Below are 57,671 nucleotides of genomic sequence, written 5' to 3'. Positions count from 1 at the left end.
CCTGATAAAGTTGTTGCTATGTTCAATATAGAAATGATTGGTAAAGCTTCTAAATTCGGCGAAAATTCTGCGTTTATTACGGGCTTTGAACGTTCCGATTTCGGCACTATTCTGCAAAAGAACCTGGAAGGAACCGCCTTTAAATTTTACCCGGATCCGTACCCGGAGCAGAACCTGTTTTATCGCAGCGATAACGCCTCATTGGCAGCCGTAGGCGTTCCCGCGCATACCATATCAACAGACCAGATTGACATTGATAAATTTTACCATACCGTTGGCGATGACTTGAGCACACTTGATGTTGCGAACATCACAGCAACGATCCGGGCGATTGCATTAAGTTCAAGGGGAATTGTTTCGGGCGCAGATACACCCAAAAGAGTCCCTAAACTTGAAAAATAATCATACACAACCTAAACTGGAAAATGAATAACCAACCGCACCTGATACCCGCCGATGCAGTGAAAGGCATTGCATCCGGCTTGCTGATGATGGCTTGTTTTACCCTTATATGGGCGGGTATTGCGTACGGTGGCTTGCATGGTACAGCTTATGCCTGGGGCCTGATCCCGTTTCCTGTGCTGGCCATAGCCTTTGTAATTAATGGAATTTCCTTGTTCAGGATAGCCGGCCATTTTCCAAAAGTTGAATCGGAAGAAGACAAAGCCGAAGAAAAAAAGAGGGGCAAGTGGTTCGGGATTGTTTTTGGTGCAGAGGGGTTGGGAATCTTTATTGCCATAAACGTTGTAATAAACATTGGCCACCCCGAGCTAACTATCCCGGTTATTGCATTGGTTGTAGGACTTCACTTTTACCCTTTGGCCCGGGTATTTAAACGCACCATTGATTACTACCTTGCAACCTGGAGCACTATAATAGCTGTTTTAGGTATCGCGTTTAGCTTAAATCACACATTATCCCAACCCAATGTTTCTGCATTTACAGGAATCGGGATTGCTGTGGCCACATCATGTTATGGTTTATATATGATATATAAGGGGCAGGAACTGCAGGGGCTAATACCTACGAATTAGCGCATTCCACTATTATCATTGTAACAGCGGCGGGGTCATTAGTCTTCACCCCTTCGCCGGATCTTGCGCGAAGATTCTGCTTAACGTATCATAAAGTTCCGGGTGCTTTATCTTAAACTGGTCCGGTTTTTCAAAAAAATATTCAGCTACCACGGCAAAAAATTCAGCCTCATTGGTTGTTGCATAAGGATCAATGTCTGAGTGGCCCATTTCAATTTTATGGATTTCCTGGTGCATCATGTGCACCCAGGGTTTTACATAAGTGTAGGGCAAAAAGTCTTCAGGAACGCCATCGGTAGCACCATCAGCTTTATCAAGCAGGTGCACAAATTCATGAATAGCTGTATTTTCTTTCCCGGAGCTTTTTGAAAATCCTTTCACCAGTGCGCTTCGTGATAAAATCATTTGTCCGTTCATATAACCGGAGCCTACCATCCCCATAATATTCCGGCCATCAGCGGCTTCATATTGGTAATCTTTATCAAAGGTATCAGGGTATAATAAAACGTTGGTAACGTTGCGATAGCGCCAGTCTTTAAAGCCAAAAATGGGGATCACCGCACTTGAGGCTACCATCAACCGGTCCAGATCACTTACCTGCAGGCCTACGCCTTCAATATTTACATCGTCTAAAAACTGCTCCACCTTATCTTCAAAATAAACCTTGTCAGCATCCGAAAGCTGGTCATAAAAATCAACCTCATTTGCCAGCAGCTTCTTTTGCGCATCGGTAAGAATAACCTGGGTGAGCACTCTTTTACGTTTGCGCCGGTAAATGGTAATTATTAAAAGAACTACTAGGATGATGATATAAAGCATGAGAGCGTATTTGCAGTACTATGGACAAGGTCTATTAAACAAAGCCATCACAATTTGGTTTCTTATATCAGTAAGTTTTAAAATTCAACGTCTAAATCCAACCCGCGATTCGATGAATTTTCATCAATCTTTATCCCATATTCAAGCAGGAGGCTAAAATCATTTAAGTTAAAAACCATGCTCCCAACGTTTTTTTTCAGCGGGAAGTTGAAGCTAAATCCATCGCAGGCAAATTCAACATCAACATCTCTACCTTTCTTAAGATTAAAATCTAAATGACTTATTTTACCACTTATGCAATCCTCTATCCTAAATCTGAAACCATGCGGTTTGATTACCTCATATTGGTACTTCATTCGTCCATCTAAATTAGATTCAATAGCCATTAGTAGAGCTTCTGCTTTGCGAAGTGTCATTTCTGAAGTAAATTGTAAGGTAAATATCGTCATTCATAAGAAAAGCGATGAAATTCCTCCCATCGCTTTTCTTTTTCAGTAATTCCAATTCTGAAATTATATCAAAAGCCTTACCGGTTCTTCCAGTAATGATTTTAGTGTTTGCAGGAATGCGGCACCTGTTGCACCGTCAACCACGCGGTGGTCGCAGCTTAGGGTTACCTTCATTACATTACCCGGTACTACTGCACCATTCTTAACAACAGGCACCTGCTGAATGCCGCTAACGGCAAGGATACAGGCATCAGGTGTATTAATAATGGCGGTAAACTCTTCAACTCCAAACATACCAAGGTTTGATATCGTGAAGGTAGAGCCTTCCCAATCTGAGGGTTGCAGTTTTTTTGCTTTTGCTTTTTGTGCAAAGTCTTTTACTTCGGCACTAATACGGCTTAATGATTTACCATCGGCAAAACGCACTACCGGAACTAGCAAGCCTTCGTCAACAGCAACGGCAACACCAATGTGCACATGCTCGTTGGTGCGGATCTTATCGCCCAGGTATGATGAGTTAATAGCGGGGTGTTGTTTTAAGGCCACGGCGCAAGCTTTCAATACAAAATCGTTAAATGAGATTTTGACAGGGGCCACTTCATTAATACGGGTACGGGCGGCTATAGCCTGGTCCATATCAATGCTCATGGTTACGTAGAAGTGCGGAGCAGTAAACAAGCTTTCGCTTAAGCGCTTGCTGATCACCTTCCGCATCTGACTAACCGGCTTCTCGGTATATTTTTCCTCACCGGTGTATGGCGCCAATGGTGCCGGAGCCGGTTTTGCAGCTGGTGCAGGTGTTGCTGAAGGAGCGGCACTTGCCACAGCAGCAGGCGCAGCAGCTTTGGCAGCCGGTACGTATTCTTCAACATCTTTCTTAATAATGCGGCCGCCTTCGGCACTGCCTTTTACATCATTAAGGCTGATGCCCTTTTCTTTTGCTATTTTGCGGGCAAGCGGTGATGCTTTAACCCGACTATCATCTGTTGAAGTAGCATCAGCCGGGCTGTCCGACTCTTCAGCTTTCGCTGCTTCGGCGGCAGGGGCTTCTTCTGCTTTTGCAGCAGGGGCGGCCTCGTCATCCGTTAGCAGGGGCGTAATATCAGTGCCGGCTTTACCAACAATAGCAATAATGCCATTAACCGGTGCAGCCTCGCCTTCTTTGGGGCCTATATATAATAACGTCCCGGCTTCGTAACCAACAACCTCCATGGTGGCTTTGTCAGTTTCTACATCGGCCAGCGCGTCATCACTTTTTACAGTGTCGCCAACTTTAAAGTTCCATTTGTTTATAACGCCTTCCGTCATGGTATCGCTAAGGGCCGGCATACGGATCACCGTTGCAGGGATACTGCTTTTATCAACTTTAGGTTTTGCCTCAACGGGGGCTGCAGGTTTCTTTTCTTCAGCAGCTGCGGGTGCTTTTGCTTCAGCAGGGGCTTCTGCCTTTTCAGCAGTTGGTGCAGCACTGCCCGCCGCATTTATTGCAGCCTGGTAATCTTCACCTTCTTTTCCTATAACAGCGATCAGTGCATCAACCGGAACAGCTTTGCCTTCTTCAACACCTATGTAAAGCAGGGTGCCATCCTGGTACGATTCAAAATCCATGGTGGCTTTATCGGTTTCAATTTCGGCCAATACATCGCCTGATTTTACCTTATCACCAACTTTCTTATGCCACTTTGCCAATACCCCTTCGGTCATGGTATCGCTCATTTTAGGCATTTTAACTACTTCGGCCATATATTATTTGATTCAATAGTTCTTATAAATTCAATTTAAATATAACGATTAGCTCATTATATAAGGGTAATCTTTCTGCACGTAAACATCAGTATATAACTCTGACGCCTCAGGCCATGGAGATTCCTCAGCAAATTTTACCGACTCGTCAACTTCAGCTTTTATTTTCGCATCAATTTCTTCAAACCATTTTTCGTCAGCGTAACCTTCCGAAAGTATGGTGTGCCGGGTTAACTCAATAGGGTCTTTTGCTTTGTATGATTCAAGCTCCTCTTTGGTACGATACTTTTGCGGATCGGACATGGAGTGGCCTTTATAACGGTAGGTACGCATTTCGAGGAAGGTTGGTCCTTCACCGGCACGGGCACGCTGAGCAGCTTCATCCATCGCTTTATGTACAGCCGCCGGATCCATACCATCAACCGGTGATGAAGGGATTCCGTAAGGCAAGCCTAATTTATAAATGTCAGTTTGTGCTGTTGTACGCTCTAACGAGGTACCCATTGCATAACCGTTGTTTTCGCAAACAAATATTACCGGCAGTTTCCAAAGCGCCGCCATGTTGAAAGTTTCGGTAAGTGCACCCTGGCGCACAGCACCGTCGCCCATGTAAGCAACGTTCAAAAATTCGGTCCCTTTATACTTTTCAGCAAAGGCTATACCAGCGCCCAGGGGAACTTGCCCGCCTACAATGCCGTGACCTCCATAAAAATGTTTTTCTTTATCAAACATGTGCATAGAGCCTCCTTTGCCTTTTGAGCATCCGGTAGCTTTTCCATACAGTTCGGCCATTATAGCATTTGAGCTAACGCCTTTGGCAATAGCGTGCGCATGATCGCGATAAGCGGTTATCATGCTGTCCTCTTGTTTAAGTACAGACATTGCTCCGGCCAACACGGCTTCCTGTCCAATATATAAGTGGCAAAAACCCCTTATTTTTTGCTGTCCGTATAATTGCCCTGCTTTTTCTTCGAACTTTCGCATCAAAAGCATTGACTCGTACCACATCAGGTAGGTGTCCTTATTTATTTCGATTGAACTCATGTATTATAAACGATCAATTATTATAAAGCGCAAATCTAATTATATCTATGAAATATAGAAACTGCATTGTGCTGATTAAACGACGATTTTGCGAAAAAGATTTGTAATATTTTTAATATACCGCTCAATGCCGCTCCAAAAAACAAAACCGTGTGTAAAAACAACACTAATTCCCGGAAATTATTCACAATTAAAAATTTAAAAATTTGACATTTTGTGAATAAATTCTTTCGCAATTAACAATCGGACACAAATGTTGAAAAAAAACAGTCATTCTGTTGCAATTTTAAAAAATTTAGATAGTTTTGTAGCCAACAATAGACAGGGTGTCCAATTTAATAAACAAGTTGTTGCCTAACACAACAAACTAATCGATTAAATGAAGAAAATTACTATCGTTATTGCGTTATTTTTCAGCACATTAGTTGCTCAAGCTCAAACAAAAAACAGTCCAGGAACTTCGGACGAAAAAAATCCTGACGAACAGGAATCATTAGCAAAAGATTATTTATCTCAAATAATGGGTGTGGCAATGTCAGCTACATCAAATATGAAATTGTTTCATTTTGTTTACGACTGGATAGGTACACCGTACCGTTTTGGCGGAAGCTCAAGAAGAGGTATTGATTGTTCAGCATTTACAAAAGAGCTGTACAGCGAAGTATTCAACATGGATATTCAACGCAGCTCACGTGATATTTTTAGCATGGTTAGCCCGGTTAGAAAAGACGATTTGAAAGAGGGCGATTTGGTTTTCTTTAAAATCCACAGCCGCCGCATTTCGCATGTGGGCATTTATTTAGGCAACAACAGGTTTGCACATGCCTCTTCAAGGGGTGTTGCGATCAGCAGCCTTGACGACGCATATTACAGCAGGTACTTTTACCGCGGAGGCCGCATGCTGGAATCATTCAAAGCAGAGCTTCAAAAACAGAGTTCGGATAACAACAACAGCACAGCAAACAATAACTAAATTTATAAACCCTAATTAATTTAGAATCCTTTCCTGACCAGAAAGGATTTTTTTGTTGAATAAAACGGAGCCTCCCGGGTAACTATAAAGCCTGTTTAGCGGAAAGTTAACCCACAGCAGCGCAATCCACAATAAAATTATTATGTTAGTTGGCATGTAAGACGGGAGTTAATATCATTGAAGAACAAGTTATATAGGAACAGTTTGTTGAATTTATTAAAAAACTGCATTGTATTTATTGCAGCAATTTTGCTGTTCGCATCCTGCCAATACCGGCAAAAACCACAGCCCGAAGTTTATCATCCACCGGAAAAGAAATCTATAATACAACAGGACACCCTTAAGGTGAAAAGCGATACCATTCAACGCGATTCATTATGTATTGTGGCCGTTGGGGATATAATGCTCGGGACCTCTTACCCCGACGATAAAACGCTGCCGCCCGATAGCGCAAAGGGGAGTTTTAAAAACGTAGTAAAAGAACTGCGAAATGCAGATGTAACTTTTGGCAACCTGGAAGGCACCCTGTTGGATACCGGCGCACCTGCCAATTACAGGCTGCACCAGTTAAGGCCGCCTTACCTGTTCCGAATGCCGGTAAATTTCGCGGGAGTTTTAAAGGATGCAGGGTTTAACGTTCTTAGCCTGGCTAATAACCATATAGGCGATTTTGACAATGCCGGTCGCCTAAGTACCATGAAGGTTTTGGACAGCCTGGGCATAAAACATGGCGGGCAGGTAAGCCGTCCTGCAGCGGTATTTAAAATTAATGGGGTTACCTACGGCTTTTGTGCATTTGCCCCTAACGGTTATACCTTATCCATCCTCGATTTAAAAAACGCGGGCAGGATCATCAGGAAACTTAAACAAAAATGCGATGTGCTTATCGTATCATTTCACGGCGGCGGCGAGGGGCTGGCTTATGAACACGTACCTGACAGTACAGAAGTTTACATAAATGAAAAACGGGGAAATGTAAAAGCATTTGCCCACGCTGCCGTTGATGCCGGTGCCGACCTTGTTTTTGGTAACGGCCCTCATGTTTGCCGCGGCATGGAAAGATACAAGGATAGATTGATTGCCTACAGCCTGGGTAATTTCTGCACATACAAGTGCGTAAGCGTTGCAGGTATTTGCGGCCTGGCGCCCATCCTTAAAGTTTACGTAAATAAAACCGGTGAATTTTTAAGCGGCCGCATTATATCTGCTAAACAAGATCATTTAACAGGATTAGAACCTGATCCGTTAAATAAGGCTGCAATCCGCATTAAACAACTTACCGCCGTTGATTTTCCCGCCTCAGGTTTAAACATCAGCGATGAAGGGCTGGTAACCAAGCTTAATTAAACCGACAAAAAAATGCGCACCGGTAATTCCGGCATGCATCAGTACTTTTAGCTGTATCAATTATAATGGTTTTATTAATATGCTACACCTCATCTTTGGTTGTACGTACCAAACTAATCCCGGTAAAGAAGAAAAGTATGGCTATAATGCCCACCACTATTAATGTGGTGATGTTGCCATTATGGTTAATTACGCCAACGCCTGTGTAAATTAACCCGATAATACCTAATACTGTGAGTATTGCTCCGAAGGTTCGTTTTAAGTTCATAGTTGTGATGCTGTTTTAAAAAGCATTTTGTAAAAAACAAATAGCACACCAATAATTTATCATACATTTAGATTATTAAACTTTATTGACTATGACCCCACAGATAGGCTTTTTTATTGTAGTTTTCATTTTACTGGTTATTGTGCTTTCCTCATTTGTGTCTGTTAAACAAGGCACTATAGTAGTAATTACAGTGTTTGGCAAGTATCGCCGCATATTAACCCCGGGCTTAAACTTCAAGATACCTTTCATTGAAAACATCTATTCCAAGATCTCTATTCAGAACCGCTCTGTTGAATTGGAATTCCAAGCGGTAACTTTTGATCAGGCTAATGTTTATTTTAAGGCAATGTTGCTTTATTCGGTTCTGGACCAGCAAGAGGAAACCATTAAAAACGTAGCGTTCAAATTTGTTGATGACCGCAACCTGATGCAGGCGCTAATCCGCACCGTTGAAGGATCCATCCGTGCATTTGTGGCCACCAAACGCCAGTCGGAGGTGTTGATACTAAGGCGTGATATTGTTGAGCACGTTAAAGAACAACTGGATGTGATACTGGAAGGCTGGGGTTACCACCTACAGGACCTGCAGCTTAATGATATTACATTTGATGACGTTATCATGAAATCAATGAGCCAGGTAGTAGCCTCAAACAACCTTAAAGCCGCTGCCGAAAATGAAGGCCAGGCATTGCTGATCACAAAAACAAAGGCCGCAGAAGCAGAGGGTAATGCCATTAAAATATCAGCAGAAGCAGAACGTCAGGCATCGCAGTTGCGGGGGCAGGGTGTGGCCCTATTCCGCGAAGAGGTGGCCAAGGGGATGTCAGTAGCTGCTAAAGAAATGAAGGATGCCAATATGGACACTTCGGTTATTCTATTTACCATGTGGACGGAGTCCATCAAACATTTTGCAGAGAACTCACAGGGCAACGTTATCTTTCTTGACGGGTCAACCGATGCCATGCAGCAAACTATGAAAGAAATGATGGCGTTAAACCAAATACACGCTACCCAAGTCAAAAAGTAAAATTTTACTTTGACCTGCTGATGAAATTTGGATTTGTGAGATTGACTTGCTTTGTTTTATTATGGTTTGCGCTTGTTAACAGCGCATCCGCCCAGGCCATCCGTCAGCTAACCCTTAACGATTTTAAGGGGGTTCCGCATACTGATTTAAATACCGTTGCCTATACCAATTGCTCTATCAGTTTCCGTTACGAGGCCCGCCGGGAAAAAAATTATTACCTGCTGAACTTTGATATCAACCTGACTTTAAATGATTGTGTATCATGGATAGATAAAAAGCGTATCACCTCTGACGAAATGCTTGCCGAAGTTTTAAAACATGAGGAGGGACATTATCTTATCGCTTACATGGAGCAGCAGGAACTGCTAAGAACCGTAGGGAAAACTGTTTTTTATGCTGACTACCAGTCTGCCGCGCAAAATATTTTTAACCGGATTGATGCCAAATACAAGCAACTAAACGTGGACTACGATACAGATACCCGGCACATGCAGAACCGGGTCCAACAACAAAGTTGGGACGCCTATTTTAGAAAGCGTTTAACCTACATGCCCCCGCAATAATAACAAATGGATAATGATTTGACCGTCGGGTTATACAATTCCTGTTAAAATTATATATTTTCGGTATTGATAATTTACGAATGCAAAATTCCGAAAGCAAAAAAGATACTCCTGTCGTCCTTAAAATAGCCGTTGTGGGTCCGGAATCTACCGGTAAATCAACAATGTCGGCTTACCTGGCTAAACACTATAATACCATTTGGGTGCCTGAATATGCGCGGGGATATTGTGAAAAGCTTACTGCACCACCAACCTGGCAAGACGAAATAAATATGTTTTACGGGCAGATTGCACTGGAAGATGAATTGTTACCCAACGGAAACCACTTACTTATTTGCGATACTACCTTTATTACGGTTAAGATCTGGAGCGATGAAATTTTCGGCAGATCGCCACAAGAGGTTTTGGAAGAGATGCCAAAGCGCACATACGATCTATACCTGTTACTCAACATTGATTTGCCCTGGGAAGATGACCCGCTCCGTGATTTCCCCCACAAGCGTGAACATTTTATGGATGTTTGGTATAGAGAATTAGACGCTTTAAAAGCCAACTATGTTTTAATTTCAGGTACCGGCCCTGAAAGATATCACCTGGCGATTAAAGCGGTGGATGATTTTTTAAAATCAGGTTCAAAAAAAAATTAAATAAAACTTACCCGTTTTATCCTGCAAATCCTTTCCTTCAATAGCAATAGCGAAACATAATACCCGGGGGGATGAAATAATTACAACGCGCATGCAACGTTGTAAAAACCTTTGCGTCATATAACATGCAAGCTGATCAAAATTTGGAAGCCGTATATATTGACAAGCATTATAACCTGGTGGTTGAGTGCAAACAAGGCAGTAAAAAAGCCTGTTATGAGTTGTACAAACTTTATTCTAAAGCGATGTTAAACGTCGCCTTTAGGATAGTGGGGAATATTGCCGAAGCTGAAGATGTATTGCAGGAGGCTTTTGTTGATGCATTCGGTAAGGTGAAAGACTTCAGGCAGGATACCACCTTTGGCTTATGGCTTAAACAAATAGTAGTTAACCGGTCTATCAACCTGCTGCGCAAACGCAAGCTGGATCTGGTTGACCTGGAAGGCGACCAACTGGAAAATATTGCTGACGAAGAATTTGATGATGGAGAAGAAACACAATACCAGGCAGCCCGGGTTAAAGAGGCAATGAAAGAATTACCCGAAGGTTACAGGTTAGTTATATCATTATACCTGCTGGAGGGATACGACCACGAAGAAATAGGACAAATATTGAGTATTTCAGAAAACACTTCAAGAACCCAGTTCTTAAGGGCGAAAAGGAAACTTCTGGAAATTTTAAAAAGAAAGGGAATAACATCATGAGAAAGCGATTAGAGGAATTTATGAAAATAAACAGGGAGGAATTTGATGACCTGGAACCGTCAGCAGACCTGTGGAGCAGGATCGAAAAGCAATTACCCCCACAGCATACGGAACTAAAAAAGAAAGGGGCAAAAACATTTTCGCTTGGCTTTGTGCTGCGGGTAGCAGCATCGGTTATTGTAGTAATGGGCATTGGGTTTGCATTTTACCTGCACGGGCAGGAAAAGAAACCGATTGACCTGGCTTCTATAAACCCGTTATATGCGCAACAACAAATTCAATACACTTCATTAATTGAAACAAAGCGCAGCGAGCTTAAATTAATGTCAAAAGCCGACCCTCAACTGTACAAAGAGTTTAGCGGTGAGATCGCAAAAATGGATTCAACTTACAAAAAACTTAACGGTGAATTAGCCACCAGCCCTAACCAGGAGCGCGTTTTACGGGCAATGATCCGTAATCTGCAGATCCAGACACAGGTGCTTAATCAGCAGTTAACCGTAATTGAGCAGTTGAATCAAACAAAAAAACAACAAAGCAATGAGATCAAAAATATTTAAGCCGTCAATACTTGCGTTAATAGCATTATTTGCAATTAATGCATCAGGCTTTGCGCAAAAGAAAACCAGGGCTAAGCAAAAGCACGTTGTGACCATTACCACAAACTTTGACGAAGCGGATTTCCAGGCTAAAATGGATAACCTGGGTAAAAGCCTCGAAGCGGGGATGAAAGACCTGGGAAAGAATATCTCTTCAACTGTAAACAACCTGGCCTCGAACATTAGCGTCAGTGTAAATAACTCAGATAATGATGACGACGTGAGCGTGGAGCCAAAGGTTGAACTCAACCTGGGCAACCTCCTTAATAAGATTGATATTAACGTTTCTGATAATGAGGACGAAAGCGAAAACGATAATCAAACACTGAAGGTTAAAAACTTTAGCAAAAGCTATCCGCTTGATGCAAACGACAGGATAAGGTTGAGCAACCAGTACGGCAAAATTACGGTTAACACCTGGGACAGGCACGAAGTTAAAGTTGATGTACAGATAAAAGCCGAAGCCCGTAATGATGACGATGCACAGAAATTGATAGATGGCGTGCAGATCAGCGACAGTAAAAACGGTGACCAGGTATCATTCAAAACAAATATTTCCCGTGATGACGATGGGTTTTGGAGCCTTTTTAATTTTGGCGGAAGAAACAAAAAACAAAAGCTGACCATCAATTACGTAGTTTACATGCCTGCCAAAACTGATTTAAATGTTGAAGCAAGTTATGGATCGATTGAATTGCCGGACCTTGACGGGCGCGTTAAAATAAGCACCTCCTATGGCAGTACTTCGGTGCAAAATTTATCAAACCCTTCAAATGAAATTGAAGGCAGTTATGGCAGCATAAAAATTGGCTCGATAAATGGCGGACGGCTTGACTTTTCATATGGCAGTGTTGACATTGAGGAATGTAACAACCTGAAAGCCGACCTAAGTTATGGCTCATTTAAAATAGGCCGGTTAAAGGGCTCCGGTGATTTTGACCTGTCTTACGAAGGTGGTTTCAAAATAGCGGAAGTTGCCAGCTCATTGAGGCGATTAAATATTAATAGTTCTTATTCGGGCGCCTCAATAGGCATTTCTCCAGCCAGTAACTTTGATTTTGACATCACCACCAGCTACGGCGGGTTCAATTATAACGATAATAACGTATTTATCACCAGCAAAAACCCACCGGATGGCAGCAAGCATATCGGTACCACCCGCAATTATAAGGGCCGTGTGGGTAAAGGGAGTTCAGAGGCGCGCGTAACTATAAATACCAGTTACGGTGGTGTACATTTTGATTAAACAGTGACGCGCGGAAATATTTCTGAATTTATCAATAGCTCTCTTTAAAGGTACTTATCAGTATTTTACGCGATAAGTACCTTTAAAGGACAAAAGATGAAAAATAATTTCAAACTTCGGTTTAACTAATCACCGGCTTCCACCCGGTACACTTAAATCAAAACACCCTGCAAAGCAATCCTTTTAAATATTCACCTTCTGGAAACGATGACCTTACCGGATGATCTTCGGGCTGGCAAAACTGGTTAATAAACTGCACCTGCTTGCCGGCATCTAATGCGGCCCAGGCAAGCACCTGCTTAAAGGTTTCCATATTCATGGCACCAGAGCAGGAATAGGTTGCCAGCAGCCCGCCCTTGTTCAGCAGCAGCATCCCTAAACGGTTCAGATCCTTGTACGCGCGTGAAGCCTTATCCAAAGCGGACCGTGACGGAGCATACTTTGGCGGATCGAGCACAACAATATCAAACAACTCGCCGTCTTCCCTGAATTTACGGAGTTGCTTATTTACGTCAGAAGCGATAGTAGTTACCTTGCCGGTATCGAAATTATTTAACAGCACATTTTCCTTCAGTGTATCAATTGCCAGCACAGAACTGTCAACAGAGGTAACTGAAGCTGCACCACTTTTAAGGCTGTTTAACGTGAAGCCACCGGTGTAACTGAAGCAATCCAATACCTTCTTCCCGCTTGCGTAGGAAGCCACTATTTTGCGATTATCGCGCTGATCGCAATAAAAGCCTGATTTTTGCCCTTCGGCTATGTTTATGTTGTACCTGATGCCGTTTTCAATAACCTCCACCCTTTCCGGCGGATGATTGCCGGCTAGTACGATATTTTGCGTTTCAAGGCCCTCGTGGTTGCGGGAGGAGGCATCGCTTTTATCAAAAATGCTTTCAGGGTTTAATAAGCGCTGCAACTCATCTATAATGCAAGGCATCATTTTTTCAATTCCCGACGTGAGTACCTGCACCGCTAAATGCCCTGCATATTTATCCACTATCAGTCCGGGCAGGTAATCTGATTCGCTGAAGATCAACCGGCAGGTATTGGTTACGCCATCCAGCAAAATATCGCCACGACCGGCAACGGCATCCGCAACTTTACCCCTGAACCATTGTTCGTTTATCTCAACCGTTTCGTCCCATTCCAGTAAACGCAATGCAACTCTTGATCGATCGTTATAAAAGCCATAGGCCATAAAAGCGCCTTTGGCATCAATAAGCTTTACTACATCGCCGTTGGCCGGTTTGCCTTTTACGTTTTCAATAGCGCCCGAAAACACCCAGGGGTGGCGGTGTAAAACTGCTTTTTCTTTACCCTTTTTTAAAACAACCTCAATCATAGCTGCAAAGGTAGAAAATCAGTTGGCAGTTTTAAGTTGGCAGCATGCAGTAATTAAATCGACTTAGGCAGAGGTATATTTTATCGGGTTTCCAACCCGTCCAGCTTCCTAATGCTTTTATAACAGATATAAAGCGGGATGATCCCGAAAACACCAAAACAGCAATCTATCAATCGCCAGTAAACGGGAATGTGCCGGATAGGGCCCGCAATAAATGCCAGCGGCAAAACCATAACACAGGCGATCATCCCAAACTGGATGACCCAGATATTTTTTACCGGATCTCTCAACGGACCAATAAATGTTGTAGCAATAACTATATGGCCAAACGCCAGCCAGTCGGTTCCATAGCTTAAATAAGGATAACGTGAATTGGTATCTTTAACAGCCGCATAAATGGTTTCTATCCAATGGGCAATAAATGCCGGGAAAACAGCCGAATGCCTTATCATAAAAGCCAGTTCCGTCTCAATTGGAAATGCGGTGACCCCGCTCAATACCAGGCCTACTATAAAAATCCATACCCAAATCCTGATACGCTTTCTTAGTTGCTGTTTTTCATTCATAAAGTAAAACTACGCAAGTTTCATCGTGTTTAAATAAGCAGCATTAACGGCTGCACTTTGCAATGGCGTTTCGCGAAAAAAGCGTGATTGTTCTACAAAAAAATATTCCATTCCATTATCCAAAGCAGTCGAGAGCAGGTGATTATAGTCGATAATACCTGTTCCCAGGTCACAAGCCGACTCATCTTCACTTCCTTTAGGCAACCGCACTTTCAGCACATCGCGCATATGACACAGGCGGAAACGGGGTTTGTGCTTTCTGATATAAGCTTCGGGATCCTGTCCCTCTGTGACGGTGTAATAAAAATCCATCTGGAAATCAACCAGGTCTTTGTCAGTCCCGGCAAGCAACACGTCAATAGGCAACTGGCCATCTACAGGTTTATAAGGATAATCGTGCGGGTGATAAGCAAAGCGTAGTCCGTTCTTTTTGCAGATGGCACCGTAACCATTAAACTCATCGGCTATCCTTTTAAAATCATCAATACCTTTCTGCGGGCCTTTCCACGGGTAGATCAAATATTTCATCCCGATTTCAGCTGCCTCAGCCGCCAGTTTCTCAAAGCCCCCGCTATTACCTGCATAATGTGTGGATATTAGGGTTAGCCCATTGTCGTTGGTTAGTTTGCTGAACGTTTTATTACCCATTCCCCAAAAAACGCCTTTATTGCCGTCATAGCTTTCAATTTGAGTATAACCCATTTTGCCAAGTTGTTTTAACGTACCTGCCGGATCTTTTTCCATATCCTCTTTCACCATATACAACTGGATCCCTTTTGCCGGCAGCTTACGGGCAAACGGTGCGGCAAACAATTCATTTTTTAATAATGGAATTGAAAGCGCTAATAAGCCTGTGCGTTTTAAGAATGATCTTCTGTCTGTCATGGTTGTATTGCCGTATTAATTGAATTTAGATATCATGATTTTTATCTTGTAATATATTTCTTAATAATTCCCTGGCTTTGCTTTTTAATGTGATAACATGGATGATACCTGTAATTAAAAAAAAGCAGATAAAAAATGGGAGAGGTTCATAATTGCCCTCACAAATGAAGCTAATCATTAATCCTGCTATAAGAAGCAGGGTCAACAAGATGTTATCATAATACTTTAACGTTAGTGTTGTACAATTATTGATTGTATTCATTTCAAAATGCCCTCCGTCTAGTTTTGTTGGACTATGGCGCCATTTTAACTCCCAGGGATCGGTTTTAAACTTTACAACATTATCTGCAACACTAATCATCTCGTACTTTTTATAGTTCAGATGGAGTTGAATATTTTGAATGATGGTACCAGGTTCCAGCATAGTCTTTTCGGAAACTTGATAATTCAGTCTGAATTTCATGCGTTGGGATGTGACCTTACTAATTTGCTTTTAATCTCTATTTTCTCTATGTTATTTTAGCGTTGATGATTATAAACACGGGAGTTAAAAATTTAACTCAAATTCCCTTTTTTCATCTCGTCAACCGCGTGGTGCGCTGCCCTTGCCGCAAATGCCATATATAATATAGATGGACTCTGATTACCGGTGCTGGTCATGCAGGCTCCGTCCGTTACAAAAACATTTTTACACAGGTGCAGCTGGTTAAATTTATTGAGCAGCGATGTTTTAGGATCGTTACCCATCCGGCAACCGCCCATTTCATGGATATCAAGCCCGGGTGCTTGTTTGGTATCTACTTTTTCTATATCGCGTAAGCCCGCTACCTCCAGCATCTCGGCGCTTTGAGTTAAAAAATCAGCAACCATTTTTTCGTCGTTATCATCATACCCAACCGAGGTGATCAGTTGCGGGATCCCCCATGGGTCTTTATGATCGGTGCTTAAGCGTACGTGGTTGCTTTCCTTCGGGATGGTTTCACCCTGCATAAACATGCCCGCCCGCCACGGACCGGGCTCAGTAAGCGAATCTTTATAATTACCACCGATACCCGCATTTAAACTGTTCCTGAACTCCGGGTTCCGGTTTGAATATACAAAGGTTAAGTAGCCGCCTAAAAAGTCGGTGTCCTGTTTATGCAGGTTCCGGTAATTGGCGATGATTGGGTTTGTTGGATTGCGGCCAAAGTAATATTTATCTTCCAGCCCGTCATACGTGCCATGAACGCTTGCCCGATAGTTTTGAAAAGCAAGAAATTTGCCGAGCAAGCCATTATCATTCCCCAGCCCGTTCGGAAACCGGTTTGATTTGGAGTTGAGCAGGATCAAGTTCGTGTTTAAACAGGCCGCATTCAGGAAAATCACTTTTGCATAATAGTCAATCTCCTGGTGGGTAAGGGCATCAATAATTTTTACGCCAACGGCTTTCCCTTTTTGCTCGTCATAAATAATAGAATGCACAACCGAGTGTGGCCTTATGGTTAAGTTCCCTGTCTTTTTTGCCCAGGGTAATGTTGATGATACGGAGCTGAAATAGCCGCCGAAAGGACAACCTCTGGTACAAAGATCACGCGCCTGGCATTGCCCGCGGCCTTGCTCTAAATGAATAGGCTCAGGTTTGGTCAAATGCGCCCAGCGGGTACGCACCATAAAACGGTCTTTGTAATGCGCGCTTATTTTTTTTTGAATCCCCTGCTCTACAGCGCTCATTTCAAAGGGCTCCAGGTATTCGCCATCTGGCAGCGCTTCAAGGCCATCCTTTCCGCCGCAAATACCCGCAAACTTTTCAACGTGGCTGTACCAGGGAGCTATATCCTCGTATCTTATGGGCCAGTCCACAGCATAACCGTAACGCTGGGGTGCAGTAAATTCAAAATTGCTCCATCGCTGGCAGGCGCGCCCCCATGTTATTGATTTGCCTCCTACCTGGTAGCCCCTGATCCAGTCGAAAGGCTTTTCCTGGATATACGGGTGTTCCTTATCCTTTACAAAAAAGTGCTGCGTATCTTCCCCAAAAGCATAACATTTGCTGATCACCGGGTTTTCATCCAGCACGGCCTTTGGCTCCTGCATCCGGTGCGGAAAATCCCATGGGTTTTTAGTAGCTGTGGGGTAATCTTTCAGGTGCTCAATGTTTCGTCCGCGTTCCAGCACCAGGGTTTTAACCCCCAGCTCGCACAGCTCTTTGGCGGCCCATCCGCCACTAATGCCCGAGCCAACCACAATAGCATCGTAAATATTTTTGTTATCCATAAAATTTTATCCACACGTTATCGCGCCTGGCATGTTGGGTTTATAATTCTCCTAATTTACGAATATCTCATCCATAAATACCCATTCAGGCCCCTTTTTTACCGGGTCCCAGGAGGGGAGCTGCTGAATGTTTTTGGCTATTATTTTTATACAGGAAATTGCGCCATCTACCTTCAGCTTGCAATCTATTCCAACAGCCATGTCCGGTTCTCCTTTTTTTGCCTGCGGCGGCACAATGGAACTTAGCCGTTTCAGATGGTTAAGATCTGCACCGCCCCAGATCTCTATCCCAATAGGTAAAAACACCTGGCTTCCCAAATTTCTTAAACAATTAAGGGTAATGGTGTGCAGCTTGACCGGGTTGGCAAACTGCATATAAATTTCGATGTTCTTTTGCGCTGCTATCCATTTTCCATTGCCAAAATTGGTGCCACCAAGCTCCTTATCAATTAATGACTTGGCACCCGACGCTGTATATTTTTCATTGGGAGGCGTTAAAAAACTGATGCTATCCGGTGTAAAGGCGCTTTTAAAAACATTAAACTGAACCACGTCGCTGCTCAACCAGCCGTTTTTATAGGCTTTTACTTTAATACTGCTGGTTTGCGTTAAATCAAGGCCTGGTTTATATATCGGAGATTGCAAGCTGTCGGGGGTAGAACCATCAGCTGTATATCGCAGTTCGACGCCTTTTATCGGATGAACCAGTTGTAATGGGATGGAGTTAGCGAATACCAGCGACGTGTTTTTAACCTGAGGATCGTTCAGCTTAATGGGTTTGCCGTCGTCTTTAAAGCTCTTGATAAATTCAATATTTTTATTGCTGGATTGTAGTTCCTTTAGTACGGCATCACTTAAACCGGTATCCCAAAGAGTAATTTTGGTGAGGCTCCTGATAGCGCTGATCTGTTTAATTGCCCCTGCATTAAGCGGCGTTCCTGCCAGCGAGAGCATTTTTAGCGCTTTAAGTCCGGCGAGATCTTTCAATGTGCTGCCGGTAATATCCGTAAAATTGAGGTTCAGCACATGCAGGTTTTCAAATTGAGCTATGGTTTTGAGTTCCGCATCTTTAACAGGCATTTTGCTTACATCAAGCAATACCACCTGTTTTTTTATAGCGCTTAATTGCTGTAATGTTTTGGGCTGATAGGTACTTTTATTGTAAACATTCACCCCCAGTGCAGGCGATTCACTGGCAAGCGGATAGATAACCCTATAATTATTATTAAGCTTTTTAATCAGTTTTTCATCTGCCGCAGCAAAATCATATTTCTCCCCGGTTTCATCGGCTGGTTTTAAATAAGTAACCGCGATCAGCCGCAATGAATCTTTCTCCGGAAGATCAATCACTTTTTTTTTAAAGTCCGCATTTTCCTTTATCCAAAGATAAAGCAGGTTCATTTCATCCGGTGTGAGCTGCGGCTTGCCAGACGGCGGCATGTGCTTTTTGTCTTCTTCCGGCAGGTGGATGCGTTGTAACAGCATGCTGATCTGCGGTTGACCGGCCAAAAACAGCTTTCCATCCTTGCCGCCTTTTAAAATCGACTTTTCGTCTATCAGCATCAGTCCACCCTTGGTTTTATCCGGATTATGACAGCTGGTGCATTTGCTTAAGAATATCGGCTGAATGACATCACGGTAAACCAGGGCCTTCTCAACCGGCACCAATTCTTTTTCGGGATGCCAAACGGGAGCCAGCACAAAATTTTCACCATGGGTAAGATCAGCGCCAAAATGCCCCGCCAATACCAGCGAGACAACCACAAGCGCCGCGCACGAACGGGCTATTTTAACATTGTACCAGCCTGCACTACGACACCAGTAAATTATTGTCGACACAAAAACGACTCCTGCACCAAGCCATTTGTGCCATTGCAACGTAGCACCTTCGTAGCCAGGTTCTTTCGATAAAAACAACCCCATTATTGCCGTAAAAGCAGCGAAGATGGCGCCGGTAAGCCATAAATAAGTTGTAAAATCATGGTAAAGCGTTTCCGTGCGGAATCTTTCTTTAAAACGAAAAAACTCAAGCATCATCGCCATTATCAGCACCACTATAGGAAAATGGAGGATCAGCGGGTGCAGCCTGCCAACCGGCTGCAGCCATTGTGGAATTATAACTGACGTGCCAAAGACAAGAAGAAAGATGATGAAAATATTAAGGGCAAATAACAAATTCTCCGCAAAACTCCTGTGCCTGCTTTTTATCATCCGGTATAAATAGTTTAAATCTTTAGTATTTATGATTAGCGCCCTACAGCAATTATACGCGCGTAAACTTATAAGGATAAACCTTGCCCGATGCCCATTGCGCCACATACAGGTTTTCGTCATTATCCACCAGCACGTCATGCGGGTTTAAAAATATTTTTTCGGCTTGTGCCATCGGTTGTAAAATACCCTCTTTATACACGGGCTCCGTACCGCCGATGTTGGATACTACTTTGTTGTTTTTATCCAAAATAGTAGTAAAACCGGTGTTTTCGGCATTTAAATTGGGCGAACGCAATACAGCTGCATACAAATAATCGCCTTTTATTACAGGCCGGCATACACAAGCGCCGGGAAGCTTTATTATTTCCATTAGCTTGCCATCCATGCTAAAGCGTTTAAAACAGTTGCGGGTACGATCGGTTACCAGCAGGGTGGGTGTAACGCCCCGCCTGTCAATAACAATTCCGTGTGCATTGTCCAAATGTTCGTCACCATCCCCACGGCCACCAAAAAAACTTTTCAGTTTGCCGTTTTTATCATAGTGCATTACGTATTGCGATCCGTAACCATCTGCAATAAAGAAATCGCCATTGGTATCAACCCAGGTTTCCGTTGGGATAAAGTCTTCCGGCTTTTTGTAAACGCCGGTTTCCAACGGAACATCAATGGTCATCAGGATCTTGCCGTCTATAGTGGTTTTATATACCTGGTGCTTCACGGTATCGGTTATAAATAAAAACTCGGTGCCGTTCTCGTTAACAAGCGTAAGCCCATGTGCTCCGGAAAACTCATGCCCCCAGGTATCCAGCAGCTTGCCTGATTTATTGTAGATAAGTACGTTATTTTTGGTTTCGTTGGTAAGTAGCAGGATCCTGCCTTTTGAGTCCTGTACCATTTCGTGGCAGTCGTTCACCGGGTTCTTTATCGGGTCGGCTTTGCTCCAGCTCTTATCCATGCGGTAACGCATATTTCCATGCCCGTAAATTGGCCCGTCGTTTTTTGCTAACAGGTCCTTTGCTATAAAAAAGCTGCCGGTAAATACGGCTGATTGCTTAATGAAATTTCTTCTTTCCATAGTTATATATTGTCTGAACGGGATTTTAGGCGGATTAAAAGATTTCCTGATAAAATGTGTTAAAACCAAACTATCCTTTAATCTCCACAAATCCCCCGTTTAACTGATTATTCCCTTCACCACCTTACCAGCAACGTCTGTTAACCTGTACCTGCGGCCCTGGCTTTTAAAAGTTAGTTTTGTATGATCAAGCCCCAATTGGTTTAAAATAGTTGCGTGGAAATCGTGCACATGAACGGGGTCTTTTACAATATTATACCCAAACTCGTCCGATTCGCCGTAAACAATACCGGGCTTAATACCGCCACCGGCCATCCAGATGCTGAAACAACGCGGATGATGGTCGCGGCCATAGTTTGCTTTTTCCAGTTTGCCCTGGCTATAATTGGTGCGCCCAAATTCGCCGCCCCAAATCACAAGGGTTTCGTCAAGCAGGCCGCGTTGTTTTAAATCTGTAACCAGTGCTGCTGATGCCTGGTCAACGTCTTTTGCCTGGCCGGCCATTTCCTGCGGCAGGTTGTTGTGCTGATCCCAGCCCTGGTGATACAGCTGCACAAAACGCACACCGCTTTCTGATAGCTTGCGCGCCAGCAGGCAATTGGCAGCGTAAGTACCAGGTACCAGGCAATCGGGGCCGTACATTTTTATAATATCGTCCGATTCTTTTGAAACATCCATTATTTCGGGCACGGCCGACTGCATCCGGTAGGCCATTTCATATTGCTGTACTTTGGCGGAGATCTCCGGGTCTCCAAATTCTTTATAAGAGATCTCATTTAGTTCCGCAAGTTTATCCAGCATTTTGCGGCGCTCGCGGCGGTCAATTCCCGACTGGTCATTTAAATAAAGCACTGGGTTTTCACCGCTACTAAATTGTACTCCCTGGTGAATAGAATCCAAAAAACCATTGCTCCAAAGTTTTGAATAAACACCCTGCCCATTGCCTTTTCCTTTGGAAAGTAAAACGGTGAAAGCGGGAAGGTTTTTATTTTCGCTGCCCAGTCCGTAGCTTACCCACGAGCCCATGCTGGGACGATTGCCCTGCTGTGCCCCGGTTTGGAAAAATGTTAAAGCGGGGTCATGGTTAATAGCCTCGGTGTACATAGAACGGATAATGCAAATATCATCAGCAATTGCACCTATGTGCGGAAACATATCGCTGATCCACGCTCTTGATTCGCCGTACTGCTTAAAATCATAAAAGGAGCCCACTAACGGAAAATGGGCCTGGTTAGCAGTCATCCCGGTAAGAATTTGGGTACCGCGAACAGAGGCAGGAAGATCCTGCCCCATCATTTCTCTCAGCTTTGGCTTGTAATCAAATGATTCCAGTTGTGATGGCGCGCCATCCTGGAAAAGGTAAATAACCCTTTTGGCTTTTGGTGCAAAATTCGGAATGCCCGCTATAAAGTCCGCCTCACTTTCGCCACCACTGCCGCTGAAAAGATCAGGAATAAGCAACGAACCCAAGGCAATACTCCCAATACCCATGCTCAGCCTGGATAAAAACCTGCGCCTGTTTATATTAAGGCGATGCTCTAAAATATCTTTTTCCATGGACATCAGGTTTTTGTTATCGCTTCCTCTAAATTATAAATTGTATCAACTGTTTTCATCATGGCTGCCAGCAATACCTCATCAACCCCAGGCGTAATGGGGTATTCTCCTACGGTTAATACCTTTTGTGCGTCCTTCTTATTCAGGGTTTTTAGCTGGTCATTATAATAAGCCGTTAATATCCCCAGTTCCTGCTCTGCTGGCGTGCGGCCAATAATAAGGCGGAATGCTTTTGTTATTTTGTCTTTTGCCTGCGTATTATCCTTTAGTAACCTTGCGGCTAAAACCCTTGCCGCTTCCAGCACCGTCGGGTCGTTTTCCATTAACAGTGCCTGCAAAGGCGTGTTTGTCCTTAGCCGCTTTACTTCGCATTGGTCGCGGTTGCTGGCATCAAAAATGGCCATTTCAACAGGGGGAACAGTGCGCTTTATGAGGGTGTACATTCCGCGGCGGTAAAGATCGGGTCCATGAACCTGCTTATAGCTGGCCAAAATACCGCGACCGGATGTTGCGTTTTCCCACAGGCCGGGCGGTTGATATGGATTTACACTGGGGCCGCCAATTGTTTTGGTTAGCAGGCCGCTGCTTGCAAGTACCAGGTCCCGTACCAGTTCAGCAGGGAGCCGGTATCGCGGGCCGCGGGATAAGAGTGTATTATCCGGATCAATCTTCATTTTGTCTTTGGTGAGTACTGCCGACTGTCGATAGGTTGCGGACATTACCATCTGTTTTACCAATCGTTTCATATCCCAGCCGTGATTCATAAAATCAACCGCCAGCCAGTCCAGCAGTTCAGGATGTGAGGGCAAGTCGCCCTGCATCCCGAAATCGCCCGAGCTTTTTACAATGCCTTTTCCAAACAGCTCCTGCCAGGTTTGGTTTACAAATACCCTTGCGGTAAGCGGGTTCCTTTTATCAAATAACCATTTGGCCAGCCCCAGCCTGTTTTTAGGCAGGGCGTTGTTAAACGGCATAATGGCGGCTGGGGTTCCGGGCTGCACTTCATCGCCGTGTGCATCATAGTTTCCCCGCTTCAGGATGTATGTTTTGCGGTAAACCTCGCTATCGCCCATCACTGATACTATTAGTTTGCCTGTGTCCTTCTTGTTTACAAACTTCAAAATACTCTTTACGTCGGCATTGGTAATCTGCATCAGCGGCCGCTTGGCATAAGTTTCGGGCCCGCCAACTGTCGCCTGTAAACCTGGCTCTTTCACACTGTTAAAAAAAGAGTAAAGCTGATAATATTCTTTTTGCGAAAAAGGATCGTACTTGTGGTCGTGACAATGGGCACATTCCATCGTCACCCCCAGCAATGCTTTGCCGAAAGTATTCGTACGGTCGGTAACGTAAGCTACACGGTATTCCTCATTTATAACACCTCCCTCTTCCGTTATTTTATGATTTCGGTTAAAGCCCGTTGCCAGCAATTGTTCCTTGGTGGCGTCCGGCATCAGGTCGCCGGCCAGCTGCCACGATATAAATTTATCATAGGGCAGGTTTTCATTATATGCATGAATCACCCAATCGCGCCATGGCCACTGCGTACGGTAGTTGTCGTCCTGGTATCCGTGCGAGTCGGCATAACGGGCAACATCCATCCAATGCAGTGCCATCTTTTCTCCGTATGCCGGGCTTTTCATCAGCTCATCAACCACCTTGCCATATGCATCGGGACTTTTGTCCGCTAAAAACCTATCCTGCATTTCAAGGCTGGGCGGCAAACCTGTTAAATCGAGGCTGACTCTTTTTAGCAAATGCTCCTTATCAGCCTCGGGGTTGGGTTTAATCCCATACTGTTCCTGTTTTTTTAGTATAAAATTATCGATCGGGTTTTTAGGCCACTCCTTGTTGTCAACTTCGGGTACGGGCCATAGCTTTGGCGGAACAAAGGCCCAGTGCTTTTCATATTTTGCGCCCTGTTTTATCCATTTTTTAATCAGGTCAACCTCATGTGGGGTCAAGCGTTTCAGGTTTGAATTGGCCGGCGGCATTATTTCAGCTGTGTCATTGGTAGATATTCTTCTGAATAGTTCAGACATTTCGGGGCTGCCGGGGACCAGTACGTGCGCTGCGGGATTATCCTTTAAAGCTTTAAAAGCGCTCTCGGGTTTATCCAGCCGTAAACCGGCCTGCCTTTTACTGGCATCGGGCCCGTGGCATTTATAACATTTATCAGAAAGAATGGGACGGATGTTAAAATTATAGCTGATGCTATCGGGCACCTGATCCTCGATATTGGACGCAGAATTATTGCAGGCGTTGAGAAACGCGACAATACTACCCGCACAAAAGATTCCCAATAAATATAGTTTCCGCCGCATAGTTCAGGAAGTAATGAGCGTTACGCTGGTTTATAATGAAGTTAAATGTAAGCAAATAAATGTGAATTTAACAGCAATAGTTTTTTACCTAAGTGTAATGAAACAAGTTTTTTACAGAGAGGGAGGGGAGACAGAATTAATTGTTCTGCCGGTATTAGTTGTTGGGTGCCAGTCCCGGTTTTTCGGGAAATTGCCGGGTTTTGCTTAGTTATCGGAGTTATAGCAGGGGGTAATAATGAACCCTTATTTGCCATTCTTTTTCTCCAGCACTTCTCTTAACTTAACAAACGAATTATAAGGACCGATAGCCATGGTTGCGTTTACAAGCCACGATGGGATACTGCCGCCCGGATCTACACTAAAAGTATAATCTACTTTTAGTTTGTTGTTAGGTGCTTCTGTTACCTTCCACTTTGCCAATGAATAGGGAACACGGATGAATTTTTTATTTTGAGGGAGGTATTCAGGAAGACTTTTAGCCTGGATGTCTAAAATTTCCGGCCCCGGGTTAATATCCAGCTGAACAACAAGATCACGATTTTTTATAGGCCACGGCAAACTCGACTCGGTATAATAAATAATTTTATGAGGGCCAACGCTTTTTAAAATTTCCGATTTCTTGTTTGAATATACCCAGTCTGTATAATTGCCGATATCCTGCAGCGTACTTATCAGTTGCGCTTTTGTAGCATCAAGTTCGCAAATAACCCTTAGCTCCTTTAAAGCGCCGTTTACGGGTTTACGGGTGTAAACAGCAATACCATTCTCGTTTTTCTTAAGTTCCCAGTTGCCTTGCGCAATTGCAGCATAAAACATAAACAACAGTATATTTAACAGGATCAGCCTCTTTTTCATAAATATTAGGATGTTAAATACAACCTACTAATAATAAGCATTATTTTACATAACCTTATAACATAAAGAATATAAATTAGTTAACATTTGTTTGCAGGGATTTATAATGTTTGCTTTCGAGTACTATTTCCAAATATGTTTTGTTCAACAAACACCTGTTATCGCAAAAAACTGCTATTAACAGTAGGATCGTCATACTAAGGAGCCAGCGCGTGAATCAATCTTTTTGTGACTTGGGTCATTTATCTTTCGGGGTTAATTCCCAATCTTTATAAAAAAGTCATGGATCAAACACACATACACTTAATAATTACCCACCTGCCCATATTTGGCTCGCTGATAGGCGGCTTAGTTCTAATTCATGGCATCTGGACTAAAAGCAATCAAACGTTAATTGCTGGCTACAACGTACTTATTCTGTCGGCCATTGGCGCGTCAATAGCCTATATTACCGGCGAAGGTGCGGAAGAGACCGTGGAACATTTGCCGGGCTTTACAAAAAATGTAATTGAAGAACACCAGGAATCGGCAGAGGCCGCTATTATTGCCATGGTTATTTTAGGAGTTTTCGCACTTGCAGGAGTATTTTTCACCGTCAATCAATCGCCCCTAACCCGCAACGCAGCAATCATTACAGCGTTTGTTACATTGGTTTGTTTCGGAATCGTATCATGGACGGGTTACCTGGGCGGTAAAATAAGGCACACCGAAATTGCTACCACCCTTACACCAAAAGGAACGCCCCCGAAGTTGAAACATGATGATTAATTAAGGAACAAAAATATGTAACCAGTGCAGCAAATGTATAAACAATCGTTCTATTCAGTAAATGCCATAACGCTCTACAGGTTGATTGCAGCGCCTGCGTTGCTTCTTTTAATATTTATTAAGCAGTTTGAGGTTTTTAAATGGTTGCTGGCCGTTAGTTTTTTAACAGATGTATTAGATGGATACCTGGCCCGCAAATTCAAAGTAACCAGTCCTTTTGGATCTATAATTGATTCCGTTTCAGATGATTTAACGGTTGCAGTGGCTATAACAGGAATAGTTGTCATAAACCCGGCTTTTCTTTCCGAACAAATAGCAATAATAGCCTGTATTGTGGCGCTGTTTTTAATTCAAATTGTTGCCGCATTATTACGTTACCGAAAAATCAGCAGTTTTCATACGTACATGGCTAAAGCAGCTGCGGTTTTCCAGGCGGTATTTCTTACCTCTTTTTATTTCCTACCTAAACCACCGTACACGTTGTTTTACATAACTGCGGCATTAACCATTATTGATTTGGCTGAAGAGATAATGCTTGTTGCTATATTGCCGCAATGGACAACCGATATTAAAGGTGTATATTGGATTTTTAAAAAAGGGGCCCAATAAGGCTATGATGGTGCCAACACAATTAAGCTAATTTAATGAAAGATATACCGGTAACAGTAAAACGTTCAATTGAATTGATGGGCATGTTCCTGATAGGCTCAATTATAGTTGCCTGCGATACAATTATAATGCCATTACTGATGGCCTTTTTTTTTAGCCTGATGCTGATGCCGGTTTTTCGTTTTTTTAGAAAGATCCATATACCGGAAGTGATTGCTATTTTTTTGCCTATATTAATACTCGCCATTATAACCGGATTGGTTATTTGGGTGTTCTCAAGCCAGGTTGGCCTATTGCTGGACGATTTTCCGCAAATAACGCAGAATGTAACCCGGCATCTTGATAATTTAAGCACCTGGATAAGTTCCTCCTTCGGCTTTTCGCCCACAGAACAGCTTAACTTTATTAATGAGCAAAGTAAAAAGCTTTTCAGCTCAGCAGGGAGTGTTTTGCGTGGTGCGGCAGGTTCATTATCCGGCTTTATAATCTTCTTTGGGTTATTACCTATTTATATCTATCTCATTATGATGTACAGGAACCTTTTCCTGAAATTTATTTTGATGTGGTTTGATAAAAAAGACCATGAAAACGTAGAAGAAGGGATAAGGCAAACCGAAACGATGGTTAAAAGTTACCTCATTGGCCTGCTGATCCAAATCACTTACATAATTATTTTATTGGGTGGATGTTTGATGTTATTTGGAATTAAAAATGCGCTGCTGATTGGTATTTTATTTGCCCTGCTTAACCTGATCCCATACCTGGGCGCTTTCATCGGCAATATATTGGGCGTGCTGATTACACTGGCTTCATCAGAAAACATAGTGGATATCCTTATTGTTTTGGGTGCCATTACCGTTGTGCAATTCCTGGATAACAACATACTTATGCCGCGCATTGTAGGGTCGCAGGTAAAAATAAACCCGCTTACCTCAATTGTAGGCATTATTGTGGGTGGTGCCATGGCTGGCATCTCCGGGATGTTCCTGGCTATGCCTATCCTTTCTGTTTTGAAAATTGTGTTTGACCGCTCTGCTGATTATAAACAGTGGGGTATATTACTGGGCGATGACAGACCAACTAAAAGCCCGATGAAAATTTAGCTTTTTTGTAGGTAAGTATTTTATAAAGCTGAACCGATAACAGCGGCAACAAGCCGGCTATTATGGATACCAACCATACCCTTGCCGGTAATACCCGGAGGTTCAATATTAAGCGCGTTTCAGGAATCGAATAAACCAATAACACCAGGCCGCCACAAATAAGCAGGGCCATCCATACAAATTTATTACCTGTTATTTCGTTCACCAACACTTTCGATCCCGATGACCGCATATTAAATACATGAAATAATTGTGTGAATATTAGTGTGATAAAAGCAGCGTTGTTAACCACATTGCTGTCGGTACTGATAAAGGCGTTGCAATACACTACGGCGCAAATAACGGCCACGGTCATAGCGGTTGCGTAGATACCGATAATTACCCATGTTTTGTTAGTTATTATGCCCTTTTTAGGATCTCTGGGTGGTTTTAACATAACCGTTTCATCACCATTACCCAGGCCAAGCGCCAATGCAGGAAAAATATCGGTCACCATGTTTAAAAACAGTATCTGTAGCGGCAGCAGGGTTGACGCCGGGGTAATTATTCCTAATAATGTTACAATAAATATCTCGCCAAGGTTACATGAAACAAGGTAAACCACAAATTTCTGAATGTTCTGAAAAATCTCCCTGCCATGTGATACCGCTTCCGCGATAGAGGTGAATGAATCATCTTTAAGCACAATGCTGGCGGTTTCTTTGGCCACCTGTGTACCCCTCAACCCCATGGCAATACCAACATCTGCCTGTTTTAGTGCCGGAGCATCATTCACGCCGTCGCCGGTCATTGCTACAATATTGCCGGCCGCTTGAAAAACAGCCGCTATTTCCAGCTTTTGTTGGGGTGTCGTCCGTGCAAATACAACGGTAGATAAAATCTTTTTTTTCCAGTCTGCTGATAATGATTCCATTGGCGGCAGTTCTTTTCCAATAATCACCCTGGTTTCATTTTCATCAGTTAGCCCAACTTTTCGGGCTATGTTAAGCGCCGTACGCGGATGGTCACCGGTGATCATAACCACCTTGATTCCGGCATTTCTACAGCTCAATATTGCCCCTTTGATGTCCAGCCGCGGCGGATCTAAAAATCCGATCAGTCCCAAATAGACCAGGTCATCCAGGTAATTCTTTTCATTCAAATCCACATCATTCCGGTATGCAAACGCCAGTACCCTCAAACCCATTACAGCCATTTTTTCAGACTGTTCAATAATATTCTTGCGGTTATCGGCATCAATCGCTTTTATAGTTTCATCATGCTGGATTTTAGTGCAATGTTCCAGCAGGTGCTCAACAGACCCCTTTGCTGCCGAAAAGTACCCGCCCGCACTTTGATGTAAATTAGCCATCATCATGATCTCTGAACTGAAAGGAACTTCAGCTACCCGCGCGTACTCTTTCCTGATGTTTTCCACATTGCCTCCTGATGTGTTTACTAACTGAACAAGAGCAATTTCCACCGCGTCTCCCCTTGTTTTTTTTGTTTCGGAGTTTGTATGAGCCGGAGCATCGTTGCATAGCGCACCTGTAAGCAGCACTTTTCTAAAATTTTCACAACTTTTACTAATATGGTCCGCATTGTATTTTAAAAGACCATTTTCAATCACAACCTTAACTTTATCGTCCGGAAATACAAGGGTATCCGCATGAATCCTGTTTTCTGTCAATGTGCCCGTTTTGTCGGTTAGTATTACGCTGGTGCCTCCAAGTGTTTCCACAGCCGACAGCTTTTTTACAATCGCATTGCGCTTAGCCATAAGTAACATGCCGTATGACAGGGCCACCGTTGCTACCACAGGTAATCCCTCGGGAATAGCCGCTACCGCCAAAGCAATGGAAGTTTCAATTATCAACAATAATGGCTTCCCCTTAATTAATCCGGCTGTGGCGAATATGGCGGTCATAACCAGGGTTACCCATATTAGTTTGCGGCTTAATCCGTTTAGTTTTTTATCAAGAGGGGTAACAGTTTCTGCAGCATTGTCTACAAGCGAGGTAATAATTCCCAGTTGTGTGTTTTCGCCTATTCCTGTAGTTATAATTTGCGCGTTTCCGTTCATTACCGAAGCGCCTTTAAAAACCATGTTTTGCTGGTCGCCGACCATCGTGTCTTCAGGAATATTTTCTGTATGTTTTAACGATGGCTGAGATTCACCGGTAAGTGACGACTCGTCACATTGTAGCTGGTTACTTTCAATTAAGCGGCCATCGGCAGGAATAACGTCACCTGCCTCTAAAACGAACAGGTCGCCCGGAACCAACTGTTCGGCCGAAACCTCTTTGATCTCACCGTTCCGGATTACTTTTGACAAGATGATATCCATTTTTTTCAGCGCGTTCATTGAGTTACTCGCCTGTAATTCCATAAAGAAGCCTATAATGGCATTAATGAGGATTACCGCTACAATGGCTGCGGTTTCCAAATAGTCGCTAAAATAAAAGGAAACAAATGCACCAAAAATCAGCAAATAAACAATGGGACTTTTAAACTGCTGAATAAGTATAAGCACAGTGCTTTTTTGACGGCGCGTTTTATAACTGTTTGATCCGAACAATTTGTTGCGTTTTAATGCCTCGGCTTCAGATAACCCCATTGCAGGATCTGTTTGAAATGAAAGCGCAATATCAGCTGTTGAAAGGGCATAGGGATATTTGAGCGGATATCTTATTTTCATGTTTTTTAACGCAACTAAATGACAGTTCAAACGCAGACCCTATGTATATTGAAGGCCCCATTAATTAATTACCGGCGATTTATTAAAGGTAAGCAGCGGTATGTTTCCATAAAATGAATATTCTTCAGCATTACCAGGGAACAGCAGCCGCTCAAACAGAGGTCTGGCCTGGTGTGTAAAAAGTACCAGCAACGATGGCTTACTTGCTTTAACAGCGGCGCCAATATCGTCCAGCAGCGCATTGGTAACATCTCTTTTCAGGTTATGCACACTTATGCCATAATTGGCCTTTTTCTTCAACGAAGCCTCCGTTAAAGCTTTATCCCCTAAAAACTCATATGGATAAAAAACGTGCAGCAATTCAACCGTAGCCTTAACCGGGCGTGCAAATTCGACGACCTGTAATAGTTCTCTTTCATAATCCGTCATGTCTGAAGCGTACAGGACGTGCTTTATAGGTTTTGTGCGATAGGCGCTTGGGATACATAACACAGGGGTTTCTGATCTGTTGATGAGTTTGCTGGTATTGGTTCCAAATATTTTTTTGAAGGCGCCTGCGCCGCGTGTACTGATGCAAATATATTTGCAGTTATGCGCGGCGGAATATTCAATAATGCCATCGACCGTATCAAAATTATCGTGCAGTGCTATTTGATAGCGCACCGCAGGCTGATCTGCCGTACGGCAAACGTCTTTTACGAAAGCATTTAATTCGGCGGTGGTTTTTTGCTTAAACTCATCTGCATATTTTTCAAAGGCGGCATCACTCCATTTAAATGGTTTTAGCAGATGATATACCTGCAGGATCACTAATTCGGCATGCCGTAGTTTGGCCAGTTTAGCCGCGTACCTGATTGCTGATTTTGAGTTGGATGATTGGTCGGTAGTGACAAGTATTTTTTCCATAATTGGTTTATTTATTATGCGCTACAAATAACGGCATGTCAATTTCTTTCATTAATATATCTGCCAGGCTGGTTTTAAACCACCGGGAGACCTGGCTCCTGTGATAAGCTCCCAAAACTACCAGGAAATCATGGTCAATGGATTTCAGGTAGGTTATAATGGCTTGCTCAGGGTTGCCTTTCAGCAGGGTATATGTGGCTTCGGGGTAGTGGCATTGAATAAACTCTCTAAGCAATGTTTCATCCGGTAGCGGACTCTTATCGTCCGGGTCAGTTACGGATACCACTTCTGTGGCCATGCTTCGCAGCCATGGCATCAGGTAGTTAAACATCTTAATAGCAAATACCGAAGAGGGTTTCCCATCAAACAACAAGATCACTTTTTTAATAGGTTTATATACCCGGGGCACTATTAGCGCCGGGCATTGCGTTTCCGCTAAAAACTGCCGGATAAATGGTGTGGGCCTTGGGGTTGTAATCTGGCTCAAAGTTTCATCCGCGCTAATCAATATTAAATCGCTGTAAATGCTTTCTCTAAGCAGTTCAAGCTCTGCAAAGTTTTTATCATGATGAATGGTATAATTAATGTGCTCCTTTTTGCAGGTATCTTTAAAAAGATCTGCCGATTTAAGCCTCACCTCATTGTCTTTTTCTGCTAAATGTTTCATTTTAACCTCTGATATGCCGTGTTCACCAACCATATCATTTAATTTATAGCCATGATAAAGAAATGATTCGAGAAAAACCCCGGAGAGCAGCGCCTTGCTTGCTTCAGCTATTTTAATAGCATATTGCAGTGTTCCATCAGAGAATCTTAACCCGTCAAAGGCCGCGCTTATTTTTTTCATGAGCTTAACATTTTAGGTCTTGCCGGAGGCCTCTTCAATAAGGAAGGCATTCACAGCTTACAGCAATATTGTAAAGCTATTGAACATAACCAGGTACTTTAGTGACCGGCAGCAGACGGAAAAATGATCTTTGTCATAGTGGACGCGGTTGGGTTTGCGCCGGAGAGGCTCTGTTTTTAGTATCATTTTTTGTTTTAATGGAATACCTCGCCGTTTTAAAATGCGGATTTTATCTTTGATAAATAGTTTTCCAGTTGAATTTTTCGATATATTTATCCACCTGTTTTGACGTTAAATCTCTTATGTCCGGAACAGGTATTTACAGAAAAAGGGGCTTTGTTGATGGGTAAAAATTTAGAGGTGCAGGGGTTAGCTGCAAAAACGTTGCGCAAGCTGTTTATTATTTTCCTGCTGTTTACTTTCATTATTACTGTAGGGTCTTTTGTATTGAAACATACCATTACCCAAAAGCTTGATAAACTTGGTGCCCAGCTAAAAGAACCGTCCAGGGAGCCTGAGATCAGCAATATTTTGCTTGATCTTAGCAGTGCTGAAAATGATTTCCAGGCAGGTTTGCAGGGCCATCCTGAAAAACTGGAGGAATACAAGAGCAAGCTAAAAAATATTTTTGTACGCATTGAAGCAGTACAAAAAAAATTTAATGCAGACAGCGCTCAATATCTTAAGGGAAGCAAGCAGCAGATCGCGCGTTCGTTTGAGCAAAAACTAAAAATATCACAGCAGGTATTTGAACTCAAGCATCATTTTGATTCATTGCTTAACGTTACAACTATAGCAAGCCTTAGTAAACCGGTAAACGGCCTGGGCGTAGGTGGCTTTTTGAAAGCAAAGGCATCCGGCAACAAAGCCGATACCACTGTGAAAATTAGCAACGTGGTAAATAAAAGCGGCTTATTGCGGCGGTTAAAAGATGCGATATCAAATAAAAACCAGGTTGTAGTTAAAACGCTAACTATCAGGAAAGAAAAGCAAATCCGTGATTCAGTTGCAGGCTTTAACGGCAAAAAAGATGGGCGTTCTTTGGCAAAACTACTGCAACAGTTAAACCGGCAAAACAGCTATATGCTCATGTCCGGTGAGCAGTTGATTGGGGCTAATCTGAACCTGCTTGCTGAGCTTCAACAGCTTTTACAACAACTAAAAAATATTAACCAGGCAGCATGGGAAAAAGGCAGGGACAATATTTTACAGCAATACAAAAGCACCACTGATGATATGAATAGCTTCATTGGGGTAGCAATTTCCCTTATATTGATCTTTATTATCTTATTGATCATCTACATCAATAAGGCAGGCGAAGCGGAGCAGGGTTATATAACGGAAAATGAAAGAGCCGTTGCGCTTGCCGGGCAAAAATCAGAGATACTTGCTATTATGAGCCACGAGATTCGCAATAAGCTGATGGCCATTAACGGAGCGGTGTATATGTTAAATAAAACCCCCTTAACTGCCGATCAGGAAAAGAAAACAGCGTCCATCAATCTTTCTTCTTCCATGTTATTGGAAACCGTGAATAATGTTTTAGACGTAAGCAAGCTTGAACAACAGCAAACCGAAGTATTGGTAAAGACTGACTTTGAACCTTTTAAAGAATTGACGGACGCTGTGGAGACGATGCGGTTTATGGCCGAAAAAAAACACATTTATTTGACAACTGAATTTACCGGTGATTTAAAAACTAAAGTTAACGGCGATTCCCTCAGATTAAAACAGGTGTTGATTAACCTGTTGAGCAATGCTATTAAATACACCGATAACGGTGGGGTAAAAGTTATAGCGACCATTGATAGGAGCAACAATCAAAAAGTGTTGCTGAAAATAGCCATAGCCGATACAGGTTACGGAATCCCCAAGGATCAGCAGGCCCAATTATTTACACGCTATTACCAGACCAAAGGCATTAACCGCAAACCAGGTACAGGGTTGGGATTGTATTTGTGCCGGCAATTGATCCAGTTACATGGTGGAAGTATCAGCGTTGAAAGCGAGGCAGGCAAAGGTTGCACGATGAGCTTAGTGATACCCTACTAACTACAGCGAGTGGCGTCGGGTAACCTTAAAGGGGATAGCAACATGTTCCTTGCTGCCATTCAATGCTATTTCAGCCGTTTTTTCACCCATTAATTTAAAATCTGTAGATATAGTTGTGATGCCGTTCAGGATGATTTTTTTCAGTGGCGTCTCATTATAGCTGATCACCCCAATTTCCTCACCGATCTTCAGTCTGTCACCGATGATTTTTTCTATAAGTTCCACCAGGTGATCCTCCATTAAATTTATATATACGGTCCCGGGCTGCAGCTGTTCGTTTTTAAGGTGATGGATAATGTCGTATTCAAAGGCGTACTGGCCGCAAAAGCTTAAAAAACCGGTTAGAATCTCTTTGGAATAATAGCTGTGCTCCGGAAAAATAATTTTTAAGGTATGATATTTACTCAGTTGTTCCAGCAGCTGCTCAAGGGCGTAATAAATGTCTTGCTCAAAGTTTTCGTAAACTGCACCAAAAGATCCTGTAACCCCCTCCGGTAATTTATCCATTAAAATCAGCTTGTCTTTTGGCAATTCATTAATTACGGCAAAAGCATTTTCGGCATTTTCAATAAAATGCGGAATTATAACCAATTTAGAGTAGTGTTCTGTGCTGTTGGCCAGCAGTTTTTTGAAAACATTAAAATCATTATTATAAATATAAAAATCAATGGCCGCATTGCTGCCGAGTGTTTCGGCAAAGGCGTCGTAAATAATTTTCTTATGGCTGCTAAGCTTATTAAACAGCAGCAAAACTTTAACAGGCTGATCAAATGAAATATTGGAGATAAAATACCCTTTGCCTGCAACAGAAGTAATTACATTGTATCTTCTTAACTCTTTATAAGCACGTTCAATGGTGTTACGGGAAACCTCAAGTGCAATGCTCAGGTCGTTGATGGACGGCAGAATGTCATCTTTTTCAATACTCTGGTCCTCCACGCCTCTTAAAATAGAGTTGCTGATCTGCAGATATTTAGGCGTAATGGAATATTCATCTATTTTAATAATTTTTAAATAATTTTTCATTTGCTGTAATCAATTCTGCTTTAAAAAAAGTAAAGCTAAATAAATGACAATACAAAAATAAGGCCTTCCCATTTTTATTCCGTTCCTCTGTCTTATTCAGGGTTAAATAAAACCAGTGCCCGCCAACATTCCTCCCCAAGAATGCGTTTCCCGGCGCCGCGTTAAGACAGTAAAGGATAGTTAACTGAACGCAAATTCATTAACTTGCCTAACCAATTTAAATATTACTATATCCTAATTAATCACATGAGAAAAATAATTTTACTATTTATTGCCGCTCACCTCGCCAGCATTTGTATGGCGCAGGTTAAGGTGCGGTATTTATTAACAGAAAACAAAATTGACCCGATCAGTATAGATGTCTTAAATCCGCGGTTCAGCTGGCAGCTCAATGCAGGTGATAAACGCAATGTAATGCAAACAGCATATGAGCTAAGAGTAAGCAGCATTGGCAAGGGGAAGCATGAGGTTTGGAAAACAGGTAAGATAATGTCTGACGAGTCTATGTACATAACTTACAAAGGCGAGCCGCTGGCAGCCGGTCAAAAATATATGTGGCAAGTTCGGATTTGGGATAATACCGGTAAGGCCTCTGCCTGGAGCGAACCTGCAACCTGGCAAATGGGCATGCTTACCGCTGCCGACTGGAAAGCCAAATGGATAACCCCGGGCTTTAAAGAAGATTCTGTCAACAGACCGAGCCCGCTGTTTCGCAAGGGGTTTTCTTTAACAAAAAAGGTAAAATCGGCCACTGCTTATATTACTTCACATGGCTTATATGAAGCACAGATAAATGGACATCGGGTGGGCGATGCTTATTTAACCCCCGGTTGGACGACTTACAATAAACGCCTGCAATACCAGGCCTATGATGTTACCAATTTGCTTCAGCCCGGAGCAAATGCTGTTGGCACAACCCTGGGTAGCGGCTGGTACCGCGGGCATATCGGTTTTTCGAATCAGCAAAACTATTACGGAAAAGACATAGCCCTGTTATTTCAACTGGAGGTTACCTATACCGATGGCACTACGGCTACCATAATATCCGACGAGAGCTGGAAATCATCTACCGGCCCTGTAAGATTTGCCGAAATTTATAATGGTGCAACCATTGATGACCGCATGCAGCAAAAAAACTGGTCAACAGCCTCATTTGATGACAAAAGCTGGTCGGGCGTAACGGTTAAAGATTATACAAAATCCACGTTGGTTGCCACCGTTAACGAGCCGGTTAAGAAGCATGAAACCTTTAAGCCTGTAAAAATATTTAAAACGCCCAAAGGCGAGGAGGTAATTGACTTTGGCCAAAACCTGGTTGGCTGGGTACAAATTAAAGTAAGGGGCAATGCAGGCGACACCATCCGGCTATCGCATGCCGAGATTTTAGACAAACCCGGGAATTTTTACACAGAAAACCTGCGCGCTGCACGGGCCCAGGATATATACATTTTAAAGGGTGGAGGCGAAGAAGTATTTGAACCGCAATTTACCTGGCAGGGTTTCAGGTATATTAAGGTAGAGGGTTATAAAAAGGATTTGAATGCGGCTGATTTTACAGCAATTTCCCTTTATTCAGATATGAAACCGGCGGGCACGTTCAGTTGCTCCAACGAAATGATTAACAAATTACAGCACAACATACAATGGGGTCAAAAGGGTAATTTTTTGGATGTTCCTACTGATTGCCCGCAACGTGATGAACGGCTGGGCTGGACGGGCGATGCGCAGGTGTTTTCGCGTACGGCAACTTATAACATGAATGTGCACAACTTTTTTACCAAATGGCTTAAGGACGTTGCGGCAGATCAGTACCCCAGCGGCAGTGTTCCGTTTGTTATACCCGACGTGTTGGGCAATAACAAAAACGAGGCCGGGGGCAGTACCGGATGGGCTGATGTATCAACCATAATCCCTTGGAATATGTATGTAGCCTATGGTGACAAACAGATCCTGGAGAATCAATATGCCAGCATGAAAGCATGGGTTAAATATATGCAGGATAAAAGTAAAAACGACCTTTGGAATACCGGTAACCATTTTGGCGACTGGCTTTTTTACAGCGTAAATGACGACACAGATGGCAGTTCGGCTATCACCAGCAAATACCTTATAGCGCAATGTTTTTACGCGAACTCAACACAATTGATGATAAACACGGCAAAGGTGTTAGGTAAAAAAGATGATGAAGCCTATTATACCGACTTGCTGGCAAAAATTAAAAAGGCATTTTTTAATGAATACTTAACTCCAAACGGGCTTATTTCATCAGATACACAAACAGCTTATGTACTGGCCCTGCAATTTGATATGTTGCCTGAAAACTTAAGGCAACAGGCGGCACAGCGCCTTGCCAATAACATTGCCCGTTACGGCAACCACTTAACCACCGGTTTTTTGGGCACGCCTTATTTGTGCAATGTGCTCAGCCGGTTTGGCCATGAAGATGTAGCATATAAACTGTTGCTGCAGGATACCTATCCTTCATGGCTATATCCTGTAAAAATGGGCGCTACCACCATTTGGGAAAGATGGGATGGCATCCGGCCTGACGGTACTTTGGAAACCCCTACCATGAACTCCTACAATCATTACGCCTACGGCGCTATCGGCGACTGGATGTACCGCGTTATAGCCGGTATTGATACCAAAGAAGCAGGCCCCGGTTATAAACAAATCGTTATAAAACCGACCATCGGCGGTAATTTAAATAATGTAGTTGCTGACTATGAAACAAATTATGGAAAAGTAAGCTCGCACTGGAAACTGGATGCCGGCAACCTGTTGCTTGACGTGGAAATTCCCGCAAATACAACAGCTACCGTTTACATTCCCGGGAGCAGCAGCAGTGCTGTTTTAGAAAGCGGCAAAGCAATAAACGCTGTGCCCGGCATAACAGCAGGCGACGCAACAGACGGTTATGTTGCCGTTAATGTAGGTTCGGGCGTTTACCATTTTAGCATAGCGAAACCGTGAAACGTTGACTAAGTTGGATCAGGCTGATTATAACGATCCGCCTGATCTGTAGTTCTGAAAATAAAATGAAAAAACTTAATCAACTAATCAAACAGCAATGGGCATAATATTTGGCGTTTTTTTTCACTTTATCGGGGGCTTTGCTTCCGGTAGTTTTTATATTCCTTACAAAAAGGTTAAAGGCTGGGCATGGGAAAGCTTTTGGATTGTGGGCGGTATCTTCTCGTGGCTTATTGTACCACCCATTGCGGCCTATCTAACCATTCCAGGGTTTGCTGAAATAATAAGCAGCACAGGGTTTGAGGTGCTGAAATGGACCTACCTCATGGGCGTTTTATGGGGTATTGGCGGTCTGACTTACGGATTGGGCGTACGTTACCTGGGGGTATCACTGGGCAGCACTATTATCTTGGGGCTGTGCGCGGTTTTTGGTTCGCTTGTCCCTTCGGTGTATTATAATTTCGTTCCGCAGGCCGGAAAAGACACCTTTACCACGCTGCTTACCACACATTGGGGGCAAATGGTATTGCTGGGAATAGCTATTTGCGTTGTCGGCATTATTATATGCGGCAAAGCGGGAACCATGAAAGAAAAGGACCTGTCCAAAAACAGCGCAGCGAAAGCTGAAAATAAAGACTATCGTTTTGGGCTGGGCATATTTGTGGCTGTAGTATCCGGTATTTTGAGTGCCTGTTTCAATTTTGGCTTAGAAGCCGGCAAATCAATGGCAGATACTGCCAATGCCGTTTGGGTGGCTGCGCATCCGGGCCAGGGTAACTTTTTGTACAGGAACAATGTGATTTACATTGTAGTGCTTTGGGGCGGCCTCACCACTAATTTTATCTGGTGCATGATACTGAACTTTCGGAACAAATCATTTAACAACTATACCGATAGCAAAACACCTCTGCTTAAAAATTATTTATTTTCGGCCCTCGCCGGAACAACATGGTTCCTGCAGTTCTTTTTTTATGGGATGGGCGAAAGTAAGCTGGGCAACGGGGCCAGTTCATGGATCCTTCACATGGCGTTCATTATCCTCATAGCCAACGTGTGGGGCCTTGTATTGAAAGAGTGGAAAGGGGTGAGTAAAAAAGCTTTTAACACAGTTATTCTTGGGATAGCTGTAATTATTTTATCAGTTCTCGTAGTTGGATACGGTAACGCAATTAAGTAAAAATGACGATTGGGAAAGTACGAATCCAGACTTTCCGATCCTCCAAACAAAAACAATATGTCTGTCAAAGAAACAAATTTTAAGCACGTGAGCTATTTATGGGATGATGCCAAAGCCGCGGAGCTTGCCGGCGATGAAGTGGCGCTGCTCATTTACCGCTCAAATTTATTGGGAGCTGATTTACGGCTTACCAACTATGGTGGCGGTAATACATCATGCAAGGTTATTGCAAAAGATCCCTTAACCGGCACCGATACCGAAGTGATGTGGGTAAAAGGGTCAGGCGGTGACCTGGGTACGTTGAAAAAAAGCGGGCTGGCGGCCCTTTATGTTGATCGGTTGCGTAGCCTTACAAATGTTTACAGCGGCATTGCGCATGAGGACGAAATGGTGGAGCTTTTTAACCATTGTATTTTTGACCTGAGCTCAAAAGCACCTTCCATTGATACGCCGTTGCATGGCTTTTTACCATTTAAACACATTGACCACCTCCATCCTGATGCGGCAATTGCTATAGCGGCTGCAAAAGACGGTAAAAAAATAACACAGGAGCTTTTTAATGGAACTATAGGCTGGGTGGAATGGCAAAGGCCCGGGTTTGACCTGGGATTAAAACTGAAACAATGCCTTGACGAAAACCCGGGTATTCGTGGGATTATGTTAGGTTCACACGGGCTGTTTACCTGGGGCGATACAGCTTACGAAAGCTATATAAATACCCTGGAAATAATTGAGCAAAGCGCCGAATACCTTGAACAAAATTATGGCAAAAAAGGACCCGTATTCGGAGGGGTTAAATTAACCAGCCCCGCAGAAGACATTCGCAAAAAACAAGCGATTGCGATAGCTCCTGTCCTTCGTGGATTTTGCTCAGGCCATGTACGCATGATAGGCCATTTTACGGATGACGCCCGTGTGCTGGAGTTCACCAACTCAAATGACCTGGATAGGTTGGCGCCATTGGGTACCAGCTGCCCTGATCACTTTTTAAGGACCAAGATCAGTCCCTTGGTTTTGGCGATTAAAGCGGACGACGACCTTAGCGACACTAAAGCGATAAAGGAAAAACTAGCACCTGCATTTGAGGCATACCGCAAAATGTATGCAGCCTATTATGAAAGCTGCAAACATCCTAATAGCCCCGCCATGCGCGATGCCAACCCGGTTGTAATCCTGTATCCCGGAATCGGTATGTTCACCTTTGCAAAAGATAAGCAAACTGCGCGGGTAGCGTCTGAGTTTTATATCAATGCCATCAATGTGATGAAAGGCGCAGAGGCAATATCTGAATATACTTCACTACCGCGCCAGGAAGCATTTAACATTGAGTATTGGTTACTGGAAGAAGCCAAGCTGCAGCGTATGCCTAAACCAAAATCACTTTCGGGCCGTATCGCGCTGGTTACCGGAAGTGCCGGCGGAATAGGGAAAGCTATCGCCAAAAAATTTGCCAACGAAGGCGCATGTGTTGTTATCAATGACAACGACGCAACCCGTTTAGCTCACGCAAATGAGGAGTTTTTAAGCCAGTATGGTAAAGATGTTTACACCACCGCGTTAATGGATGTAACTGATAAGGAGGCTATAAACAAAGCTTATGAAGCAGCAGTTTTGGCATTTGCAGGGGTTGACCTCGTAGTAAACTGTGCCGGACTTTCGATCTCAAAACCAATTGAAGAGCATACCGAAAAAGACTGGGACCTGCTTTATGATGTTTTGGTAAAGGGCCAGTTTTTGGTTACCCAGGCGGGTGTTGAAATTATGCGCAAACAGGATACAGGTGGTGATGTGATAAATATTGTGAGCAAAAACGCTTTGGTATCAGGGCCTAATAATGCTGGTTATGGGTCAGCAAAAGCTGCACAGCTACATTTAAGCAGACTCAATGCTGCTGAACTTGGTAAAGATAATATCCGCGTAAATGTTGTCAATCCCGATGCCGTAATATCCGACAGTAAGATCTGGGCCGGCGATTGGGCAGCGGGCCGTGCAAAAGCCTATGGCGTAACCGTTGAAGAACTGCCTGCCTATTACGCAAAAAGGACATTACTAAACGAGATCATTCTGCCCGAAGATATTGCGAATGCTTGTTTTGCCTTAGTTGGCGGCTTGCTTAATAAATCAACAGGAAACGTTTTAAATGTAGATGGTGGGGTTGCGATGGCGTTTGTGAGATAATATAAAAGTTAAATAAATAGTGCCGAAGTTGCTGCTACAAACAATTCAGTATTTCACGGGGTTGGGGTACAGCAACTCCGGCATCTTTAAATAAAATGCACCGCATTGAGTTCCTTCCGACAACTGAAAAAGAGCATATCCTATTGATACTAAAATCACTAAAATATGCTCTTAATTAATCTGTTTTAAGTCGGGATGAGAAGATTCGAACTTCCGACCTCCAGCACCCCATGCTGGCGCGATACCGGGCTACGCTACATCCCGAAAATTTTATTGGGGAATGCAAATATAATTTTTGACCGGTAATTTTTAAAAATTATATCAATTTGTATCCGCCTGCGTTTCCAAAAACTCGTTAACCATAGCCACAAAAAGGTCAGGCATCTTGCTATCGGGATTGGGGGACATCACCTCGCCCATGTAACTGCCGTGATTTCCAGGCAGTATGGCCAGCCGCCCATGCGGAAAAAGCCTCGCCATTTTAGCCGCATGTTCAGGTGTCGCCAGGTCGCGGTCGCCAATAACCACCAGTACCGGCGCCTGTACCGAACGCAGCTCCTCGTCCGCCCAGTCTTTAAATACTTTCATTCGCTGGGCATCTTTGTTAAACATATTCACCAACCCCGCCTGGCTCCCAATTTTCAAATATTCGTCTTTATATACCTGCGGCAGGTAACTGAATTGAGGGTCGTCAAAGCCTTTCCAAAATGCAGCAAGCACTCCTTCGCGTTGGTAAAATGCTGATGCTATGATCAGTTTCCCCACCCTGCCGGGATGTCTTAGCGCTATTTCGAGCGAAGTTTGCCCGCCGTTGCTAAAGCCCATGATATTTGCCTGCGGGATGTCAAGCTGTTTCAAAAGCTCTGCAACGTCATCGGCATCCTGTGCAAAAGTTTCGGGAGCATCCCTGTCGCCGGTATGGCCGTGTGCCTGTAGCTCAACGGCAATAACCCGGTGGGTTTTGGAAAGCGCGGGCATTATCCGGCCAAAAGTGGTTTTAATGGTTGAGCCCCCGCCATGCAGCAATACCAGCGGGGTACCGCTGCCCTGCACCTCGTAATACATTTTTATGCCGTTCACGCTGGCATAGCTGCCTGTTGGCTGCGTTGGTCTGCTTTTAGGTTCCATCATCATCAATTTATTTTCTCATTCTTGCTTCTTCAAAATCAAGTTCCTGCTCTTTCGCTCTTAACAAATGGTCAGCATACTCCTTGTTCTTATGCATTTTATTTAACTCCGTTCTGCGTACAGCTATAATTTCAAGCAGCATCTGCCTGTAGGTTTTCAAAAAAGCAGGACTGGATAATTCGCCTGCTGAGAGGCTGTCATCAGCAATTTTTGCCATGCGTTCATACCGCTCTTTTACCCTTTTAAAAACGCTGAGTTCAGCAATTTCTTTTGAGCAGGCTGTTTCCATATAAGCAACTACCGCTGTAGCTAACTTAAAACGGATCTCCAGGTCCTGTTGCTCATCGTTGGTATCCTCCTCTATTTTCAATACCCGCAAAAAAAACGGCAGCGTTAACCCCTGCAATACCAGTGTGAACAGAATAACAATAAAAGTGATAAACAAAATAAGGCTGCGGTGCGGGAAAGCGCTCCCATTTGTAAGCGTTAGCGGAACCGCCAGTGCCGATGCCAGCGATACCACGCCGCGCATACCGCTCCAGGCAATTACGAATACCGATTTCCAGTTTAATTTCACCGTTTTTCGCTTCAGTTTGCGGTTAACGAAATTGGTGAAAAGCCCCCCAGGAAATACCCATAAGATGCGGATGACGATGGTAGCCAAGCTGATGACTACAGCGTACATGATCACCGCCGAAAAAGAATAATTTCCTATTCCTTTTATAATGCCGGGGAGCTGCAGGCCGATAAGGATAAACACCGTACCGTTTAAAAGGAACGTTAAAACCGTCCATACCGTTACGGCTTGCAAACGCGAATCATAAGCAAAGATCTCGGCCGAACGGTAAGAAAGAAACAGGCCGCCGCTAACCACCGCCAGTACACCCGAATAGTGAAAATGTTCAGCCGTAAGGTACATGATGTAGGGCGTAATAAGGGTAAGGGCTGTATCAATACTTGGGGTGGTTGGTAAAAACCGGTGGATAGCATATACAATTACTGCTATAGCTATACCGATAAGAATGCCAATTCCCGCTACCAGAATAAAATCGACTCCCGCCCGCCAAAACACAAACTGGCCGGTAAGCACACTAAGCAGTGCAAACCTGAATACCACCAGGCTGGAGGCATCATTAATAAGGCTTTCGCCTTCTAAAATAGACATCACATTCCTGGGCACCTTAAGGTTTTTCAATACTGAGGATGCCGCAACCGCATCGGGCGGCGAAATGATGCCGCCGAGCAAAAAGCCCATGGCAAGCGTAAAATCAGGGATCATGAAATGGGCAATTAAAGCTACGCCGGTTGCCGTAAATATAACCAGGCCCAGGGCAAGCCTGCTGATGGGACCCTTTAAGTTCCAAAAATCCGCCCACGAAGTATTCCAGGCAGCGGCATACAAAAGCGGGGGTAAAAACACAATGAATACCATGTTAGGATCCATTACAATAAACGGAACACCGGGAATAAAACTGATGATAAGTCCTGAAATTACCAGTAATATCGGGTAAGATATCTTTAATTTTTCGCTTAGCAGACCCAACATTGACACAGCAAACAAAAGAGAAAGAATGAGCAGTAAATTATCCTGGAGCATATCAAATTATTTTTAAAGCAAACTTAGGTCGCTGCGATTTAAAAATAACACAAAAATTTAAGCCCTAATGCCGGCTGCTGCATGTTTTATTGAAATAAGCAGCGCTTTTTGACAATTGCGCAGGCATCCGCCAGCTCTTTTTAATATAGCATTAGCACCAGCAAAAACACCAGGATCCAAAATACCAGGGTAATATGAAGCTCCCGGTCAAGGTGCTCCGCGATCAACTTCCTTAAATCCATAGCCCAATTGTTTAAACCCGCCTATGTTGAAATTCTCAATTTTTCATTTCCTCCAGCCTGTTAAGTTCGATGATCTTAATATGAGATCCCCGCTTTTCAATCAAACCGCCATCTTTAAAATCAGTTAATATCCGACTCACCGTTTCTATAGCTATACCTGCCATTGAAGCCAGTTCGTCGCGCGAAATTTTAACCAATGCTTCGTTTGATTGTTTACCCAGCCTGATCAGTACCTGCGCCAACCGCTTCCTTACCGAATTATATGCCAGTTCAATCATTTGGTCTTCCTTGCCTTTTATATTGCCGCAAAGCATTTTTAAAAAGCGTTGTCGTACATCGGGATGGTAGTTCACAATACTCTCTACCGCCTCTTTGGGCAACAGGCACAGAACACTGTCTTCGATAGCTTCAGCTGTTTCATTAAATAAATTATCAACAAAAAGTGAATCAATACCGAGGTAATCATTTACTTTATAAATCCCGGTTATAAATTCCCGCCCATCTTCGGCCAGCATAAAGGTTTTTATACAACCCTCCATTACCAGGTAAACTGACGATGACCTATCGCCTGTATAATATAAGATCTGCATTTTTCTTACCCGCCTTATCCTGCTTGTTGCAATTAAACCCTTTAAATCGACCGTTCCGTTGGACGACAGGGTTGTCAAGGTTTCAATAGTCCGCAGCGCCTTTTTTAGATAAGCCAGCTTTTTTTCCTTTTTGCTAAATTGGCTCTTAATGGCATCTAGTAACACCCGTGGTTCAAATGGCTTTTCCAGGTAATCATCAGCGCCCATTTCCATCGCCTTTCTGAAATCCTGTCGTGCGGTCTTAGCTGTTAAAAAAATAAAGGGAATATCCGACAGTTGATCATACTTATTTAATAAAGCTAAAACACCGTAACCATCCAGGCCCGGCATCATAATATCACATAGTATCAAATCTGGCTTATGTGATAGCGCCATATCCGCGCCGCGTTTGCCTCCCACCGCCTGCAAAACGGTATAACCGTCCAGTTCCAAAAGGTCGGTTATGCTTTCCAGCGTATCGTAATTGTCTTCAATAACTAATATGCTTTCATTCATGGTTTCATATTTATTTTTAAATATTTAACCGCAGTACAGTTCAATAGTATTTCTTCAATGCTATTAAATATTAGGTCGGCTTATTGGTTGGCAGGCTAAAAGATAGTGCTTATGCTTGTGACAGGAAATACATTTTTTTTTATTTTAAAAGCACATATCAGCGATAAAAAAAACATTATTGAAACTCCAGCAGTTGCGATGGTTTAACATCCAATGCTTTTGCCAGTATAAATATTACCGAAACACTGGTGTTTATAATCCCTCGCTCTATCCTGCTTACCTGGCTGTATTCAATTTCAGCTATAAAAGCCAGCTTTTCCTGGCTTAACTTACATCGCAATCGATGTTGTTTCACATTTATTGCTAAAACTTTAACAGCAAATGCATCTTTAACTTGTGGCACTTAACAAAGCTGGTTGATTTTTTTTTAAGACATGAAGGCACATTTGCCATATTTTTAGCCGTAGAAGGTGTATTTCTGCCTGTTAAGGGTAAAAGGTTAAAATTAACAACGGATGGATTTAAACTTGCCGCCGATTATTAGACATAAGCATTAAAAGATTTCGCTAAAATTTACGCCCGATAATTTATGCCGGATGAGATTGGCGCAAGCAATTGGGAGGGCCGGATATTTAAGGCTTTTGCAAGGAGAAAAATAGCTGAAACGCTGGTGTTTATTAATTCGCGCTCTATCCTACTTACCTGGCTGAATTCCATATCGGCAATATTAGCCAGCGCCTCTTGTGAAAGGTCCCTTCCCTGGCGATAAAGTTTAACGTTATCAGCAAGCAGTTTAATCGCTTCAATACTCCTCAACTGTCCCATATCACTTCAAACTTACCGGCGTTACCCTGCACTTTGGAGTGCAATTAGTTAAAGGTAACATATTAATAAGCACTTATGGTATAAACACCTTAACATATTAATTTGTAAGCCGTTCAGCCAACTAACAACAAGACTTTATTGCCTGATATGGCACTGCCTCCCTGCCGTTGCTCGTAACTTGATGCTTCGTTGCTGAAATTATCGTCACCCTGTGGAGAAACTCCACAGATTTAGAAATGAACCAATTAAATCAAACTACTGATTGTCAGACAAATAAACCACACTTAATGATTTGGCATCATTGTGTGTATATACCTATCACAAAACGAAAAACAAAAAACTATGAAAAAGTTAATAGGCATGATTGCTTTAGCAGCGATCTCATTTGGAAGCGTTTATGCGCACACTACAGTTAGCCCGGTTAAATCAACCATGCAGGTTGATACTACCAAGAAGAAGAAAACCAAACCAATGAAAAAGGACACAACCGTTAAGAAAAAAGATTCAACTCTTGTAAAACAGAGGTAATCTGAATTTCATAATCATAAAAAAAACCGCCTTACTATGTTAGTAAGGCGGTTTTTTTGTAAAAAATAAGGGGAGCTTGCTAAACCTGCCTGGGCCAACAATTCTTAGCTATTGTTTACGTTATACAATTGCTTTCAATTTAGTAACTTTAGTGCTATGAGATCTTTCGCTTTAATTCCTGCCTTACTGGTGATGTTAACCTTTAGCTGTTCGGCGCAAAAAAAGATAGTGGCTAAAGATGCCTCCCAACATATAGGTCAAACCGTAATGGTGTGCGACAAGGTTTATAATACAGAGGTACAGGCGGCATCAAATACAACCCTTTTGTACCTGGGCAGCGAAACAGGAGCCTACCTAACCGTTGTGGTAAAGGGCCCCGAAAATCCAAAGTTTAAATGGCATCCCGAAACTGATTTTAAGGGACGTACGGTTTGTATAACTGGCAAGGTTGCCGACTATAAAGGAAAGCCTGCCGTATATGTTACCGACAATTCACAAATAAAACTGGATGTGCACTGATGATGCCCAAAGTTAAATTAAACCGTTTGCATGGGATGTTCGGTTTCCTTCAAAACCAGCTGCTGCTGATGTTTTAATTTTTCCCGGCGCATGTACCTCCAGTGCAGCAATCCTATTAATAAAGCGGCAATTCCTTCAATCATCAGTGTATCCGCAGCGCCAACCCACTTAGAAAGGAGGCCTACCAGCAAGCCGCCCAAAGGCTGCATTCCGAAGAATGCCATTGCATAAAAGCTAATCACACGACCCCGCATATCAGGTTCTACCGTGGTTTGGATCAGCGTGTTGCTTACCGTAATTTGCGACATCATCCCAAAACCGGCAATCGTTACAAACACAAGCGCCAGCGGGTAGCTATGCTCATGCGAGAATAAAATGAGCCCGGCGCCAAAAACCAGTGTATTAATAAAAAGAATCTTTTTAAGATCGGCCCCGGCTTTCTGCGATGCCAGGAAAATGGCACCTGAAAACGCCCCAAGCCCTATAAAGCTGTCAATAACCCCAAAAGTAGATGCTGTTCCCTTAAAAACATCTTTTGCATAGTAGGGGATCAGCGTGCTAAACGGCAATACCATTAAGCTGATCAGCGCCAGCATAACCAGCACAAAGGCTATAGATGGAGTGCGCCTTATATAGGCCAGCCCCTCTTTAAGTTCACCGAAAACATTTTTAGGATGTTCCTTTTTAACATATTTGGGCAGCTTCATCAGCAGCAACGATCCTATAACCGCCACAAAACTCAAAGCGTTCAATAAAAAACATACGCCGTCGCCCAGGCTTTCCAGAACTATCCCCGCCAGGGCCGGGCCAACAATACGTGATAGGTTAACCATTGATGAATTAAGCGCCAGCGCATTAGGCAGGTCATCTTTTTCCTCCACCATATCGTAAACCAATGATTGCCTTGCCGGAACATCAAAAGCATTGATAATGCCGAGCAACACGCTCAGGCTTATAATTTCCCAAACAGTGTAATGCTTAAGCAATATTAAAATGGCCAGCAGCACCGCCTGGATCAGAGAAGCTACCTGGGTTGCGAGCAGTACGCGGTAGCGGTTATACCTGTCGGAAACTACGCCGCCGATGAGCGAAAACAGGAAGGAGGGGAAAAGGCTGGCAAACAAGGTTAAGCCCAACATAAAGGTTGAATGGGTTAGCGAATAGATTACCCAGCTAACCGCCGTTTTTTGCATCCAGGTACCTATTAGCGATATCGACTGCCCTGCAAAATATAAACTGTAATTACGGCTTTTAAAAGCCCTGAAGGTTCTGAATGTTTTTATAGTTTCTGTAGTCATTAATTATTCTCCCGTGTTGCTGGTGCCAGGATATCCTTTATCCAGCTGTGTACCCTTAAATCTTCAAATCAACTATGGTGCTTAACATTCCGCTGGCCTGCTTAAGTATCGCCTGTTCTTTGGCCGAGCAGGTTGCCGCTATAGCCCTCGCCAGCCATTCATCACGCTCATGTCTGAACTGCAGCAAGGTGCGTTCTCCCAGTTCTGACAGCGAGATATTCACTTTCCGTTTATCTGTTAATGATGCGGTTCGGATAATATATCCCAGTTCTGAGAGGTGGTTGAGCACCTGCGACATAGATTGATTGGTGATCATTTCGCTGGCGGCGAGTTCGCTGGGCAACATAGCCTTGTTTTGGTAAAGCAGCGCCATGGTTGATCGCTCTGTTAATGAAAGCTGCAACCCGGTCTGCGATTCCTTCCGCAGCTTCTTGATGAGCCTAATCATTACATTGCGCAGTTCCGATGCAAATTGGATATCCTGGTTAGCCTCCATAATAGTAAGTTAAACTTATTAGTTTACCTTACAAATATACGGTCAAATACTCTTTTTTGAAACCGGGAATTATCATTTTAAGGTAAAGGTTAGCTCAATAAGCTGGATTTATTTGCCTGCTTATTGAGATTTTGAGGTAGCATATTTATTATGAATCAGTAAAATAAGATACGGCTTGGGTTACTATGCCATATAAGGAACAACAAAGGTTTGCTTTGCCCGGGTTGAAACATTCAAATAGTAGGTCCATAATGCAGCCACTATTATCGCCTTAACAATTTGTGTAACACCATAATCTGAAAAATCGTTTTTCACAAACGCGTTGAAGAAGTAATTTAAAAAGAGAAATATCACCATGAACAAATAATACATTTTTACGTAATGAGCGGTAATATCCCTTTTCTTAAAAACCAGCAATGCACAAAAAGCTGAAAAACAAATTACTGACACGTATCCCAAAACCTCAAAAACCAATAAAGCCTTGTGCATTTTGCTAACTACGCCAGCATTAACCAGGTTCCATTTGCTCATGGAAAAAAAGCCCTCGCTTGCTAAATAATTTATCAGGCCCAGTGGTGTTAAAACCAGCACAATGGCCAGCCAAATCAGCCACCCGCCTAATGCCGGTGGAATACCGGTAATGTATTTTACCGTGGTTGTTTCCGTTTTATACACCCTTAAACCTGCATATGCGAAAGCGCAAGCAACAATAATTGTGATAAGCAGCATTAAATAATTTAACTGAAAAGGGGTCTTCTTTATGTCGGGAATATAATAAAAGCTAAACGAAAGCTTGTCGTCCTTAAGTTCTTTTACATCTTTTTTAAATGTCGGCAAATCGCTTAGTGGTATATAATCTTTAAAATAAGTAAAGCGGTACCGCAAATTTAAATCATTTCCCGAGATGGTTTTGTCCCCGATAAAGCTGTATGTATCCCGCTTTATTTCGTTGTGTTCATTCTCCATATCCCATCCATATGCTAAATTTATCTTTATGGAATAATCCATATTATAAGGATATGACACGGACACAGGGGTTTGCACCTGGCCATTTACATCCGGCAATTGTCTTGAGATATCATTTGCGTAAAAATCGGCAGTGTACTTTCCATTGACGGAATCCCGTTTAAAAAAATTGGTGATCTTATAGCTTTCAATTGTGACGAAAGTATTTTTCTTTGGATCGTCTTTAATCATTATCGAATCTACCGCTTCAATTTTGTTATAAGTTTTTGAGTAATATTCCAGATAGCTTTTTTCTATCTGCGCTATGCCGGTAGTTGCAATATCATCTCTTATGTCGTCTGCGTGAGATAGGGTATAGGTTGTTGTAACCTTAAAATTTACCGGCGAAAATTCGTCCCTAATATCGTATTTTTCTACAACCATTACTTTGCCGGCTTCCGATTGCCTGATATTGGTTAACTCATTATTACCCGGTTTTAAAATCAACGCTTTCAAATAAGGCGGAAAATAAAGAGCAGTACCTTCTCCGCGCTGGTTTGATATGGTTGCATCAACCCAGGCTTCTTTCCCATTTACAATGGCCACAACAACTGCATGGTCAAATATTGACGGGGCGGGGATAAAGGTGTCGATTTTATCAAGCAAGCTGGTATTCAGTAACGCCATGTGTGCCTCAATTCCGCCGGCATTGAGTATGGATGCCAATAAAAGAGATTTGTCCTTACAATCACCATAGCGTTGTTTAAACACCTTTTCAGGCGAATTTGCTTTATGCGAATAGGGCCCGGTTTCAATACCCATATACCTCACCTCATCCTGCACCAACATCACCGCAGCCCTGAAAAATTTGCCTTTATCCTTTCCGTATCTTTTTTTCAGCGCTGAAACGCTGTCGGCAAGTTCACCTGTAAACTTTGTTTGCAGCGGGTTAATCCTCAGTCCCCAATTAACAACCTCGGCCCAGCTATCATATTCACTTACCTGTACGTGCGCGTATTGATTGACCCACTTAGGCTGAAATTTATTAGTTGAGATTCCAGGCACCTCAAAGTCTTCCCATTCATAACGTCTAAGCCCGTTTTTTTCGGTTATTTTGGGTTGCGAGAGCAGGTTAAAAGATTTAAGGTAGATTTTACGGCCGGCAGAAACGAGCAACGTTGTATATTGATGCATAATGAGATCAGAGCCCTGTAAGTACACGCTCCTGCTCCATTTATTATCAAAAATAGGATTACTCCCTGTAATGGTATAAGCGTATTCTATCCGGTCGCCCTTCCGGATATCCGGCAGTACATATTTCGCGGAATACGTTCCATTGTAAATAAATTTATTCAATTCATTTTCTTCGGGCAATAGCTTAAAAGCGTCGATATTAAGCCTGTTCTGCGGCTTGTTATTGCGCCATATGGTTACCTCATGAAAGTCCAGCCGCTCAAACAAGGGGTCAAAGCTCACGGAAATCTCTGAGTTATTTTGCACTCCTGATTCGGAAACTATAGCGGTAATAATATGGTTGTAGGTGGCCTTTTCCTCAACATTAACCTGTTCTTCAACTAATTCATTATAGACACCGTCCCTTACATTTCTTTCGGCAGGCTTTTTATTATTTGGCTTACACGGCAATATCCACCATGGCTTAGGGGCACTATGTATAACAGGCGTTGCCGCCGACAGTTCCCTTGCAGAAATTACACTAACTATAAAAAAGCATAAAAAAGGTTTTATCAGGGCGCTAAGGTTTATTTTCATTTGGAGTTGAAAATAAAAAAAGATAACGAATAAAAAAACGCCTTATTTGGAGATATAAAGTCTTTAAGGGTACTGGGTACAAACAAAATACTTTTAAAACAGACTGGTCTGCTTCCCGTTTTTGGGCACAAACAGGGTATAGTCAAATTCCGGCATATCTCTGTCTGCCATGAACCGGTTACAGGCCATTTTAAACATCTGGTGAATAGATTCAGCTATCTTCCCCTCGCCGCTCATTCGTCGGCCAAAATCACTGTCATTCAGCTTTCCATCGTGGCATGATCTTATCATGTTAAGCACTTTTTCGGCGCGGTCAGGAAAAGCCTTATTAATCCAGTCGGTGAAAATTTCGCTGATGCTGCCGTTCAAACGCACAATGGTAAACCCAGCTGAAACGGCACCCCTGTCTGCTGCTGCTTTTATAATGGCGGGCACTTCGTTGCTGTTTAAGCCGGGAATAATTGGCGCTGCCATTACCCTGCAGGGAATTCCTTTTTCTGTAAGCTTTTGAATAACGGCCAGCCGGCCAGTAGCGGTTACGGTTCGGGGTTCCAGCTTTTGCCGCAATTGTTCATTTAATGAGGTGATAGAAACATTTACATGTACCAAACGCATAGCCGCCAGTTCCTGTAGAATATCCAGATCACGCAGAATGACGTTATTTTTGGTGATGATACTAACTGGATTTTTATATTTGAGAAATAGCTCCAAAAGCGCCCGTGTTATTTTTAACTGCCGTTCAATTGGCTGGTAACAATCCGTATTGCCCGAAAGCATTATACAAACCGGGGTGTAATTTTTTTTATTAAAGTACTGCTCTAAAAGTTCGGGAGCGTTTCGTTTTACTATTATTTTGCGCTCAAAATCAAGGCCGGCGCTAAAACCATAATATTCATGGCTATTTCGCGCATAACAGTAAATACAGCCGTGTTCGCACCCCTGGTACGGGTTTATGGAGTACATGTGGCTAAGGTCAGGGCTGTTCGATTCGCTTACAATTTTTTTTGGCGTTTCCTCAAAAAGCTGTGTTGCGGTATTTTCAAGCAGGGGTTCATCAAGCCCTTCTATATGCTCCAAAACATACTTGCTTTTTAAAAATTTATTGTGAGTATTTACCTGTGCACCCCGCCCTTTAAAAAATGCTTCGTTATCCTCATGCCCCATACAGCAAATTTGCTAATTTTATTAGCAAATTACAACTCTATCATTTTATTTTTTATGGCGTACATAACCAGCCCAATTCGGCTTTTAACACCTAGTTTTTCAAACAACTGGTCGCGGTAGCCATCAACAGTACGTATGCTGATACACATTTGCGTGGCAATTTCTTTGTAGGTAAGTTCGGAGGCTGCCAATTTTAAAAATTCCATTTCGCGCAACTGCAAGGTAACCTGACCCTGCTGCTCGTTAAATGAATTAATTAACAGCCGGGTTACAAATTCCGGGTAGTACACCTCACCTACAGATACTTTTTGCAGTGCCTGCTCAAATTCATGAGGCTCTGAATCTTTAAGCAGATATCCTTTTGCGCCCAATTTGAGCATGGTAAGCACCTTTTCCGGATCTTCCAGCATTGATAAAACTATTATGCGGATCTCAGGATAGTTTTCTTTTAACCACAGCCCTGTTGAAGTACCGTCCATTACGGGCATATGTATATCCAGCAACACAATATCCGGCTTTAACTTTGAAGAAATTTTGCGCACCATTTCTTCCCCGTTGCTCGCTTCAAAAAGTATATTGAATCCTTTAAATTTGTTAATTAATGATGCTATTCCGCTTCTGAAAAGCCGGTGATCATCAACTAAAGCTATCTGGATGTTTTCCATCAGTGTATATTCTTTGTTGTAAAAGGTTTAGGCTAACATTGATACGACAGCCATCGCCTGGTGAACTGGTAATTGTTGCGACAGCACCAATTACATTTGCTCTATTTTCAATATTTATCAAACCAGACCCTGTATTATGGTCTAATGAATTCATTAAAAAGCCAACGCCATCGTCATCGACTCTCAAATTAAACATTTCAGGGCTATATTGCAAACTGATTTTTAAATGCTCTGCGCCGGAGTATTTAATAGCATTGTTCATTGCTTCCTGAAAAATGCGAAAAAGCACCAGCTCGCTTTGCTCCCCAAGTGGGTATATTGTTCCCTGTACTGAAATATCCGCTTCAATAATACCACTTTTATTAAGCTTATTTACTTCGTTTTCAATAGTTTTTACCAGGCCAAGCTTAGTAATATGTTCAAAACTAAGGCTTTTTGAAAGATCACGCAGGTCAGTAATAACCTGCGCGATCAAGTCGCGGTTTTCATTTATTCTGGTCCGCTGTTCGCTGTCCACATCGGTAATCATAGCCAGATTAAGCTTTACAAATGATAAAACCTGGTTAACATTATCATGCAGTTCCCGGCTTACGTGGGCAAATGTTTGTTCCTGCATCTCCAGACGGGCCTTCAAAAACTCCTGCCTGAAGTTGGCCTGCATCACATCCCGCTCTGATCTGTTTTGGTCCTGCCGCCTTTGGTATAATATAACGAAGTAAATGATAAAGCCTGACAGGAACACAAAAAAAACAGTTGCCGAAATAAGCACAACATACAGCTCGCTGCTATTTGGAACACCGTTAACCATTGCTTAGCCGTATCTCTTTTGCATTGTCAATTAACAATGAAATGCCAATCACAACATAAAATATAAGATTAATGGCCACACCAAAATAAACCAGGGGAGCCAGTTCTAACTTGTTTTCTATGAAATAGCTTAGCAACGCAAAATTAAGGAACATAGTAGTTGCGTAAAACAACACGTTGATGTTAAACCAAAACAGGCTTTGTTTAAACAAGCTCTGCTCTGTAGGGAATAACAGCATTTGACGAAATAGCAACAGCGAATAAACCACGTATAGAATATGGGAGGCTTCCAGGATGAGCGAAGGAAATTGTGTTAATTTTTCAAAAAACAACACATTTACTATCTCCAGCATTAACATAACAATAGTTGAAGCAATTATTATATTTTTTACCCGTGTACTTTTCAGCAAATAAAAATACGTTAAAGAAAATAACGCAAATTCGATAACCGCCCAAATATGAGCAATGGGCATATTATTATGATAAATCCTCCCATATACTTTCTTTATACTCTCGCTTATCAAAGTACATAGAATTAATACCGTTAAAGCCTTAAAACCCTTTGAAAGCTTTTTAAAGCGGCTAAAGCCGACAATGGTAATCAGCAATAACAGTATTAAATATACGCCGTATATAATGTCTAAATTCATATCAATCTATCAGATGAGTTCTGTACAAAACGGCGGGCATGGGGTCAGCTGGTCCCAGGTTTCGTACCTGCATACATACGGAGCGGCACCGTTTACTTCCGGATAATCAGGATTGGGCTCGGCGCCTCCAAGGATTAAAGTAAATATATTATCGGTTGAGCCAACATGATCCGGGTGCTTGGCAAAATGTACGCTTACGCCCACGCAGTTTTTATCGCTGAGGATGGCATCCAAACTTCTGCGGCTAATAAAAAATCCATTTAAAAACTGCCCCTCGGGGGTAACCAGTGCCGGTCCGCCCGTTCCTGAGTTTTGAGTTTGATAGTTGTTGATCAAGCTTTGCGCTAATGTTTTGTCGATTACTGATGACATAATTAATCTAGTTAAAGGGTTAAGGTAAATATGGTTTCAAGATAAGGTTTGCCCTAAAAAATCCACCCCGTTAAATAACGGTATTTTTACCGTATTTTAACGTATAAAATACCGTTATTTAACGGGGTAAAAATCGAAATAAATTACATAAGAGCGCATTTTTAATTCCCTGTGTAATAAATTAAAAAAGAGGCATAAACAACGTTCACCTGCTAATGCGTAAATTTTTACAATCAGTTTTTACCAAACCTGTTATCGCCCTTGCCAACCGGCTATCGTCGCGGCCGGATAAAACAAGGGTTGATGCAGCATTAAATCACCTTTATGCTGATATTAAAGCAGGCCGGATTAAAAAAGGGCTGACAATACCCTTTGACGCAGCCACTGACAAATTTGTTATTTTTTCTGACCAGCACAAAGGTGCCAGGGATGGCGCAGATATTTTTAAAAAAGCTGAACCCAACTACCTTGCCGCCCTTGAATATTACAACAGCAACCTGTTTTTTTATATCAGCCTTGGCGACAGTGAGGAGCTTTGGGAAAACCTGATAGTCACCGTAAAACGACATAACAAAGCAACCTTTGGGGCTGAAAAATTATTTATCAACCGCCAGGCTTTTATAAAGATCTACGGCAACCATGACCTTTACTGGGACAACGATCCGCTTGCATCAGTAAACCTCCAAAGCATTTATGGCCGGGAGGTTGATATTTATGAAGGCGTGATACTTAAAACACAGATGGGCGATGTGTCCCTTGAAATATATATGACACATGGCCACCAGGGCGACCTGCAAAGCGATGGTAACTGGTTCAGCAAATGGTTTGTGTCAGATATATGGGGGCCTTTCCAGGCGTACCTCCGGATAAACCCAAACACGCCGGCAAATAATAATACGCTCAAAAGTGATCATAACCGCATCATGTATGAATGGAGCTCGAAAAGAAAAAATACGCTCCTGATAACCGGGCATACCCATCAGCCGGTTTTCAGGTCATTAACTGAGCTGGAGGCATTGTACGACAAACTGGCTGCAGCCAGGGCTGATCATAAAGATTCGGAGGCGATTGAATTACAGGATAAGATTGAAAGGCTGCATTTAAAGATACGCCCACCCGACTTTAAAGGCTATCTGGATACCTATTTTAACAGCGGCTGCTGTTGTTTTGACGATGGAGACATAACCGGGATTGAAATAACCGATGGCTACATTAGGTTGGTTAAATGGGAATATGATGCTGAAAAAAGAAGCGAGAGACTTATTTTGGAAGAGTGCCGGTTAGAAGATTTGAAATTAGCTTTGTAAACACAATTAGCCACTTCATTTCTTACCCATCCAACAAAAACACAAATAGTTCTTTAGGACCATGGGCTCCTAATACCAGTGTTTTTTCAATATCAGCCGTGCGGCTGGGGCCCGTAACATTACTGATCATTGATGGAATATCGCTGCCGTATTTATTTTTTATCAGCTTAAAGCCGTCTTTAAGGTCAAGAACCAGCTGCGAAGTATATGCCAGCACAATGTGTACCGGGGGATAAATGCTTAACCGCCTGCCCGCCATGTTGCCATTTGACAGCAGGACACTGCCATTACGTGCAATCAGGGCTTCGCAAAGGGTAAAACCCACGTCGGCCTGCTCAAAATCTTTATCGGTTTCGTAAAAAGGATATTCAAAACGGGTGAGTACCTCCTGCAGTGCAGGCTCCCAGCAATAGATCT

The 57,671-nt window shown here is 42.9% G+C and carries 53 protein-coding genes and 1 tRNA gene (2 of these 54 running past the window's edge); 20 read left to right on the top strand and 34 right to left on the bottom strand.

All coding sequences use genetic code 11. The features are described from left to right. Nucleotides 1-402, top strand: the 3' end of a protein-coding gene (locus MuYL_RS02445) for a M28 family metallopeptidase (RefSeq protein ID WP_094569014.1). It extends 897 nt beyond the left edge of the window; 402 of the gene's 1,299 nt are visible here — the last part of the coding sequence; its start codon lies beyond the left edge, outside the window; its stop codon occupies nucleotides 400-402. Between the two features lie 23 nt (nucleotides 403-425). Then, nucleotides 426-1,034 carry a hypothetical protein gene (locus MuYL_RS02440; protein ID WP_094569013.1) on the top strand — a complete coding sequence of 203 codons (609 nt, stop codon included), beginning with the start codon at nucleotides 426-428 and terminating at the stop codon, nucleotides 1,032-1,034. 45 nt (nucleotides 1,035-1,079) lie between these two features. Here MuYL_RS02440 and MuYL_RS02435 read toward each other — a convergent pair whose 3' ends face one another. The 4 genes from MuYL_RS02435 to pdhA all read right to left on the bottom strand — a co-directional run bounded on the left by MuYL_RS02435 (nucleotide 1,080) and on the right by pdhA (nucleotide 5,089). Continuing rightward, nucleotides 1,080-1,853 (bottom strand): M90 family metallopeptidase, encoded by a 774-nt coding sequence (locus tag MuYL_RS02435; RefSeq protein WP_094569012.1) that lies wholly within the window; start codon nucleotides 1,851-1,853, stop codon nucleotides 1,080-1,082. A 77-nt stretch (nucleotides 1,854-1,930) separates the two neighbouring features. Further along, on the bottom strand, nucleotides 1,931-2,269 hold the full coding sequence (locus MuYL_RS02430) for a hypothetical protein (protein WP_094569011.1): 339 nt from the start codon (nucleotides 2,267-2,269) through the stop codon (nucleotides 1,931-1,933). 96 nt (nucleotides 2,270-2,365) lie between these two features. Then, the gene (locus MuYL_RS02425; protein ID WP_094569010.1) at nucleotides 2,366-4,045 is read right to left on the bottom strand and encodes a pyruvate dehydrogenase complex dihydrolipoamide acetyltransferase; all 1,680 of its coding nucleotides are present in this window, start codon (nucleotides 4,043-4,045) and stop codon (nucleotides 2,366-2,368) included. 48 nt (nucleotides 4,046-4,093) lie between these two features. Beyond that, a complete protein-coding gene (pdhA, locus tag MuYL_RS02420) occupies nucleotides 4,094-5,089 on the bottom strand; it encodes a pyruvate dehydrogenase (acetyl-transferring) E1 component subunit alpha (protein ID WP_094569009.1) in 996 nt (331 codons plus the stop codon). Nucleotides 5,090-5,468: 379 nt separating this feature from the next. Between pdhA and MuYL_RS02415 the strand changes: the two genes are divergently transcribed. Together MuYL_RS02415 and MuYL_RS02410 are read left to right on the top strand one after the other, a co-directional pair. After that, nucleotides 5,469-6,062: a C40 family peptidase gene (locus MuYL_RS02415; RefSeq protein ID WP_094569008.1), complete on the top strand. Its 594-nt coding sequence runs from the start codon at nucleotides 5,469-5,471 to the stop codon at nucleotides 6,060-6,062. 207 nt (nucleotides 6,063-6,269) lie between these two features. Then, complete coding sequence (locus tag MuYL_RS02410; RefSeq protein WP_094569007.1) at nucleotides 6,270-7,409, top strand: CapA family protein; 1,140 nt, start codon at nucleotides 6,270-6,272, stop codon at nucleotides 7,407-7,409. Nucleotides 7,410-7,491: 82 nt separating this feature from the next. On the opposite strand, the gene MuYL_RS02405 is transcribed toward MuYL_RS02410, so the two are convergent. After that, the gene (locus tag MuYL_RS02405; protein ID WP_094569006.1) at nucleotides 7,492-7,677 is read right to left on the bottom strand and encodes a hypothetical protein; all 186 of its coding nucleotides are present in this window, start codon (nucleotides 7,675-7,677) and stop codon (nucleotides 7,492-7,494) included. A gap of 91 nt (nucleotides 7,678-7,768) precedes the next feature. Between MuYL_RS02405 and MuYL_RS02400 the strand changes: the two genes are divergently transcribed. The 6 genes from MuYL_RS02400 (at nucleotide 7,769) to MuYL_RS02375 (ending at nucleotide 12,466) form a co-directional block, all read left to right on the top strand. After that, nucleotides 7,769-8,707 carry an SPFH domain-containing protein gene (locus MuYL_RS02400; protein WP_094569005.1) on the top strand — a complete coding sequence of 313 codons (939 nt, stop codon included), beginning with the start codon at nucleotides 7,769-7,771 and terminating at the stop codon, nucleotides 8,705-8,707. 20 nt (nucleotides 8,708-8,727) lie between these two features. Further along, complete coding sequence (locus MuYL_RS02395) at nucleotides 8,728-9,270, top strand: DUF922 domain-containing protein (protein ID WP_094569004.1); 543 nt, start codon at nucleotides 8,728-8,730, stop codon at nucleotides 9,268-9,270. 80 nt (nucleotides 9,271-9,350) lie between these two features. Then, a complete protein-coding gene (locus MuYL_RS02390) occupies nucleotides 9,351-9,917 on the top strand; it encodes an AAA family ATPase (protein ID WP_094569003.1) in 567 nt (188 codons plus the stop codon). Nucleotides 9,918-10,042: 125 nt separating this feature from the next. Next, nucleotides 10,043-10,621 carry an RNA polymerase sigma factor gene (locus MuYL_RS02385; protein ID WP_170309718.1) on the top strand — a complete coding sequence of 193 codons (579 nt, stop codon included), beginning with the start codon at nucleotides 10,043-10,045 and terminating at the stop codon, nucleotides 10,619-10,621. Continuing rightward, nucleotides 10,618-11,181, top strand: a complete 564-nt coding sequence (locus MuYL_RS02380; RefSeq protein WP_094569002.1) for a hypothetical protein — start codon at nucleotides 10,618-10,620, stop codon at nucleotides 11,179-11,181. The genes MuYL_RS02385 and MuYL_RS02380 overlap by 4 nt, the downstream gene beginning before the upstream one ends. Then, nucleotides 11,162-12,466 (top strand): DUF4097 family beta strand repeat-containing protein, encoded by a 1,305-nt coding sequence (locus MuYL_RS02375; protein WP_094569001.1) that lies wholly within the window; start codon nucleotides 11,162-11,164, stop codon nucleotides 12,464-12,466. Before MuYL_RS02380 ends, MuYL_RS02375 begins: the two co-directional genes overlap by 20 nt. 157 nt (nucleotides 12,467-12,623) lie before the next feature. Here MuYL_RS02375 and MuYL_RS02370 read toward each other — a convergent pair whose 3' ends face one another. From MuYL_RS02370 to MuYL_RS02320, 10 genes are all read right to left on the bottom strand, one after another. After that, nucleotides 12,624-13,811: a class I SAM-dependent rRNA methyltransferase gene (locus tag MuYL_RS02370; RefSeq protein WP_094569000.1), complete on the bottom strand. Its 1,188-nt coding sequence runs from the start codon at nucleotides 13,809-13,811 to the stop codon at nucleotides 12,624-12,626. Nucleotides 13,812-13,891: 80 nt separating this feature from the next. Beyond that, entirely contained in the window at nucleotides 13,892-14,377 is a 486-nt protein-coding gene (locus MuYL_RS02365; protein WP_094568999.1) for a hypothetical protein, read from the bottom strand. Nucleotides 14,378-14,386: 9 nt separating this feature from the next. Then, nucleotides 14,387-15,262, bottom strand: coding sequence for a sugar phosphate isomerase/epimerase family protein (locus MuYL_RS02360; RefSeq protein ID WP_094568998.1), 876 nt, complete (start codon nucleotides 15,260-15,262; stop codon nucleotides 14,387-14,389). A 25-nt stretch (nucleotides 15,263-15,287) separates the two neighbouring features. After that, a complete protein-coding gene (locus MuYL_RS02355; protein WP_094568997.1) occupies nucleotides 15,288-15,725 on the bottom strand; it encodes a hypothetical protein in 438 nt (145 codons plus the stop codon). A 92-nt stretch (nucleotides 15,726-15,817) separates the two neighbouring features. Next, the gene (locus tag MuYL_RS02350; protein ID WP_094568996.1) at nucleotides 15,818-17,515 is read right to left on the bottom strand and encodes a GMC oxidoreductase; all 1,698 of its coding nucleotides are present in this window, start codon (nucleotides 17,513-17,515) and stop codon (nucleotides 15,818-15,820) included. Between the two features lie 51 nt (nucleotides 17,516-17,566). Further along, the gene (locus MuYL_RS02345) at nucleotides 17,567-19,726 is read right to left on the bottom strand and encodes a c-type cytochrome domain-containing protein (protein WP_094568995.1); all 2,160 of its coding nucleotides are present in this window, start codon (nucleotides 19,724-19,726) and stop codon (nucleotides 17,567-17,569) included. Nucleotides 19,727-19,778: 52 nt separating this feature from the next. After that, nucleotides 19,779-20,804: an NHL repeat-containing protein gene (locus MuYL_RS02340; RefSeq protein ID WP_094568994.1), complete on the bottom strand. Its 1,026-nt coding sequence runs from the start codon at nucleotides 20,802-20,804 to the stop codon at nucleotides 19,779-19,781. A 99-nt stretch (nucleotides 20,805-20,903) separates the two neighbouring features. Next, nucleotides 20,904-22,361 carry a DUF1501 domain-containing protein gene (locus MuYL_RS02335; protein WP_094572827.1) on the bottom strand — a complete coding sequence of 486 codons (1,458 nt, stop codon included), beginning with the start codon at nucleotides 22,359-22,361 and terminating at the stop codon, nucleotides 20,904-20,906. Between the two features lie 5 nt (nucleotides 22,362-22,366). Further along, on the bottom strand, nucleotides 22,367-24,685 hold the full coding sequence (locus MuYL_RS02330; protein ID WP_094568993.1) for a PSD1 and planctomycete cytochrome C domain-containing protein: 2,319 nt from the start codon (nucleotides 24,683-24,685) through the stop codon (nucleotides 22,367-22,369). Nucleotides 24,686-24,928: 243 nt separating this feature from the next. Next, nucleotides 24,929-25,540 (bottom strand): START domain-containing protein, encoded by a 612-nt coding sequence (locus tag MuYL_RS02320; RefSeq protein WP_094568991.1) that lies wholly within the window; start codon nucleotides 25,538-25,540, stop codon nucleotides 24,929-24,931. Nucleotides 25,541-25,822: 282 nt separating this feature from the next. On the opposite strand from MuYL_RS02320, the gene MuYL_RS02315 reads away from it, so the two are divergent. The 3 genes from MuYL_RS02315 to MuYL_RS02305 are packed head-to-tail and all read left to right on the top strand — an operon-like array spanning nucleotide 25,823 to nucleotide 28,020. Next, entirely contained in the window at nucleotides 25,823-26,308 is a 486-nt protein-coding gene (locus MuYL_RS02315) for a hypothetical protein (protein ID WP_094568990.1), read from the top strand. Between the two features lie 33 nt (nucleotides 26,309-26,341). Continuing rightward, complete coding sequence (locus MuYL_RS02310; protein ID WP_094568989.1) at nucleotides 26,342-26,917, top strand: CDP-alcohol phosphatidyltransferase family protein; 576 nt, start codon at nucleotides 26,342-26,344, stop codon at nucleotides 26,915-26,917. Nucleotides 26,918-26,952: 35 nt separating this feature from the next. Further along, nucleotides 26,953-28,020, top strand: coding sequence for an AI-2E family transporter (locus MuYL_RS02305; protein ID WP_094568988.1), 1,068 nt, complete (start codon nucleotides 26,953-26,955; stop codon nucleotides 28,018-28,020). On the opposite strand, the gene MuYL_RS02300 is transcribed toward MuYL_RS02305, so the two are convergent. The 3 genes from MuYL_RS02300 to MuYL_RS02290 are packed head-to-tail and all read right to left on the bottom strand — an operon-like array spanning nucleotide 27,998 to nucleotide 32,450. Beyond that, nucleotides 27,998-30,697 (bottom strand): cation-translocating P-type ATPase, encoded by a 2,700-nt coding sequence (locus MuYL_RS02300; protein ID WP_094568987.1) that lies wholly within the window; start codon nucleotides 30,695-30,697, stop codon nucleotides 27,998-28,000. The two genes, MuYL_RS02305 and MuYL_RS02300, sit on opposite strands and share 23 nt — an antisense overlap. A gap of 60 nt (nucleotides 30,698-30,757) precedes the next feature. Further along, nucleotides 30,758-31,603: a universal stress protein gene (locus MuYL_RS02295; RefSeq protein ID WP_094568986.1), complete on the bottom strand. Its 846-nt coding sequence runs from the start codon at nucleotides 31,601-31,603 to the stop codon at nucleotides 30,758-30,760. A gap of 7 nt (nucleotides 31,604-31,610) precedes the next feature. Continuing rightward, nucleotides 31,611-32,450, bottom strand: a complete 840-nt coding sequence (locus tag MuYL_RS02290; protein WP_094568985.1) for a universal stress protein — start codon at nucleotides 32,448-32,450, stop codon at nucleotides 31,611-31,613. A 342-nt stretch (nucleotides 32,451-32,792) separates the two neighbouring features. Here MuYL_RS02290 and MuYL_RS02285 point away from each other — a divergent pair, with 342 nt between their 5' ends. Continuing rightward, complete coding sequence (locus MuYL_RS02285; protein WP_094568984.1) at nucleotides 32,793-34,502, top strand: sensor histidine kinase; 1,710 nt, start codon at nucleotides 32,793-32,795, stop codon at nucleotides 34,500-34,502. Here the strand turns inward: MuYL_RS02285 and MuYL_RS02280 are convergent, their stop codons facing one another. Next, nucleotides 34,503-35,528 (bottom strand): GntR family transcriptional regulator, encoded by a 1,026-nt coding sequence (locus MuYL_RS02280; protein ID WP_094568983.1) that lies wholly within the window; start codon nucleotides 35,526-35,528, stop codon nucleotides 34,503-34,505. Between the two features lie 246 nt (nucleotides 35,529-35,774). Between MuYL_RS02280 and MuYL_RS02275 the strand changes: the two genes are divergently transcribed. The 3 genes from MuYL_RS02275 (at nucleotide 35,775) to MuYL_RS02265 (ending at nucleotide 41,856) form a co-directional block, all read left to right on the top strand. Beyond that, on the top strand, nucleotides 35,775-38,501 hold the full coding sequence (locus MuYL_RS02275; protein ID WP_094568982.1) for a glycoside hydrolase family 78 protein: 2,727 nt from the start codon (nucleotides 35,775-35,777) through the stop codon (nucleotides 38,499-38,501). Nucleotides 38,502-38,598: 97 nt separating this feature from the next. Beyond that, nucleotides 38,599-39,678, top strand: coding sequence for an L-rhamnose/proton symporter RhaT (rhaT, locus tag MuYL_RS02270; RefSeq protein WP_094568981.1), 1,080 nt, complete (start codon nucleotides 38,599-38,601; stop codon nucleotides 39,676-39,678). A 57-nt stretch (nucleotides 39,679-39,735) separates the two neighbouring features. After that, on the top strand, nucleotides 39,736-41,856 hold the full coding sequence (locus tag MuYL_RS02265) for a bifunctional aldolase/short-chain dehydrogenase (RefSeq protein WP_094568980.1): 2,121 nt from the start codon (nucleotides 39,736-39,738) through the stop codon (nucleotides 41,854-41,856). A gap of 190 nt (nucleotides 41,857-42,046) precedes the next feature. On the opposite strand, the gene MuYL_RS02260 is transcribed toward MuYL_RS02265, so the two are convergent. The 6 genes from MuYL_RS02260 to MuYL_RS02235 all read right to left on the bottom strand — a co-directional run bounded on the left by MuYL_RS02260 (nucleotide 42,047) and on the right by MuYL_RS02235 (nucleotide 46,733). After that, nucleotides 42,047-42,120, bottom strand: a tRNA-Pro gene (locus tag MuYL_RS02260). 57 nt (nucleotides 42,121-42,177) lie between these two features. Beyond that, complete coding sequence (locus MuYL_RS02255) at nucleotides 42,178-42,990, bottom strand: alpha/beta fold hydrolase (protein ID WP_094568979.1); 813 nt, start codon at nucleotides 42,988-42,990, stop codon at nucleotides 42,178-42,180. Nucleotides 42,991-42,994: 4 nt separating this feature from the next. After that, complete coding sequence (locus MuYL_RS02250) at nucleotides 42,995-44,581, bottom strand: Na+/H+ antiporter (RefSeq protein ID WP_094568978.1); 1,587 nt, start codon at nucleotides 44,579-44,581, stop codon at nucleotides 42,995-42,997. A 277-nt stretch (nucleotides 44,582-44,858) separates the two neighbouring features. After that, nucleotides 44,859-45,908, bottom strand: a complete 1,050-nt coding sequence (locus MuYL_RS02245) for a response regulator (protein WP_094568977.1) — start codon at nucleotides 45,906-45,908, stop codon at nucleotides 44,859-44,861. Between the two features lie 175 nt (nucleotides 45,909-46,083). Continuing rightward, nucleotides 46,084-46,263, bottom strand: a complete 180-nt coding sequence (locus MuYL_RS02240; protein ID WP_211710228.1) for a helix-turn-helix domain-containing protein — start codon at nucleotides 46,261-46,263, stop codon at nucleotides 46,084-46,086. Nucleotides 46,264-46,481: 218 nt separating this feature from the next. Beyond that, nucleotides 46,482-46,733 (bottom strand): helix-turn-helix domain-containing protein, encoded by a 252-nt coding sequence (locus MuYL_RS02235; protein ID WP_094568976.1) that lies wholly within the window; start codon nucleotides 46,731-46,733, stop codon nucleotides 46,482-46,484. 342 nt (nucleotides 46,734-47,075) lie between these two features. Here MuYL_RS02235 and MuYL_RS02230 point away from each other — a divergent pair, with 342 nt between their 5' ends. Together MuYL_RS02230 and MuYL_RS02225 are read left to right on the top strand one after the other, a co-directional pair. Beyond that, on the top strand, nucleotides 47,076-47,261 hold the full coding sequence (locus MuYL_RS02230; protein ID WP_094568975.1) for a hypothetical protein: 186 nt from the start codon (nucleotides 47,076-47,078) through the stop codon (nucleotides 47,259-47,261). Nucleotides 47,262-47,417: 156 nt separating this feature from the next. Further along, nucleotides 47,418-47,780, top strand: coding sequence for a hypothetical protein (locus MuYL_RS02225; protein WP_157740542.1), 363 nt, complete (start codon nucleotides 47,418-47,420; stop codon nucleotides 47,778-47,780). 17 nt (nucleotides 47,781-47,797) lie between these two features. Here MuYL_RS02225 and MuYL_RS02220 read toward each other — a convergent pair whose 3' ends face one another. The 8 genes from MuYL_RS02220 to MuYL_RS02185 form a co-directional block, all read right to left on the bottom strand. Then, nucleotides 47,798-49,078, bottom strand: coding sequence for an MFS transporter (locus tag MuYL_RS02220; RefSeq protein WP_094568973.1), 1,281 nt, complete (start codon nucleotides 49,076-49,078; stop codon nucleotides 47,798-47,800). Between the two features lie 55 nt (nucleotides 49,079-49,133). Beyond that, entirely contained in the window at nucleotides 49,134-49,574 is a 441-nt protein-coding gene (locus tag MuYL_RS02215) for a MarR family winged helix-turn-helix transcriptional regulator (RefSeq protein WP_094568972.1), read from the bottom strand. A gap of 183 nt (nucleotides 49,575-49,757) precedes the next feature. Continuing rightward, complete coding sequence (locus MuYL_RS02210) at nucleotides 49,758-52,289, bottom strand: DUF3857 domain-containing protein (protein WP_094568971.1); 2,532 nt, start codon at nucleotides 52,287-52,289, stop codon at nucleotides 49,758-49,760. Nucleotides 52,290-52,382: 93 nt separating this feature from the next. Next, a complete protein-coding gene (locus MuYL_RS02205; RefSeq protein WP_094568970.1) occupies nucleotides 52,383-53,453 on the bottom strand; it encodes a PA0069 family radical SAM protein in 1,071 nt (356 codons plus the stop codon). Nucleotides 53,454-53,482: 29 nt separating this feature from the next. Beyond that, nucleotides 53,483-54,118: a response regulator transcription factor gene (locus tag MuYL_RS02200; RefSeq protein ID WP_094568969.1), complete on the bottom strand. Its 636-nt coding sequence runs from the start codon at nucleotides 54,116-54,118 to the stop codon at nucleotides 53,483-53,485. After that, nucleotides 54,090-54,926, bottom strand: a complete 837-nt coding sequence (locus MuYL_RS02195; RefSeq protein ID WP_094568968.1) for a sensor histidine kinase — start codon at nucleotides 54,924-54,926, stop codon at nucleotides 54,090-54,092. The genes MuYL_RS02200 and MuYL_RS02195 overlap by 29 nt, the downstream gene beginning before the upstream one ends. Beyond that, the gene (locus MuYL_RS02190) at nucleotides 54,919-55,575 is read right to left on the bottom strand and encodes a hypothetical protein (protein WP_094568967.1); all 657 of its coding nucleotides are present in this window, start codon (nucleotides 55,573-55,575) and stop codon (nucleotides 54,919-54,921) included. Before MuYL_RS02190 ends, MuYL_RS02195 begins: the two co-directional genes overlap by 8 nt. Before the next feature lie 9 nt (nucleotides 55,576-55,584). Next, the gene (locus tag MuYL_RS02185) at nucleotides 55,585-55,947 is read right to left on the bottom strand and encodes a hypothetical protein (protein WP_094568966.1); all 363 of its coding nucleotides are present in this window, start codon (nucleotides 55,945-55,947) and stop codon (nucleotides 55,585-55,587) included. A gap of 215 nt (nucleotides 55,948-56,162) precedes the next feature. On the opposite strand from MuYL_RS02185, the gene MuYL_RS02180 reads away from it, so the two are divergent. Next, nucleotides 56,163-57,254, top strand: a complete 1,092-nt coding sequence (locus MuYL_RS02180; RefSeq protein WP_094568965.1) for a metallophosphoesterase — start codon at nucleotides 56,163-56,165, stop codon at nucleotides 57,252-57,254. Between the two features lie 22 nt (nucleotides 57,255-57,276). Here MuYL_RS02180 and MuYL_RS02175 read toward each other — a convergent pair whose 3' ends face one another. Further along, on the bottom strand, nucleotides 57,277-57,671 hold the 3' portion of the coding sequence (locus MuYL_RS02175; RefSeq protein WP_094568964.1) for a LutC/YkgG family protein. The gene runs 244 nt beyond the window's last position; only the last 395 of its 639 coding nucleotides appear in the window; the start codon falls outside the window, past its right edge; its stop codon occupies nucleotides 57,277-57,279.

The sequence above is a fragment of the Mucilaginibacter xinganensis genome (assembly GCF_002257585.1).
GTDB lineage: Bacteria > Bacteroidota > Bacteroidia > Sphingobacteriales > Sphingobacteriaceae > Mucilaginibacter > Mucilaginibacter xinganensis.
Note: the sequence above shows the minus strand (reverse complement) of the source record. Positions and strands in the feature narration are given on the sequence as shown.

Bases quoted from the DNA above. Each gene is read 5' to 3' on its own strand.
- MuYL_RS02440 (WP_094569013.1), top strand. From the start codon at position 426: ATGAATAACCAACCGCACCTGATACCCGCCGATGCAGTGAAAGGCATT.
- MuYL_RS02435 (WP_094569012.1), bottom strand. From the start codon at position 1,853: ATGCTTTATATCATCATCCTAGTAGTTCTTTTAATAATTACCATTTAC.
- MuYL_RS02430 (WP_094569011.1), bottom strand. From the start codon at position 2,269: ATGACACTTCGCAAAGCAGAAGCTCTACTAATGGCTATTGAATCTAAT.
- MuYL_RS02425 (WP_094569010.1), bottom strand. From the start codon at position 4,045: ATGGCCGAAGTAGTTAAAATGCCTAAAATGAGCGATACCATGACCGAA.
- pdhA (WP_094569009.1), bottom strand. From the start codon at position 5,089: ATGAGTTCAATCGAAATAAATAAGGACACCTACCTGATGTGGTACGAG.
- MuYL_RS02415 (WP_094569008.1), top strand. From the start codon at position 5,469: ATGAAGAAAATTACTATCGTTATTGCGTTATTTTTCAGCACATTAGTT.
- MuYL_RS02405 (WP_094569006.1), bottom strand. From the start codon at position 7,677: ATGAACTTAAAACGAACCTTCGGAGCAATACTCACAGTATTAGGTATT.
- MuYL_RS02400 (WP_094569005.1), top strand. From the start codon at position 7,769: ATGACCCCACAGATAGGCTTTTTTATTGTAGTTTTCATTTTACTGGTT.
- MuYL_RS02395 (WP_094569004.1), top strand. From the start codon at position 8,728: ATGAAATTTGGATTTGTGAGATTGACTTGCTTTGTTTTATTATGGTTT.
- MuYL_RS02390 (WP_094569003.1), top strand. From the start codon at position 9,351: ATGCAAAATTCCGAAAGCAAAAAAGATACTCCTGTCGTCCTTAAAATA.
- MuYL_RS02385 (WP_170309718.1), top strand. From the start codon at position 10,043: ATGCAAGCTGATCAAAATTTGGAAGCCGTATATATTGACAAGCATTAT.
- MuYL_RS02380 (WP_094569002.1), top strand. From the start codon at position 10,618: ATGAGAAAGCGATTAGAGGAATTTATGAAAATAAACAGGGAGGAATTT.
- MuYL_RS02375 (WP_094569001.1), top strand. From the start codon at position 11,162: ATGAGATCAAAAATATTTAAGCCGTCAATACTTGCGTTAATAGCATTA.
- MuYL_RS02370 (WP_094569000.1), bottom strand. From the start codon at position 13,811: ATGATTGAGGTTGTTTTAAAAAAGGGTAAAGAAAAAGCAGTTTTACAC.
- MuYL_RS02365 (WP_094568999.1), bottom strand. From the start codon at position 14,377: ATGAATGAAAAACAGCAACTAAGAAAGCGTATCAGGATTTGGGTATGG.
- MuYL_RS02360 (WP_094568998.1), bottom strand. From the start codon at position 15,262: ATGACAGACAGAAGATCATTCTTAAAACGCACAGGCTTATTAGCGCTT.
- MuYL_RS02355 (WP_094568997.1), bottom strand. From the start codon at position 15,725: ATGAAATTCAGACTGAATTATCAAGTTTCCGAAAAGACTATGCTGGAA.
- MuYL_RS02350 (WP_094568996.1), bottom strand. From the start codon at position 17,515: ATGGATAACAAAAATATTTACGATGCTATTGTGGTTGGCTCGGGCATT.
- MuYL_RS02345 (WP_094568995.1), bottom strand. From the start codon at position 19,726: ATGATAAAAAGCAGGCACAGGAGTTTTGCGGAGAATTTGTTATTTGCC.
- MuYL_RS02340 (WP_094568994.1), bottom strand. From the start codon at position 20,804: ATGGAAAGAAGAAATTTCATTAAGCAATCAGCCGTATTTACCGGCAGC.
- MuYL_RS02335 (WP_094572827.1), bottom strand. From the start codon at position 22,361: ATGGAAAAAGATATTTTAGAGCATCGCCTTAATATAAACAGGCGCAGG.
- MuYL_RS02330 (WP_094568993.1), bottom strand. From the start codon at position 24,685: ATGCGGCGGAAACTATATTTATTGGGAATCTTTTGTGCGGGTAGTATT.
- MuYL_RS02320 (WP_094568991.1), bottom strand. From the start codon at position 25,540: ATGAAAAAGAGGCTGATCCTGTTAAATATACTGTTGTTTATGTTTTAT.
- MuYL_RS02315 (WP_094568990.1), top strand. From the start codon at position 25,823: ATGGATCAAACACACATACACTTAATAATTACCCACCTGCCCATATTT.
- MuYL_RS02310 (WP_094568989.1), top strand. From the start codon at position 26,342: ATGTATAAACAATCGTTCTATTCAGTAAATGCCATAACGCTCTACAGG.
- MuYL_RS02305 (WP_094568988.1), top strand. From the start codon at position 26,953: ATGAAAGATATACCGGTAACAGTAAAACGTTCAATTGAATTGATGGGC.
- MuYL_RS02300 (WP_094568987.1), bottom strand. From the start codon at position 30,697: ATGAAAATAAGATATCCGCTCAAATATCCCTATGCCCTTTCAACAGCT.
- MuYL_RS02295 (WP_094568986.1), bottom strand. From the start codon at position 31,603: ATGGAAAAAATACTTGTCACTACCGACCAATCATCCAACTCAAAATCA.
- MuYL_RS02290 (WP_094568985.1), bottom strand. From the start codon at position 32,450: ATGAAAAAAATAAGCGCGGCCTTTGACGGGTTAAGATTCTCTGATGGA.
- MuYL_RS02285 (WP_094568984.1), top strand. From the start codon at position 32,793: ATGGGTAAAAATTTAGAGGTGCAGGGGTTAGCTGCAAAAACGTTGCGC.
- MuYL_RS02280 (WP_094568983.1), bottom strand. From the start codon at position 35,528: ATGAAAAATTATTTAAAAATTATTAAAATAGATGAATATTCCATTACG.
- MuYL_RS02275 (WP_094568982.1), top strand. From the start codon at position 35,775: ATGAGAAAAATAATTTTACTATTTATTGCCGCTCACCTCGCCAGCATT.
- rhaT (WP_094568981.1), top strand. From the start codon at position 38,599: ATGGGCATAATATTTGGCGTTTTTTTTCACTTTATCGGGGGCTTTGCT.
- MuYL_RS02265 (WP_094568980.1), top strand. From the start codon at position 39,736: ATGTCTGTCAAAGAAACAAATTTTAAGCACGTGAGCTATTTATGGGAT.
- MuYL_RS02255 (WP_094568979.1), bottom strand. From the start codon at position 42,990: ATGATGATGGAACCTAAAAGCAGACCAACGCAGCCAACAGGCAGCTAT.
- MuYL_RS02250 (WP_094568978.1), bottom strand. From the start codon at position 44,581: ATGCTCCAGGATAATTTACTGCTCATTCTTTCTCTTTTGTTTGCTGTG.
- MuYL_RS02245 (WP_094568977.1), bottom strand. From the start codon at position 45,908: ATGAATGAAAGCATATTAGTTATTGAAGACAATTACGATACGCTGGAA.
- MuYL_RS02235 (WP_094568976.1), bottom strand. From the start codon at position 46,733: ATGGGACAGTTGAGGAGTATTGAAGCGATTAAACTGCTTGCTGATAAC.
- MuYL_RS02230 (WP_094568975.1), top strand. From the start codon at position 47,076: ATGAAAAAGTTAATAGGCATGATTGCTTTAGCAGCGATCTCATTTGGA.
- MuYL_RS02225 (WP_157740542.1), top strand. From the start codon at position 47,418: ATGAGATCTTTCGCTTTAATTCCTGCCTTACTGGTGATGTTAACCTTT.
- MuYL_RS02220 (WP_094568973.1), bottom strand. From the start codon at position 49,078: ATGACTACAGAAACTATAAAAACATTCAGAACCTTCAGGGCTTTTAAA.
- MuYL_RS02215 (WP_094568972.1), bottom strand. From the start codon at position 49,574: ATGGAGGCTAACCAGGATATCCAATTTGCATCGGAACTGCGCAATGTA.
- MuYL_RS02210 (WP_094568971.1), bottom strand. From the start codon at position 52,289: ATGAAAATAAACCTTAGCGCCCTGATAAAACCTTTTTTATGCTTTTTT.
- MuYL_RS02205 (WP_094568970.1), bottom strand. From the start codon at position 53,453: ATGGGGCATGAGGATAACGAAGCATTTTTTAAAGGGCGGGGTGCACAG.
- MuYL_RS02200 (WP_094568969.1), bottom strand. From the start codon at position 54,118: ATGGAAAACATCCAGATAGCTTTAGTTGATGATCACCGGCTTTTCAGA.
- MuYL_RS02195 (WP_094568968.1), bottom strand. From the start codon at position 54,926: ATGGTTAACGGTGTTCCAAATAGCAGCGAGCTGTATGTTGTGCTTATT.
- MuYL_RS02190 (WP_094568967.1), bottom strand. From the start codon at position 55,575: ATGAATTTAGACATTATATACGGCGTATATTTAATACTGTTATTGCTG.
- MuYL_RS02185 (WP_094568966.1), bottom strand. From the start codon at position 55,947: ATGTCATCAGTAATCGACAAAACATTAGCGCAAAGCTTGATCAACAAC.
- MuYL_RS02180 (WP_094568965.1), top strand. From the start codon at position 56,163: ATGCGTAAATTTTTACAATCAGTTTTTACCAAACCTGTTATCGCCCTT.